At 66.9% G+C, this 55,275-nt stretch carries 55 protein-coding genes and 1 pseudogene (2 of these 56 cut by a window edge); 20 read left to right on the top strand and 36 right to left on the bottom strand.

Annotation, left to right across the window (positions count from 1 at the left end):
- Window positions 1–689: the 3' portion of a hypothetical protein gene (locus KRR55_RS15860; protein ID WP_217390104.1), read on the top strand. It extends 307 nt beyond the left edge of the window; the window shows 689 of its 996 coding nt (coding positions 308–996); the start codon falls outside the window, past its left edge; it ends in the stop codon at window positions 687–689.
- A 26-nt stretch (window positions 690–715) separates the two neighbouring features.
- Here the strand turns inward: KRR55_RS15860 and KRR55_RS15855 are convergent, their stop codons facing one another.
- From KRR55_RS15855 to KRR55_RS15810, 10 genes are all read right to left on the bottom strand, one after another.
- Window positions 716–1,987 (bottom strand): MFS transporter, encoded by a 1,272-nt coding sequence (locus KRR55_RS15855; protein WP_217390332.1) that lies wholly within the window; start codon window positions 1,985–1,987, stop codon window positions 716–718.
- Between the two features lie 5 nt (window positions 1,988–1,992).
- Window positions 1,993–2,481 carry a MarR family winged helix-turn-helix transcriptional regulator gene (locus tag KRR55_RS15850; protein ID WP_336245143.1) on the bottom strand — a complete coding sequence of 163 codons (489 nt, stop codon included), beginning with the start codon at window positions 2,479–2,481 and terminating at the stop codon, window positions 1,993–1,995.
- Window positions 2,482–2,712: 231 nt separating this feature from the next.
- Entirely contained in the window at window positions 2,713–4,668 is a 1,956-nt protein-coding gene (locus tag KRR55_RS15845) for an NHL domain-containing thioredoxin family protein (RefSeq protein ID WP_217390102.1), read from the bottom strand.
- A gap of 143 nt (window positions 4,669–4,811) precedes the next feature.
- Window positions 4,812–5,582: a hypothetical protein gene (locus KRR55_RS15840; RefSeq protein ID WP_217390100.1), complete on the bottom strand. Its 771-nt coding sequence runs from the start codon at window positions 5,580–5,582 to the stop codon at window positions 4,812–4,814.
- Window positions 5,572–7,701 carry a bifunctional copper resistance protein CopD/cytochrome c oxidase assembly protein gene (locus KRR55_RS15835; protein WP_336245142.1) on the bottom strand — a complete coding sequence of 710 codons (2,130 nt, stop codon included), beginning with the start codon at window positions 7,699–7,701 and terminating at the stop codon, window positions 5,572–5,574. Before KRR55_RS15835 ends, KRR55_RS15840 begins: the two co-directional genes overlap by 11 nt.
- 121 nt (window positions 7,702–7,822) lie before the next feature.
- Window positions 7,823–8,443 (bottom strand): copper resistance CopC family protein, encoded by a 621-nt coding sequence (locus KRR55_RS15830; protein WP_217390098.1) that lies wholly within the window; start codon window positions 8,441–8,443, stop codon window positions 7,823–7,825.
- Window positions 8,444–8,501: 58 nt separating this feature from the next.
- On the bottom strand, window positions 8,502–9,131 hold the full coding sequence (locus KRR55_RS15825) for a hypothetical protein (protein WP_217390096.1): 630 nt from the start codon (window positions 9,129–9,131) through the stop codon (window positions 8,502–8,504).
- A gap of 185 nt (window positions 9,132–9,316) precedes the next feature.
- Window positions 9,317–9,601 carry an HU family DNA-binding protein gene (locus tag KRR55_RS15820; protein ID WP_071212675.1) on the bottom strand — a complete coding sequence of 95 codons (285 nt, stop codon included), beginning with the start codon at window positions 9,599–9,601 and terminating at the stop codon, window positions 9,317–9,319.
- 81 nt (window positions 9,602–9,682) lie between these two features.
- Window positions 9,683–9,931: a hypothetical protein gene (locus KRR55_RS15815; RefSeq protein WP_217390094.1), complete on the bottom strand. Its 249-nt coding sequence runs from the start codon at window positions 9,929–9,931 to the stop codon at window positions 9,683–9,685.
- Window positions 9,924–10,907 (bottom strand): SDR family NAD(P)-dependent oxidoreductase, encoded by a 984-nt coding sequence (locus tag KRR55_RS15810; protein ID WP_217390092.1) that lies wholly within the window; start codon window positions 10,905–10,907, stop codon window positions 9,924–9,926. The genes KRR55_RS15815 and KRR55_RS15810 overlap by 8 nt, the downstream gene beginning before the upstream one ends.
- A gap of 321 nt (window positions 10,908–11,228) precedes the next feature.
- Here KRR55_RS15810 and KRR55_RS15805 point away from each other — a divergent pair, with 321 nt between their 5' ends.
- Window positions 11,229–11,867 (top strand): DnaJ family domain-containing protein, encoded by a 639-nt coding sequence (locus tag KRR55_RS15805; protein WP_217390090.1) that lies wholly within the window; start codon window positions 11,229–11,231, stop codon window positions 11,865–11,867.
- Window positions 11,868–11,973: 106 nt separating this feature from the next.
- Here the strand turns inward: KRR55_RS15805 and rpsN are convergent, their stop codons facing one another.
- The 8 genes from rpsN to KRR55_RS15765 all read right to left on the bottom strand — a co-directional run bounded on the left by rpsN (window position 11,974) and on the right by KRR55_RS15765 (window position 17,868).
- A complete protein-coding gene (gene rpsN / locus KRR55_RS15800; RefSeq protein ID WP_068733062.1) occupies window positions 11,974–12,279 on the bottom strand; it encodes a 30S ribosomal protein S14 in 306 nt (101 codons plus the stop codon).
- Between the two features lie 2 nt (window positions 12,280–12,281).
- On the bottom strand, window positions 12,282–12,449 hold the full coding sequence (gene rpmG / locus KRR55_RS15795) for a 50S ribosomal protein L33 (RefSeq protein WP_007270730.1): 168 nt from the start codon (window positions 12,447–12,449) through the stop codon (window positions 12,282–12,284).
- Entirely contained in the window at window positions 12,449–12,685 is a 237-nt protein-coding gene (rpmB, locus tag KRR55_RS15790) for a 50S ribosomal protein L28 (RefSeq protein ID WP_132359223.1), read from the bottom strand. The genes rpmG and rpmB overlap by 1 nt, the downstream gene beginning before the upstream one ends.
- A 417-nt stretch (window positions 12,686–13,102) precedes the next feature.
- On the bottom strand, window positions 13,103–13,576 hold the full coding sequence (locus KRR55_RS15785) for a MarR family winged helix-turn-helix transcriptional regulator (protein ID WP_217390088.1): 474 nt from the start codon (window positions 13,574–13,576) through the stop codon (window positions 13,103–13,105).
- 96 nt (window positions 13,577–13,672) lie between these two features.
- Entirely contained in the window at window positions 13,673–14,470 is a 798-nt protein-coding gene (locus KRR55_RS15780) for an ABC transporter permease (protein WP_217390086.1), read from the bottom strand.
- Between the two features lie 11 nt (window positions 14,471–14,481).
- Window positions 14,482–15,426, bottom strand: coding sequence for an ABC transporter permease (locus KRR55_RS15775; RefSeq protein ID WP_217390084.1), 945 nt, complete (start codon window positions 15,424–15,426; stop codon window positions 14,482–14,484).
- Complete coding sequence (locus KRR55_RS15770; protein ID WP_217390082.1) at window positions 15,423–16,577, bottom strand: ABC transporter ATP-binding protein; 1,155 nt, start codon at window positions 16,575–16,577, stop codon at window positions 15,423–15,425. Before KRR55_RS15770 ends, KRR55_RS15775 begins: the two co-directional genes overlap by 4 nt.
- Before the next feature lie 52 nt (window positions 16,578–16,629).
- Window positions 16,630–17,868, bottom strand: a complete 1,239-nt coding sequence (locus tag KRR55_RS15765) for a polyamine ABC transporter substrate-binding protein (RefSeq protein ID WP_217390080.1) — start codon at window positions 17,866–17,868, stop codon at window positions 16,630–16,632.
- 319 nt (window positions 17,869–18,187) lie between these two features.
- Between KRR55_RS15765 and KRR55_RS15760 the strand changes: the two genes are divergently transcribed.
- Window positions 18,188–18,625, top strand: a complete 438-nt coding sequence (locus KRR55_RS15760) for an Lrp/AsnC family transcriptional regulator (RefSeq protein ID WP_071213195.1) — start codon at window positions 18,188–18,190, stop codon at window positions 18,623–18,625.
- Window positions 18,622–20,037, top strand: a complete 1,416-nt coding sequence (locus KRR55_RS15755) for an aspartate aminotransferase family protein (protein ID WP_217390078.1) — start codon at window positions 18,622–18,624, stop codon at window positions 20,035–20,037. The genes KRR55_RS15760 and KRR55_RS15755 overlap by 4 nt, the downstream gene beginning before the upstream one ends.
- Window positions 20,038–20,127: 90 nt before the next feature.
- On the opposite strand, the gene KRR55_RS15750 is transcribed toward KRR55_RS15755, so the two are convergent.
- Entirely contained in the window at window positions 20,128–20,418 is a 291-nt protein-coding gene (locus KRR55_RS15750; protein WP_254456288.1) for a cupin domain-containing protein, read from the bottom strand.
- Window positions 20,419–20,621: 203 nt separating this feature from the next.
- Complete coding sequence (locus tag KRR55_RS15745; protein WP_217390076.1) at window positions 20,622–21,029, bottom strand: DoxX family membrane protein; 408 nt, start codon at window positions 21,027–21,029, stop codon at window positions 20,622–20,624.
- 96 nt (window positions 21,030–21,125) lie between these two features.
- Between KRR55_RS15745 and KRR55_RS15740 the strand changes: the two genes are divergently transcribed.
- Window positions 21,126–21,797, top strand: a complete 672-nt coding sequence (locus tag KRR55_RS15740) for a helix-turn-helix transcriptional regulator (RefSeq protein ID WP_217390074.1) — start codon at window positions 21,126–21,128, stop codon at window positions 21,795–21,797.
- A gap of 125 nt (window positions 21,798–21,922) precedes the next feature.
- The gene (locus KRR55_RS15735; RefSeq protein ID WP_217390072.1) at window positions 21,923–23,872 is read left to right on the top strand and encodes an acyl-CoA dehydrogenase family protein; all 1,950 of its coding nucleotides are present in this window, start codon (window positions 21,923–21,925) and stop codon (window positions 23,870–23,872) included.
- Here the strand turns inward: KRR55_RS15735 and KRR55_RS15730 are convergent.
- The 7 genes from KRR55_RS15730 to KRR55_RS15700 all read right to left on the bottom strand — a co-directional run bounded on the left by KRR55_RS15730 (window position 23,869) and on the right by KRR55_RS15700 (window position 30,176).
- Entirely contained in the window at window positions 23,869–24,840 is a 972-nt protein-coding gene (locus tag KRR55_RS15730; RefSeq protein WP_217390070.1) for a PDR/VanB family oxidoreductase, read from the bottom strand. The genes KRR55_RS15735 and KRR55_RS15730 overlap by 4 nt on opposite strands.
- A gap of 48 nt (window positions 24,841–24,888) precedes the next feature.
- On the bottom strand, window positions 24,889–25,692 hold the full coding sequence (locus KRR55_RS15725) for an amino acid ABC transporter ATP-binding protein (protein ID WP_269468896.1): 804 nt from the start codon (window positions 25,690–25,692) through the stop codon (window positions 24,889–24,891).
- Window positions 25,689–26,624, bottom strand: coding sequence for an amino acid ABC transporter permease (locus tag KRR55_RS15720; RefSeq protein WP_217390068.1), 936 nt, complete (start codon window positions 26,622–26,624; stop codon window positions 25,689–25,691). Before KRR55_RS15720 ends, KRR55_RS15725 begins: the two co-directional genes overlap by 4 nt.
- Window positions 26,625–26,640: 16 nt before the next feature.
- A complete protein-coding gene (locus KRR55_RS15715) occupies window positions 26,641–27,573 on the bottom strand; it encodes an ABC transporter substrate-binding protein (protein WP_217390066.1) in 933 nt (310 codons plus the stop codon).
- Window positions 27,574–27,640: 67 nt separating this feature from the next.
- A complete protein-coding gene (locus KRR55_RS15710) occupies window positions 27,641–28,684 on the bottom strand; it encodes a succinylglutamate desuccinylase/aspartoacylase family protein (protein ID WP_336245141.1) in 1,044 nt (347 codons plus the stop codon).
- Window positions 28,681–29,130 (bottom strand): hypothetical protein, encoded by a 450-nt coding sequence (locus KRR55_RS15705; RefSeq protein WP_217390065.1) that lies wholly within the window; start codon window positions 29,128–29,130, stop codon window positions 28,681–28,683. The genes KRR55_RS15710 and KRR55_RS15705 overlap by 4 nt, the downstream gene beginning before the upstream one ends.
- Window positions 29,131–29,135: 5 nt before the next feature.
- Window positions 29,136–30,176, bottom strand: coding sequence for a Rieske 2Fe-2S domain-containing protein (locus KRR55_RS15700; RefSeq protein ID WP_217390064.1), 1,041 nt, complete (start codon window positions 30,174–30,176; stop codon window positions 29,136–29,138).
- A 168-nt stretch (window positions 30,177–30,344) separates the two neighbouring features.
- On the opposite strand from KRR55_RS15700, the gene KRR55_RS15695 reads away from it, so the two are divergent.
- On the top strand, window positions 30,345–31,007 hold the full coding sequence (locus KRR55_RS15695) for a GntR family transcriptional regulator (protein WP_217390063.1): 663 nt from the start codon (window positions 30,345–30,347) through the stop codon (window positions 31,005–31,007).
- 18 nt (window positions 31,008–31,025) lie between these two features.
- Here the strand turns inward: KRR55_RS15695 and KRR55_RS15690 are convergent, their stop codons facing one another.
- On the bottom strand, window positions 31,026–32,678 hold the full coding sequence (locus tag KRR55_RS15690; RefSeq protein ID WP_217390062.1) for a PucR family transcriptional regulator: 1,653 nt from the start codon (window positions 32,676–32,678) through the stop codon (window positions 31,026–31,028).
- Between the two features lie 118 nt (window positions 32,679–32,796).
- Between KRR55_RS15690 and KRR55_RS15685 the strand changes: the two genes are divergently transcribed.
- Complete coding sequence (locus KRR55_RS15685; RefSeq protein ID WP_217390061.1) at window positions 32,797–34,290, top strand: CoA-acylating methylmalonate-semialdehyde dehydrogenase; 1,494 nt, start codon at window positions 32,797–32,799, stop codon at window positions 34,288–34,290.
- Between the two features lie 33 nt (window positions 34,291–34,323).
- The gene (locus KRR55_RS15680) at window positions 34,324–35,697 is read left to right on the top strand and encodes an aspartate aminotransferase family protein (RefSeq protein WP_217390060.1); all 1,374 of its coding nucleotides are present in this window, start codon (window positions 34,324–34,326) and stop codon (window positions 35,695–35,697) included.
- 95 nt (window positions 35,698–35,792) lie between these two features.
- Here KRR55_RS15680 and KRR55_RS15675 read toward each other — a convergent pair whose 3' ends face one another.
- Complete coding sequence (locus tag KRR55_RS15675; protein ID WP_217390059.1) at window positions 35,793–36,320, bottom strand: hypothetical protein; 528 nt, start codon at window positions 36,318–36,320, stop codon at window positions 35,793–35,795.
- Window positions 36,321–36,481: 161 nt separating this feature from the next.
- Here KRR55_RS15675 and KRR55_RS15670 point away from each other — a divergent pair, with 161 nt between their 5' ends.
- Window positions 36,482–36,952, top strand: a complete 471-nt coding sequence (locus tag KRR55_RS15670; RefSeq protein ID WP_217390058.1) for a hypothetical protein — start codon at window positions 36,482–36,484, stop codon at window positions 36,950–36,952.
- Window positions 36,953–37,080: 128 nt separating this feature from the next.
- A complete protein-coding gene (locus KRR55_RS15665) occupies window positions 37,081–37,674 on the top strand; it encodes a YgdI/YgdR family lipoprotein (protein WP_217390057.1) in 594 nt (197 codons plus the stop codon).
- Between the two features lie 114 nt (window positions 37,675–37,788).
- Here KRR55_RS15665 and KRR55_RS15660 read toward each other — a convergent pair whose 3' ends face one another.
- From KRR55_RS15660 to KRR55_RS15645, 4 genes are all read right to left on the bottom strand, one after another.
- Complete coding sequence (locus KRR55_RS15660) at window positions 37,789–39,225, bottom strand: aldehyde dehydrogenase family protein (RefSeq protein WP_217390056.1); 1,437 nt, start codon at window positions 39,223–39,225, stop codon at window positions 37,789–37,791.
- Window positions 39,226–39,305: 80 nt separating this feature from the next.
- Entirely contained in the window at window positions 39,306–40,784 is a 1,479-nt protein-coding gene (locus KRR55_RS15655; RefSeq protein ID WP_217390055.1) for an APC family permease, read from the bottom strand.
- A gap of 135 nt (window positions 40,785–40,919) precedes the next feature.
- Entirely contained in the window at window positions 40,920–41,849 is a 930-nt protein-coding gene (locus KRR55_RS15650) for an AraC-like ligand-binding domain-containing protein (RefSeq protein WP_217390054.1), read from the bottom strand.
- A gap of 152 nt (window positions 41,850–42,001) precedes the next feature.
- Entirely contained in the window at window positions 42,002–42,595 is a 594-nt protein-coding gene (locus KRR55_RS15645; RefSeq protein WP_217390053.1) for a TetR/AcrR family transcriptional regulator, read from the bottom strand.
- Window positions 42,596–42,773: 178 nt separating this feature from the next.
- Here KRR55_RS15645 and KRR55_RS15640 point away from each other — a divergent pair, with 178 nt between their 5' ends.
- On the top strand, window positions 42,774–44,690 hold the full coding sequence (locus KRR55_RS15640) for a primary-amine oxidase (RefSeq protein ID WP_217390052.1): 1,917 nt from the start codon (window positions 42,774–42,776) through the stop codon (window positions 44,688–44,690).
- A 10-nt stretch (window positions 44,691–44,700) separates the two neighbouring features.
- On the top strand, window positions 44,701–45,180 hold the full coding sequence (locus KRR55_RS15635) for a hypothetical protein (protein WP_217390051.1): 480 nt from the start codon (window positions 44,701–44,703) through the stop codon (window positions 45,178–45,180).
- On the opposite strand, the gene KRR55_RS15630 is transcribed toward KRR55_RS15635, so the two are convergent.
- Complete coding sequence (locus KRR55_RS15630; RefSeq protein WP_217390050.1) at window positions 45,177–45,953, bottom strand: TetR/AcrR family transcriptional regulator; 777 nt, start codon at window positions 45,951–45,953, stop codon at window positions 45,177–45,179. The genes KRR55_RS15635 and KRR55_RS15630 overlap by 4 nt on opposite strands.
- Before the next feature lie 129 nt (window positions 45,954–46,082).
- Here KRR55_RS15630 and KRR55_RS15625 point away from each other — a divergent pair, with 129 nt between their 5' ends.
- The 3 genes from KRR55_RS15625 (at window position 46,083) to KRR55_RS20385 (ending at window position 49,694) form a co-directional block, all read left to right on the top strand.
- Complete coding sequence (locus tag KRR55_RS15625) at window positions 46,083–47,750, top strand: amidohydrolase (RefSeq protein WP_217390049.1); 1,668 nt, start codon at window positions 46,083–46,085, stop codon at window positions 47,748–47,750.
- Between the two features lie 82 nt (window positions 47,751–47,832).
- Window positions 47,833–49,299, top strand: coding sequence for an NAD(P)/FAD-dependent oxidoreductase (locus KRR55_RS15620; RefSeq protein WP_217390048.1), 1,467 nt, complete (start codon window positions 47,833–47,835; stop codon window positions 49,297–49,299).
- Window positions 49,296–49,694, top strand: coding sequence for a cupin domain-containing protein (locus KRR55_RS20385; protein ID WP_217390047.1), 399 nt, complete (start codon window positions 49,296–49,298; stop codon window positions 49,692–49,694). Before KRR55_RS15620 ends, KRR55_RS20385 begins: the two co-directional genes overlap by 4 nt.
- Window positions 49,695–49,720: 26 nt before the next feature.
- On the opposite strand, the gene KRR55_RS20680 is transcribed toward KRR55_RS20385, so the two are convergent.
- Window positions 49,721–50,758 (bottom strand): alpha-D-ribose 1-methylphosphonate 5-triphosphate diphosphatase, encoded by a 1,038-nt coding sequence (locus tag KRR55_RS20680; protein ID WP_217390046.1) that lies wholly within the window; start codon window positions 50,756–50,758, stop codon window positions 49,721–49,723.
- The gene (locus tag KRR55_RS15605; RefSeq protein ID WP_217390045.1) at window positions 50,752–51,468 is read right to left on the bottom strand and encodes a GntR family transcriptional regulator; all 717 of its coding nucleotides are present in this window, start codon (window positions 51,466–51,468) and stop codon (window positions 50,752–50,754) included. Before KRR55_RS15605 ends, KRR55_RS20680 begins: the two co-directional genes overlap by 7 nt.
- 192 nt (window positions 51,469–51,660) lie before the next feature.
- Between KRR55_RS15605 and KRR55_RS15600 the strand changes: the two genes are divergently transcribed.
- From KRR55_RS15600 to KRR55_RS15585, 4 genes and pseudogenes are all read left to right on the top strand, one after another.
- Entirely contained in the window at window positions 51,661–52,620 is a 960-nt protein-coding gene (locus KRR55_RS15600) for a phosphate/phosphite/phosphonate ABC transporter substrate-binding protein (protein WP_217390044.1), read from the top strand.
- A pseudogene (gene phnC / locus KRR55_RS20540) lies at window positions 52,617–53,441 on the top strand (phosphonate ABC transporter ATP-binding protein). The gene KRR55_RS15600 and the pseudogene phnC overlap by 4 nt, the downstream one beginning before the upstream one ends.
- A complete protein-coding gene (phnE, locus tag KRR55_RS15590) occupies window positions 53,438–55,111 on the top strand; it encodes a phosphonate ABC transporter, permease protein PhnE (RefSeq protein ID WP_217390043.1) in 1,674 nt (557 codons plus the stop codon). The pseudogene phnC and the gene phnE overlap by 4 nt, the downstream one beginning before the upstream one ends.
- Window positions 55,087–55,275: the start of a zinc-binding dehydrogenase gene (locus KRR55_RS15585; protein ID WP_217390042.1), read on the top strand. The gene runs 888 nt beyond the window's last position; 189 of the gene's 1,077 nt are visible here — the first part of the coding sequence; the start codon lies at window positions 55,087–55,089; the stop codon falls past the right edge of the window. Before phnE ends, KRR55_RS15585 begins: the two co-directional genes overlap by 25 nt.

Genomic DNA, 55,275 nt, shown 5'->3' with positions numbered 1-55,275 from the left:
CCGTCAAGGTCGTGGCCAGCTACTCGATCCACGGCGTCGAGCAGCAAACCACTTACCAGTTGCGGCACACCGGGCGCAGCTGGCTGTTCTTCGACACCTGGGAGTTCGTTCCCACGACACTTCCCACGGTGGCCATCTCGGCCAACACCACCAACGAGGTCCTGGTGAACGCGCGGCGCGCCCCGCTGGTCAAGGGCCAGGCCACCGTTCCGGTCTTCGTTCCCGCGGTCATCGACACCGGTTTCGCGACCCCCAACTTCAGTGCCGACTCGCGGGGCCTGGCGGTGACCGATTTCGCCAGGAAGGGCACGGAGGTGAAGCTGCAGACCCGGCCGACCAAGAAATTGCTCGACGAGGTCAACAAGCAGATCACCGCGTACCTCGATGGCTGCGCCAGCCAGCAGGTGCTCATGCCCGCCGGCTGCCCGATGAGCTACTCCACCTCCGCTCGGGTGCAGTCGGACTCGATCCACTGGAGCATCGTGGACTACCCGGCCGCCGAGGTCGTTTCCTTCGACGGGGGCTGGTCCCTGCGTCCCTTGACCGTCAAGGCCCGCCTGGAACTCACCGAGCAGGACCTGCGCACCGGCAGGTACACCGAACAGACCATCGACGACACCTTCGGTTTCACCGCGGCACTCAAGGCCAACACCACCAAGGTCCGCGTCACCCCCGTCTCCAGCGAGTAACGCGCGCTTCGGCCACGCCGCGGGGCCTAGCGGCCCAGCGCGGGGACCAGCGGGCGGGATGCGGCCCGGTGCCTGGCCGGGGAGCCGGACTTCAGGCGCGGGGCGTTCCGCGACCTGCGCACCACCAGGACAACGGCAATGAGCCCGGCGACCAGGGAGAGCACCGCGCCGCTGCCGACCGACCAGCGGGCACCGAACTCGGTGCCGAGCCAGCCCACCAAGGGGGCGCCCAGGGGCGTTCCGCCCTGGACCACCATCACGTAGAGCCCCAGCACGCGCCCGCGGTAGGCAGGATCGACCGACAACTGGATCATGGTATTGGCGCTGTTGAGGAACGTCAGCGAGGCCAGCCCCACCGGCACCATCATCAGCGCGTACCAGAGGAAGCTCGGCATGAAACTGGCAATCAGTGCCGTGGCGCCAAAGCCGATGGCACCGCCCAGCAGGTAGCGCATCCGCGGCCTGCCGCGCCGGGCGGCCAGCAGGGCCCCGGCCAGGGTGCCGACGGCCATGATGGTTCCCAGCAATCCGAACTCCCCCGCACCGACGTTGAACACGTCGGTGGCCATCATGGCGTTGGTGAGCTGGAAGTTCAGGCCGAACGTGGCCACGACGAAGGCCAGCCCAAAGATCAGCAGCAGGTCGGGGCGCTGGCGCACATAGGCCACGCCCTCGCGGATCTGGCCCTTCCGGCGGGCCACCAGCACGGTGGGCTGGAACCGCTCCGTGCGCATCTTGGCCAGGGAGAAGATCACCGCGCCGAAGCTGGCGGCGTTGATGAGGAATGCCGGTCCGGTGCCGAAGAGGGCAATCAGCATCCCGGCGACGCCGGGGCCGGCCAGCCGGGCCAGGTTGAACGAGGCGCTGTTCAGCGCCACGGCATTGGGCAGGTCGCCGGCCGGCACCAGTTCGGAGACAAAGGCCTGGCGTGCCGGCGCGTCGAAGGCGCTGGCCACGCCCAGCCCCAGCGCAAGCAGGTAGACGTGCCAAAGCTCCGCGGCGCCGGTGACCACCAATACGCCCAACAGCACGGCAAAGAAGCCCATCGCCGACTGCGTGACCAGCAGCAGCTTGCGCTTGTCCATGCGGTCCGCGAGCACGCCGGCAAAGGGTCCCAGGAGCAGAATCGGGAGGAATTGCAGGCCGGTGGTGATGCCGACGGCCGTTCCGTCGTGGTTGGTCAGCATGGTGAGCACCAGCCAGTCCTGGGCCACGCGCTGCATCCAGGTGCCGATGTTGGAGACCAGTGCGCCGGCGGTCCAGAGCCGGTAGTTCGGGTTTTTCAGGGCGCTGAACATCCGGCTCACTTGGCGCTCATTTCCTGCAGCAGGGCCGCGGCGCGCGCGAGCGTTGCCCGATCCTTGGCGCCGAGTGTTTCCAGGCGCGTGGCCAGCCAGGCGGTGCGTTGGCTGCGTGCGCCCCGGTAGGCGTCTCTCCCGGCGGCGGTGGGTGCGATCAGCACCTGGCGTCCGTCGTGCTCGCTGGCGGTGCGGGTGACCAGCCCCGCCTCCAGCAGGGACTTCACGATGCGCGTCATGGACGGGGCCGCGACCTGTTCGCGGGCGGCCAGCTCGCCGATGGTGTGTTGCTCGTTTCTCAGGGCCGCGAGCACTGAATACTGTGCGGGGGTGAGCGACTCGGAGCTTGATTCCAGGCGCAGGCGGCGGGATGTCTTCATCACGGCCACGCGCAGTTCGGCGGCCAGGTCCCCGGTGTCGCTGGGGTCGGCGGGGGTTGTTGGTGCGGGTTTCGGGGCGTTGTTGGTTACGTTCACTTGATCCGGGCGAGCCACGGACCCTCCTTCAATGCGCCGGGCGACCCGGCGTCTTTGGTTTCGACCTCGTTGGTTTCTTTAGCATTGCTAACGATACGCGGGTCGAATTTTCCCCGCCATGACGCGGCTCACCGTTCGCGTCCCGGCAGTGGGTGAGAATGCTCACCATGCCGGGGTGCACCCGCGGACGGCGCGAGGCCCGCCCCCGGATGGGGACGGGCCTCGCGGAGGGGCAGGGGAAGGAACCCGCTAGTTGTCCAGCCCGCGCAGGTCCAGGACCAGCTCGCTTTCACCCTCGGCGTCCAGGACCACCGGGATGCCCCAGTCCTGCTGGTAGAGGTGGCAGGCGGCGTGCATCGGGATCTCGCCACCCGGCTCCCCGTCGCAGGCGGCGGCGCGGGCCGTGATGTGCAGGACGCCCTCGGGGATCTCCGGGTTCAGTTCCAGGGTGCGGGTCAGGCCCGTCGAGGTGCCGCCGCCGGAGAGCAGCAGCTCCTCCGGGGAGGAGGAGATCTTCAGCTGGGTGGGATCCCCCCAGCGGTCATCGAGCTTCTGGCCCTTGGGTGCGGAGAAACGCACGGTCAGCGCGTGCTCCCCCGCCGTGACCTTGGTCTTGGGGCGCTGGGTCTGGCTGGCGCCCTCGTCAACGACCAGTGCCTCGGCCGGCAGCGGCAGGCGCACCAGCTGGTGGTTGTTGGTTTCCACGACCAGCAGGACCGGCTCGCCGTCCACCGAGGCATCGAGCTGCACGTCGGCGGGCTCGTTCAGGCCGCGGGCCAGGGTGCTGACGGTGGCGGTGGCCGGGTCGTAGCGGCGCACCGCGCCGTTGTAGGTGTCGGCGATGGCAATGGAGCCGTCGGGCAGCGCCGCAACGCCCAGCGGGTGCTGCAGGCGTGCCGCATCGGCCGCGCCGTCGCGGAAGCCGAAGTCAAAGAGCCCGGCGCCGATCGCTGTTTCGACCGTTTCGACGGAGCCGTCCGCGGCCAGCACCAGGCGGCGCAGCGCTGAGGTCTCCGAATCGGCAACCCAGATGTTTTCCTGCTTGTCCAGGGCCAGGCCGGAGGACTGGGCAAACCAGCTCTCCCCGGGCGCCCCGTCGGCGAGGCCCTCCAGGCCCGTGCCGGCGAAGACGGAAAGGGCCAGGGTCTCGGGGTTAAAGGAGAAGATCTGGTGGGTTCCGGCCATCGCGATGATGACCGCGTTGGTCTTGGGGCTCCACAACACGTCCCACGGGGAGGACAGCGAGGTGTTCAGCGGGTCGTTGCCCAGGTCGCTGATCCAGGCCCCTTCGTTGCCGTCGCCGGCCGCGGAGCGGGCCTGGTCGGCGTCGAGCAGGCGCTGGATGCCGTTGCCTGCCAGCGTGGTGACCGCGCCGGTGTCGAGGTTCAGCCCGCGCAGGCGGTGGTTCACGGTGTCGGCGATGACCGCGTGGTAGCCCAGGGTGGCGGCAAGCTCGGCCGGGAGCAGGGCCAGGCCCTGGGGCTCGTTGAACTGTGCGGTGGCCGCGTCGCCGTCGGCAAAGCCCTTCACGCCGGAGCCGAAGGTGCGCACCACGGTGGACAGGTCGTTGCCCAGCTCCACGATGCGGTGGTGGCCCGAGTCCCCGATGAGGAAGTTCCCGTTTTCCAGCGCAACCGCCTTGCCCGGGAAGCGCAGGTCGCCCTCGCGTGCCGGGGGTGCCACGTAGGGGCCGGTGCCGCGGTGCAACGTGCCCTTGGCATCGTGCTCGGCGATGAGTTCCTCCACCAGCGACTCCAGTCCGCTGGCGTGGCCCTCGCCGGAGAGGTGGGCGACGATGTAGCCCTCGGGGTCCACGACCACCAGGGTCGGCCAGGCGCGGGCGCCGTAGGCCTGCCAGGTGACAAGCTCGGGGTCATCGAGCACCGGGTGCTGGATCTCGTAGCGTTCCACTGCCGCGGCCAGGGCCACCGGGTCCGCCTCGTACTCGAACTTCGGGGAGTGGACTCCGACCGTCACCAGGACATCGGAGTACTTGGCCTCCAGCGGCCGCAGTTCGTCCAGCACGTGCAGGCAGTTGATGCAGCAGAAGGTCCAGAAGTCCAGGATCGTGATCTTGCCACGGAAGTCCTGCAGCGTCAGTTGTTTTCCGCCGGTGTTCAGCCAGTTGCGGCCGACCAGTTCTGAGGCGCGGACCTTGTACGAGGTACGCACGGATTCGGTTCCGGTGTTTGTGGACGCTGTCATGGGGATACTCCTTGAGCTTGTCGGCTGACGCGGTGCTGGATTCAATTATCCCGGTTTGTTCCCCGGGGCGGGACATCATGACCTGATGCGACGAACCCGCCGGCGGGCCCCGGGCCCCTGCCCGGGGGAAGGCACGGGGCCGGCTAGCCGGCCTGGGCGAGTGCGGCGTTGAGGATCTGGGCTGCCATCTGGCTGAACTCGGGGGCCTCAAGGCCGTCAGCGGCGATGAAGGACACCATTGCCACGTGGTCCCCCTTGGCCTTGATCAACACCAGGGCCTGCTGTCGCATTCCCTGGCCGGGCCTGCCACGGGTCCACGCGATGGCCGAGTCCGCCTCGCCGGCCTTGAGATCCGGCTTGGCGGTGGCGAAGGGCACCGTCTCGGTTTCCTGGTGCATGGTCACCTTCTTGCAGTCGGTGAGCATGGCCAGCACGGTGGCGTAGTGCGCCTCCAGCGCGGCCTTGTCCGTGACCTTGGCGACCTCGACCGACCCGGTGGCGGGAATCTTCTCGGTCAGGAAATCGGTCCGCGCGCCCTCGCCGCCCATCTGCAGCGGGGACCAGTTCAGCGACTCGATGACCTCGGCGCATTGGGTGGGCAGCACGGTGACCCCGCCCTGGGTTCCCTCCGGCGCCTTCTTCAGCGCTGCGAGTTCGGTGCCGGTGATCACCCGTGCCTGGTCGAAGCCCAGCCGTGCGGCCATGGAGATGCCCGAGGCCACCGAGAGCTCCGAGACGTCCAGCTGGGCTGCCGCGCTGGAGGGCGCGGCAGCGGAAGACCCGGTGCTGAGCGGTGCGTGCCCCTCGGGCAGCTCGACCGCCTGCGGGGATCCGGCGCATCCGGCCAGCAGCAGGCCCATCGACAGGCTCAGGGCAAGGGTGCGCAGGGCACCCGTCTTGGTCCTAGCGGCCACGGCGCGCAATCTCCTCGTCTCGTTTTTTCAACTGGGCAAACATGTCGTTGTACGCATTCAACTCGGCGTCGTTGTCGCGTTCGGCCTGCCGGTCCTTGCGCTTGCTCTCCCTGGAGTCGTCCCGGTTCCAGGAGACCATCACGCCCAGGGCCAGCAGCAGCGTCGGGATCTCGCCGATCCCCCACATGGCCCCGGCGCCCAGCCGCTGGTCCTCCAGCGCGTCCTCGCCCCAGGTGCGTCCCATGTTGCCGAACCAGTCGGCCTGCATCAGCGAGGTGGAGCTCATGATGGAGACCCCGTAGAAGGCGTGGAAGCTCATGGTCGCCAGCAGGATCACCAGGCGCAGCGGGTACGGCGCGCGGCGCGGCACCGGGTCGGTGCCGATCATCGACAGGGCGAAGAGGTAGCCGGTGATGAGGAAGTGCACGTTCATCAATTCGTGGCCCACGTGGTTGCGCAGGGCGAAGCCGAAGGCCTCGGTGCCGTAGAAGATGATGATCGATCCGGCGAAGTTGGCGGCGGCGAAGATCGGGTTGGTGACCAACGCGGAGAACTTCGAGTGCACCAGCACCAGGATCCACTCGCGCGGCCCGCGGGTCCCGTCGCCGCGCGAGGGCAGGGCCTTCAGGGCCAGGGTGACGGGCGAGCCGATCACCAGGAACAGGGGCGCGACCATGGTCAGCGCCATGTGGTCGACCATGTGCACGGAGAAGAGGATCTTGCCGTAGACGGCCAGGGCGCCGGAGGTGAAGTAGAACAGGCAGGCCAACCCGACCATCCAGGAGATCGTGAGCAGGACCGACCACTTGTCTCCGCGGCGGCGCACCCTCACCACGGCCCACAGGTAGGCGAGGGCCAGGAAGAGCGCGATGGCGATCCACAGCCAGTCGAAGCGCCAGACCTCAAGCCAGCTGGCACTGGTCAGCGCCGGGGGGAGCTCGTACCCGGTGAGCAACCGTGCCGGGGTCGGCAGTTCCGGCGCGGTGTCCGGAGTGGGAGGCGCGGTGCGGGCCAGGACCGTGGCCAGTGCCATGACGGCGGCCATGACGATGGCCTCGGCGCCCACCACGAGCCAGGCGGCGCGCGTGGCCTGGAGCTTTCCGTCCCGAAGCGCCGGGATCACCCGTCGGCGGTGGGCCAGGCCCAGGGCACCCAGGGCCAGGGTGGCCACGGCCTTGGCGATCACGATCCAGCCGTAGGGGGTCATCCACTGGTCCCAGCCGGTGATGCGGATCGAGGCGTTGACGACGCCGGAACCGGCGACCAGGACGATGGAAATGGTGGCCAGCGCCGAGAAACGCTGCAGCACGGTGCCGGCCAGGATGGGCCGGGTGCCCGCGTAGCGGCCCGGAGCCTTGGCGGCCAGCAGCGGGGCCAGCGCGGCAAGCACGACAATGCCGCCGAACCAGAGGCACACGCCCACCAGGTGCAGCATGATCGAGTTGACCGCTCCCCAGTGGTCGTCGCCGCCGGCGGCATGTCCGATCAGGGACATCGGCAGGACTCCCGCGAGGGAAAAGACGGCGGTGGCACCCACCAGTGCCGGGGACCGCACGCCAAAGGCCAGCGAGGAGGTGATCGCGGCAATCACGATCATCCAGGCCCAGGCCCGGCCCACGGAAATGTTCAGGACGTAGTCGAGCATCGCGCTGGTATAGCTGGGATCGGTGCTCATGGGCTTGCCGACGAGGTCCCAGAAATTGAAGACCAGCACCCCCGCCGCGGTCACCGTCCAGAGCATGCCTGCGGCGGCGGCAAGGTTCATGGTGCGGGCAAAGGCGGGATGGACCTGGCCGCCGTCGGTGTCGTGTTCGCCCGGTGCCGGGCGCTTGGGCTTGGTGGAGCGCGGCAGGATGGTGGCGGCAAAAACCAGCGCGGCAACCGTGATGGCCATCGAGGAATGGTGAAGCGCCTTGGCCATGGGAAGTGCCCAGCGGATCATCGGTCCGGGGTCACCCAGCTCGCTGGCCTGCGCGGTGCCGGCAAAGTAGCTGGCCGCGATCAGCACCAGCACGCCGACAGCCAGTGCGGGAAGGGTCAGCAGCGGCCACAGCCGTCCCGTGGGGTCCGCCGCCTGCGCCCTGGAGGCCGTTGCCTGCATGTTCCGTGACTTGTTCACAATGTCCTTTCAGCTTCCTGCCGCTTCATTCTCCCACCGATCGGCCACTCCTCCGGGCCCAGGGTGGCCCACGCCACCCTGGGCCCGGAAGAGTTGCGACCGGTCGTTGCCGGGCAGCCGGCTACTTGTTTTGGCGGCGGACCTTGAGCAGCACCAGCACGACCATGCCGATTCCGGCAAGGGCGAGGATCGTCCAGACAAGGCCAGCAGGCATGCCGGCCAGGGGCTGGTCCTCCGCGGTGTCATCGGCGGTCGCTGCGGTTTCGGCCGCGGGTGCCGGGCCTGCCGCCGGTGCGCCGGCGTCAGGGGCCTGGGCGGTTGCGGGCGCGGAGTCCGCGACGGCCGCGGGGCCGTTGACCTGGAAGTCGATGTCCTTGGCGATCGGGTGGCCGTCGGAGGACACCACGCGGGCAACCAGCGTGTAGCTTCCGTTGGGCAGCGGGGCCTCGGGGGTGACGATGACGTCACGGCGGTCAATCTTGAAGGTGGTGCCGATCTTCTTCCCGTCGGCGGCCTTCAGCTCGAGGATGGTGCCGATCTCCTTGATGTCCCCGCTGAAGGTGAGCACGAGCGACTTCGGTGAGGTCTTGAGGACGTCGCCGCTGGCCGGGGTGGAGGAAATCAGCTCATCGTGCGCCTGCGCGCCGGAGACGCCGAAGACGGTCATCAGGCACAGCAGCACGGCGGCAAGGAGCACACCGATCCGGGTGGCGGTGCGCGGGGTTGGGATTACTTGGGTCATGGGTCTTGTGGTCCTGTCCTTCGCGGCACTGCTGCGCCGCGATCGTGGTCTGGGGCTTTTACGAGTATGCGAAAGCGGGACCACGCGGAGGACCGCGGCGATGCAGCGCGGGACGCAGCACGTCGCGCAGCACCAAGGACCTGAAGGGGACACCGAGCAGCGGCTGCTTGCCGCGTACGGATGGCAGGCTGCGGATGAACAGGATCAGTCGCGGCACGTAGAGGGAGACGACGTCGGCGAATGCACGAACAGCGACTTCGCCCCGGCGCAGGGCCACCACGGTCACCGCCGCCGCAAGCACGTGCGCGAGCGGCATCAGCCAGGATGCGGAGGGATCGGTGGCCGCTGCCACGGAGGTGTCCACGCTCAGTGTCAGGGTGTGGGCGGCGTGACCGGCAAGACTTGGGTCTTCATTGAGCAGTCCGGTGGCCCGATGCTGATGTCCGAACAGGGCAAAGGCGCCGTGGTACGCCCCCTGGCTCAGCATCACGGCCAGCGCGGTGCGCAGCAGCGAGATCCGGCTGCCTGCAAGCGCGGTGCAGATCGCGGCACCGATGCACAGCAGGAGGCCGAGAATCGGCAGCGGGGGCAAGTCGCCGTCGATCAGTGTGTGGGAGGCAGCGGCAAGGCTGGTGCAAACGAGCGCGCCGATCCAGCCACGCACGATGCGCTGGCCGTGATTCTTCATGCCGTGATTCCTCCACCAAGGGATTCCGAGGTCTTGCCTACAAGTTCCAGCAATCATTCTACGGGGTTCTACTGATCGTAGAACCCAGATTTCGCCGGGGGCCCCGTTAACGCCAAGCCGCCCCCTGCTTCCGGTCCATGGACCGATGCAGGGGGCGGCTTGAAAGCTGTTGCGCGGGGCGCAGACTACTTGCCGGTGACGGCAGCCTTCAGCTTCGAGCCAGCGGTCAGCTTGACCGAGTGGCCGGCCGGAATCTGGATGGCTTCGCCGGTCTGCGGGTTGCGGCCGGTGCGTGCTGCACGGTCGGTGCGCTCGACTGCGAGCCAGCCCGGGATCGAGACCTTTTCGCCCTTGGAAATCTGGGAAACGAATACGTCGAACACTGCATCCAAAACACCGTTGACGGCTACCTGGGAGTTGCCGGTCTTCTCGGCGACAGCTGCAACAAGTTCACTACGGTTCATAGCCAAAGTATGTCCTCCTGGACTTCATCTTCCCGCCCGGTATCGGCGCGGGTCGCCTCGCGTTCGCGGGGACTTCTGTGTGAGAACTTACCAAATGTTCCTGCGCGAAACGCCCGAATTGGGCCGAATTCCCGGGAATTTTTTGAACTTTGGCAGGTTTTTCGCGTTCAGCGGCAGTTTTTCAGCCCAAAGAGAGACGAACAGCACGCCCGGGCCGGCAATCGTCCCTTCCCCCGAAGTCGTGCGCGAGTTGCCGATTTCAGTTCCGATCGCGACAAAAATCGGGTTGGGTACGCTCCCTTGAAACGGCTCTGGGCAACATTCGGCCTCAGCCAAGCAAGGAAATTCCGGTGGCGGATTCAGCTGCGTTCCAGATGGTCTTCGCAGCGTGCGGATCGGTGGTGATCGAAGCGGGCCTGGTCGTTGTCGGACCGCCCTTGACCCAACCGTTCGGACCGTAAAACACCGGTCCCTCAGAGGTGAACGCTTCGGGGTCCAGCGCGGCACGGACAATGGGCCAGGCGCCCCTGTCCTTGCCCTGGGCGAACGGCGCCTGGAGTGTGTCCGTGGCCCGCTTGAACGCTCTCGGTTCATTGACGCCGACAACCGCGGGGGTGCGCCCGGAAATCGAGTAGCCGGGATGCGCGCCCAGGGCACGGATGCTGCTCGAAGACCGCTGAAGCCGACGGTCCAGCTCAAAGGCGAAGGACTGGAGCATGATCTTGGATTGCGCGTACGCAAGCCACGATGAATAGTTCCTCAGCAATTGCGGATCGTCGAGGCGCGGGCGGACCAACAGGGTCGACAGCGAGCCGAGGGCCACTACACGGGAAGCCGCCGCCCGTTCCAGCACGGGCAACAGCCCTGCAACCAGCGCAAAGTGACCGAAGTAGTTGGTCGCGGCCACCAGCTCCAGCCCGTCCATGCTGCGTTGCCTCGTTCGAGGGGTATGGACCATGCCTGCGTTGGCGATCAGGACGTCCAGGTGCGTGAGACCGTTGAGTTCCTTGGCGGTTTCGGAGACCGACTGAAGGCTGGCAACATCAAGTTCGACGACACGGAGATTTGCGGCCGGGACCCTGGCGCGGATGGCCTGGGCAGCCGCTTTGGCCTTGCGGGTGTTCCGGCACGCCATGATGACCTCTGCGCCGCGTCCGGCCAGCTGGAGGCTGCTCCAAAAACCGATGCCGGCATTCGCCCCGGTGACCAGTATCCGCAGTCCGGCGGCATCGCCGACGTGGCGGTGAGCCTCGGTTGCGGTCTGTGGCATGGCACGGTTCGGGACCGCGTGGGTGGTTTTGTTCTGGCTCATGATCTCCAAAGCTACCGCCTGCCAAGCCTGGCATTGGGCATTCCGGTTTGGTTGGTCCCCTGGAGCATCCCTTAACCCAGGGGTAGATACCCCGCCGGTGCGACGGAGCCGCGGCGGCTTTAGTAACCAGGGGCATCAGGGTGGCGATACCGAAAAGCGCCTTTATGGGCGGCAGCCCATCGAATCCTGGGCTGAGCGAGCCGTTGGAATGCAGGGAGTGAGCCACAACGGCATGGGGTGCCTGCAATTGCCAGTCGTTGCCCCGCTGCCGGGCCCTCGTTAGTGTTGGTGGGGAACCTCATTGAAAGGTGGGCGACACCCATGGCCCGACGCAATCTTGATGAAGACAGTGAGGCATCGCTGCGCTCGGCGCGCTACCGCCTGGACCGGGACATTGCCGAGGAACTCCCCCTCACGGATGAATATGCCCAGCGCACCGGGAAGACCCTTGGCGACACGGAGGATGCACCTGCCGCGATCCCCCGCTTCCTCGCAGAGGACAAGGTCTGGGAGGCCGCCAACAGTGCCTTGGATGCCGCGTTCGCGCGGGGAGAATTCGACAACCTTGCCTACGCCGGCAAACCCATACCCGGCCTTGGCTCCACCACGGATCCGGACTGGTGGGTCAAGGGGCTTATCGAGCGGGAGAAAATCACCGGCCTCGGTCCCCCTGCCTTGATGCTGCGCAAGGAAGACGATGAGCTTGAGGGGACCCTTGACCGGTTGTCCGGCGCCGCCGCCGTGCGGGCCCTGCTTGAGGATTTCAATGCCCGCGTCATCGATGCACGTCGCCAGCTGCTCGGGGGACCTCCGGTAATTACGCCCCTGCGGGACGTCGAGGTCGAGATCGCCGCATGGAAATCGCGACGATCAGCCGAGGTTCAGGAGCAGGAAGTCGCGGTTGCGCCGCGACGTGCCAGGTGGCTCGGACGCTGGCTGGGTAAACGCAATAGGCCGTAGCCTCCCCCGGCTCCGTGCCACCAGGCGTCCTCGGGCAACGCGTTGAACCTTTAAATGGCCAAAGGCCCCAACCGAATCGGTTGGGGCCTTTGACTGCTTCTGGAATTTACCAGGAAGACTTGGTGATGCCCGGAAGCTCGCCACGGTGTGCCATGTCGCGGAAGCGAACACGGGAGATACCGAACTTCTGGAGGGTGCCGCGGGGGCGGCCGTCGATGGCGTCGCGGTTGCGAACGCGGATCGGCGATGCGTTGCGGGGCAGCTTCTGCAGGCCCAGGCGGGCCTCTTCGCGTGCCTCGTCGGTTGCGTTCGGGTCAACGAGGGTCTTCTTCAAGGTTGCACGCTTTTCGGCGTAACGCTCAACGATGACCTTGCGCTGCTCGTTCTTAGCAATCATGGACTTCTTGGCCATCTTTAGCGCTCCTCTCGGAATTCGACGTGCTTGCGGACTACCGGGTCGTACTTCTTCAGAACCATGCGGTCTGGGTTGTTACGACGGTTCTTACGGGTTACGTAAGTGAAACCGGTGCCGGCGGTCGACTTGAGCTTGATGATGGGACGTACGTCCTTATCCTTAGCCACTAGATCTTCACACCCTTTGCAATGAGTCCGGTAACAACGGCGTCGATGCCGCGAACGTCAATGAGCTTGATGCCCTTTGCCGACAGGGTCAGCGTGACGTTACGGCGCAGGGACGGAACCCAGTAGCGCTTCTTCTGGATATTCGGGTCGAACCGACGCTTGTTGCGGCGGTGCGAGTGGGAGATGCTGTGTCCGAAGTTCGGAACTGCACCAGTCACCTGGCATACTGCTGCCATGATCACTCCTCAGTTGTAGTAAATATTGGCGGTACTCGTTTTACAGATACAGCGGAAAACTGCTGCCTCTGAATCTGCGTATAAGAGTCCCGCCACCAGTTGTGACACCGTTATTACTGCACACTTTGAAGGTAACCAGGCTGGGTGAGAACCAACCGAAGCGCCCTGATTAGCGTGAAAGACGGTGAACCTCGCGGTCGGCGAGTATTTTTCCCTACTCAGCTGTCCGCGATATTCGGTTTTACGGGTAACCGCACAAACCCGATTGGGCATGCACGACTTAACGCCTAATCATTCTAGGCGATTAACACATCGGCAGCCAAATCGACAACATGCCTTTTTGGCTTCCACGCATGCGATCTACCTCACTCCCGGGTACGGCTGCGCCGTCACCGGGGAGAGTGGCCCGGTTGCTTCCTACCGCAGGATCCAGTGTTCGGGATTCAGCTGGCCCACAAGCTTCCGGCCGATACGCGCCAATTCCGCTACATCGTGGTCGTCAAGTCCCTGAAAAATCATCTTTTGCACCGAGTCGACGTGTTCGGGGGCCAGGGTCACCACGGTGTCCCAGCCTTCGCGGGTCAGCTTGGCAATGGTGACACGGGCATCCTCGGCGGACCTGCTGCGTTCTACCCATCCGCGGCCCTCGAGCTTCTTAACCACGTGTGAGAGCCTCGAAAGCGAGGAGCTGGTGCGCGATGCCAGCTCGCTCATGGCCAGGATGTGGTCGGGGGCCTCCGACAACATGGCCAGCACCGTGTAGTCAAAGAGGGTGATCTTCGCCTGGACCTGCAGTTCGCTGTCGAGAGCGGCCGGCAGCAACGTCGTCACCGAGACGAGAGCCAGCCAGGCTTCTCTTTCCACGGGCGTCAACCACTTCGGTTCAGTCATGGCCACTATCTTTCCACAGGCCCTGCCCGCTTTCCCCCTTCTGTCCCCTTGTCACCGGTGGTTCGTGGCAGAAATCGCGTGTCCGGCGCGGCCAGGCTAGCGCGCGGCCAGTGCCTTTCGCCGGCGGTAGGCAATGACCTGGGAGGTCACCACCACCACGAGTGCAAGGATGAACATCGCCGATCCGATGACGTTGGCCTGGGCCGGAATGCCCCGGGTGGCCGAGACATAGATGAATTTCGGGAAGGTCGAGAAGTTTCCGGAGTTGAAGTTGGTGATGATGAAGTCGTCGAAGCTCATCGCGAACGACAGCAGCGCCGCGGCGACGATGCCCGGAAGCAACAGCGGGAACGTCACCTTCCAGAAGGTGGTGATCGGGCTGGCATAGAGGTCGGAGGCCGCCTCTTCGAGGCGCGGGTCCAGCGAAGAGACCCTGGCCCTGACGGTGACCACGACGAACGACATGCAGAAGATGATGTGGGAAATCACGATGGTGCTGAATCCAAGCTCCCAACCCAGGTTCAGGAACTGGGCCAACAGCGAGGCTCCCAGCACCACCTCGGGTGTGGCCAGCGGCAGGATGATCAGCAGGTCCGCGGTATTGCGGAACTTGAATTTGTAGCGCACCAGGCCCAGGGCCACACAGGTTCCGAGCACCGTGGCGAAGATGGTGGCAACCACGCCGATCTGCAGCGAGTTCACCAACGATTCGCACACATTGGGGGCGCCGCAGGGATTCTTCCAGTTATCAAGGGTGAATCCTCGCCATTCGAGGTTGGTGCGCCCGGCATCGTTGAACGAGAAAACGAAGATGTAGGCAATCGGTACCAGCAGATAGATGAAGGCGAGGCCCCCGGCGACAGGAATGAACCAGCGCCCAAATTTTTGTCTCATGCCTTGCCTTCCTAGAACAATTCCTTGGTGCCAAATCGCTTGATGTAGATCATGACCAGCGCAAGGATCAGGACCATGAGGATGAAGCTCAGCGCCGAGGCCCCGGGGTAGTCGACCACCTTGAAGAATCGCGAGTCAATGATCTGCCCGATCATTGCCGTGTCCCGGTTGTTGCCCAACAGTGCGGCGTTGACATAGTCTCCGGCCGCCGGAATGAAAGTCAGTAGGGTGCCGGCAAAAACACCCGGCATCGACAGCGGCAGCGTCACCTTGAAGAAGGTGGTCAGCGGGCTGGCGTAAAGGTCCCCCGAGGCCTCCAACAGGTTGGTGTCCAGCCGGTCGAGGTTCGCGTATATCGGCAGCATCATGAACGGCAGGAAGTTGTACGTCAGTCCGCACACCACGGCGAAGGCGGTTGCGGTGAGGTGGCCATCCGCCGGCAGGATCGCAATGGCCCGCAGCACCGTGACCACCGGGCCCTCGTCGGAGAGGATTTGCTTCCAGGCCTGGGTGCGCAGGATGAAGCTGGAAAAGAAGGGCGCGATCAGCAGCACCAACAGGATCCCCTGCATGAGCTGTCGCCCGCGCAGGCGGACTGCCACAAGGTAGGCCATCGGGTAGCCGATGAGCAGTGCAGCGACGGTGGCGATGAGCGCGAAGAGGAACGAGCGCAGGAACACCTCCCAATAGGCGCCGACGACCGTGGCGTAGTTGCCGAATTCGAGGGCCGGGACAAACTCGCCGATCTCCGCGCCCGGGGGCCTGGCATAGAGCGACATGCCCAGAAGGACCATTACCGGAGCAGCAAAGAACAGGGCCAGGACGGCCATGCCGGGAATGATCAGGTAGAGGCCGACCCTGCCCTTGCGCCTTTCGGCGACGAGTTCTTCCTCGCTGCGAAGGTCCTGGGGTCCCCTGTTCTTCCGTCTGCGGGAACGCTCCACGGTGGAAGTCATACCGCGTCCTGCCCCTCGGTGGTCTTTGCGGACCCGTCAAGGCCGAAGGAGAAGTCCGGTTCCCAGGTCATGCGCACGGTGTCCCCGCGCCGCGCCGGGGCCTGGCCCATGTTCTGCGAGAACGTGGCGAGGGTGCCGATGCCGGGGACCTCCACCAGGTATTCGGTGCTGACCCCGGTGAACGAGGCGTCAAGGACGGTGCCGGTGAGCATGTTGGCACTGGGCGAGTATTCGTCGGACAGGTTCAACACCCGCATCTTTTCCGGGCGCACTCCCACCACGGCTGCACCGCTGTGGGACACGGCCCGGTCCTTGGGCATGACCAGGCGGTGGCCTGCCACGTCCACGGCGACGGCGTTGCCGAGGTCCTCGGTGACGCTTCCGGGCATCAGGTTGGACTTGCCCAGGAAGTTTGCAACGAAGGCGGTCCTGGGCAGTTCGTACAAATCGCGCGGGGCACCCATTTGCTCGATCTTGCCCTTGTTCATCACCGCGACGGTGTCGGCCATGGTCATGGCCTCCTCCTGGTCGTGGGTCACGTGGATGAAGGTCAGGCCGACCTCAGTCTGGATTGACTTCAGCTCCACCTGCATCTGCCGGCGAAGCTTCATGTCCAGGGCGCCGAGCGGTTCGTCAAGCAGCAGCACGGCGGGACGGTTGACCAGCGCACGGGCCAGCGCCACACGCTGCTGCTGCCCTCCGGAGAGCTGCATCGGCTTGCGCGCGGCCAGGTGCTGGAGCTCGACCATCTCCAGCGCCGCCTTGGCCCGGGCGACCGAGTCCCCGACCCGCTTGCGCTTGAGCCCGAAGGCAACGTTGTCGAGCACCGTCATGTGCGGAAACAGCGCGTAGGACTGGAAGACGGTGTTGACCTGGCGTTGGAAGGAAGGCAGCTTGGTGACGTCCTTGCCTCCGATGCTGATCGTCCCGCTGGTGGGCTGTTCGAGGCCTGCAATCATCCGCAGCGTGGTGGTCTTGCCGCAGCCCGAGGGGCCGAGCAGGGCAAAGAACGTGCCGCTGGGCACCGTGAGGGTCAGGTCGTCGACCGCGGTGAAATCCGAAAATCGCTTGGTGACGTTGGCCAGATGAAGGTCGGCCCCGGAGGACGCCTTGGGCCGGGCCTCGTCCTTGATGGTGGAAGTTGTTGTCATTTTCGGACGCCAATCAATTGCTGGGACTTTCTGTGGATCTGCAGGCCGGGCACTACGCGCCGATCGAGGTCTGGAACTGGCTGTTGAAGTTGGTTTCTTCCTCGGCGCTGAGTGACCTGAAGACGTGGGCCTTGGCCAGGTCGGATTCGGACGGGAAGATCAGCGGGTTGTTCATCAGCTCCGGATCGATCTTTTCCATCGCTTCCTTTGCACCCTGGACCGGGGAAATAAAGTTCACGTAGGCGGCCACCTGGGCGGCGACCTCCGGTTCGTAGTAGTAGTCCATGAGCTTCTCGGCATTGGACTTGCGGGGAGATGCGACAGCGACCATGAGGTTGTCACTCCACAGCGTTCCGCCCGCGTCGGGGAGCACGAACTCCCACTGGTCGTCGTTCTCGAAGTTCATCTGGGTGATGTCACCGCTCCAGACGATTCCGGCGATGGCGTCCCCGGAAATGAAGTCTTCCTTGTAGGAGTTGCCCTTCACCTGGCGGATCTGGCCGTTCGCGATCTGCTTGGACAGCACGTCGGTGGCGGCGGCGAATTCGGTGTCGCCCCAGCCGCTTGAGATGTCCACGCCGTTGTCGAGCATCAGCAGGCCCATGGTGTCGCGCATTTCATCAAGTACGGTGATCCGGCCCTTGAGGTCCGGATTCCACAGGTCGGAAACCGTGCGCAGCCCCTTGGGGTACTTGGCCTTGTTGTAGGCAATGCCCGCGTAGCCGCTTTGCCAGGTCAACGAGTTCTTGCGTCCCGGGTCGAAGTCAACGTCCTGCAGACCGGTCAGGAGGTTCTTGATGTTCGGGATGTTGGCGTGATCCAGCTCCTGGGTGAATCCCTGGCGGATGACGCGACCGGCCATCCAATCGGTCAGGGTGATGATGTCCTGGCCGATGTCCTGGCCTGCGGCGAGCTGGGCCTGGACCTTGCCGTAATAGGAGTCGTTGCCGTCGATGTCCTCGGCGTAGTGCGTCTTGATTCCGGTGCGCTTGGCGAATTCGTCGAGGGTCGGGTAGTTCTTGGCCTCGTCATCGTAATCCAGGTAGAGGGTCCAGTTGGCCCAGAAGACGTTCTTGTCGCTTTCGGACATGTCGGCCACGGCGGCCGCGGTGCTGTTGCCGGCGTTGCCGCCCGTGCCCCCGGTCCCGCATGCGGCCAGGAAGGCGGCGAGACCAAGTCCCCCTGCACCGGCCAATAGCCTGCGGCGCGACAACTGCATGCGCTGTGCCTGCTGGATCAGTGCCCGTACCGCTGGATCCCTGGGCAATTCGCGCTGGTTCTGGTTGGACATTCTTCGTTTCCCCTTCAGCTGGCACAGCGTCTTCCCTTGACGCCCCCTAACCGACCGTGACGCCCGTCACGGTCGACTCTTGACATGGATCATGTCAGGAATTGCTCTTCCTGACAATAGTTTTCGTCGACATGCATTTCATCAACGATGGAAATCAACCGTTAGAAGGCTCTTCCGCAACTGATTCCTTCGGGCTATGCTCATTCCCAAGCGGTGTGGCTGGTGCCACAGCGCGGAGCATGGACACCCGTTTGATCGATCAGGAGGTCGATAGGAAGTGACCCAATCCGCACCCAATGGAGCGCCCCATGGCTTCATCATGGATGAAACGTCCAAGGCAATCATCGAGCAACTGCAACAAGATGGACGTCGTTCCTACGCAGCCATCGGCAAGGCCGTCGGGCTCAGCGAGGCAGCCGTGCGGCAGAGGGTCCAGAAACTCGTCGACAGCAAGGTCATGCAGGTGGTTGCCGTCACCGACCCCCTGCAACTTGGCTTCAAGCGCCAGGCCCTGCTGGGCATTCGATCCACCGGCGACATCATTGCCACCGCCGACCGGATCGCCGCCCTGCCCGAGGTCGACTACTGCGTTGTGGTGGCCGGCCCCTCGGACATCATTGCCGAGGTCATTTGCGCCAATGATGAGGACCTGCTGCGCATCATCACTGAAATTCGATCCGTGGAAGGGGTGCGTGAAACCGAAACGTTCATGTACCTCTCGCTACGCAAACAGGAATACAACTGGGGTACCCGATGACCATATCCAGCACCACCGCCAGCACTGCACCCAGCACCACGCCCCTGGGCACCGACCGACAGGCCGCCGCCCGGGACCACCTGTGGATGCACATGGCGCGCCACTCCCCCTTGCAGGAAGGCGCCCGCGTCCCGATCATCACCCGCGGCCAGGGCCACATGCTCTATGACGATGCGGGCAAGCCCTACATTGACGGGCTGGCCGGCCTCTTCGTCGTCAATGCCGGCCACGGACGGGCCGAGCTCGCCGAGGCCGCCGCAAGGCAGGCGGAAAAACTCGCCTTCATGCCGCTGTGGTCCTACGCCCACGAACCGGCCATCGACCTGGCCGAGCGACTGGCCAACTACGCGCCGGGCGACCTGAACCGGGTCTTCTTCACCACCGGCGGCGGCGAGGCCGTCGAATCGGCGTTCAAGCTGGCCAAGCAGTACTTCAAGCTGCAGGGCAAGCCCGGCAAGCACAAGGTGATTTCCCGGGCACTGGCCTACCACGGCACCCCGCAGGGCGCCCTGGCCATCACCTCGCTGCCGGGGATGAAGACGCCGTTCGAACCGCTGGTGCCCGGCACCTTCCGCGTCCCGAACACCAACTTCTACCGAGCCCCCGAGCAATTAGCGGACAACGAGAAGGACTTCGGCCTCTGGGCCGCCGAACGCATCCGCGAGGCCATCGAGTTCGAGGGCGCAGAATCGGTTGCCGCGGTCTTCCTAGAGCCGGTGCAGAACTCCGGAGGCTGCTTCCCGCCACCCCCGGGCTACTTCCAGCGGGTCCGCGAGATCTGCGACGAGTACGACGTGCTGCTGGTCTCCGACGAGGTCATCTGCGCCTTCGGACGCATCGGCTCGATGTTCGCCTGCGAGGACTTCGGCTACGTGCCGGACATCATCACCTGCGCCAAGGGCATCACCAGCGGCTACTCGCCGCTGGGCGCCATGATCGCCTCGGAAAAGCTCTTCGAGCCGTTCAAGCACGGGGACACCACCTTCTACCACGGCTACACCTTCGGCGGGCACCCGGTGTCCACCGCGGTGGCCATGGCGAACCTGGACATCTTCGAGCGCGAGGGGCTGAACCAGCGGGTGAAGGACAACGCCCCGATCTTCAAGTCCACGCTGGAGAAGCTCAAGGACCTGCCGATCGTCGGGGACGTGCGAGGCGCGGGCTACTTCTACGGCATCGAGTTGGTCAAGGACAAGAAGACCAAGGAGACGTTCAACGACGAGGAATCCGAGCGCCTGCTGCGCGGCTTCCTGTCCACCGCGCTCTTTGACGCGGGGCTGTACTGCCGCGCCGATGACCGCGGCGACCCCGTCATCCAGTTGGCTCCCCCGTTGACGGTGGGCCCTCCGGAGTTCGACCAAATGGAGTCGATCCTGCGATCGGTGCTGACCGAGGCGGAAAACCACGTCTAGGCACCTTCGGGAGTGCACCGGGGCGGGAGGCGATGATGGAATCGCCTCCCGCCCCGGTGCACTCCCCGCCGGATCGCGGCGGTAACCCTGCTATTTGAGCTCGATCTCCACGAACACGAACTCCGATGCCCCGTCGTTGAAGACGTTGTGCTCGCTGCCGGCAACGCGGGTGTAGGAAACACCTTCCTGCAGGGAGTTGACCGCCACCCCGTCCCTCGTTTCCAGGCCGAGCTCCCCGGTGGTCATCGGGACCACGACATAGTCAGTGGGATGGACGTGCCACCCGGTTTCGGTTCCGGGGGCGAAACGCCATTCGGTGACGCGCACGCGTTCGTTGTCGATCTGGAGGTTGGCCACTGCGGCAGGTCGCGTCACGGTCATGTTGTGTCCTTAGTACTTGGGCCGGAGATGTAGCGCGGGCGTTCTCGGCCCATCCTGCCATCCCGGACAGGGCCGGACAACCGGCACCCCGCGCGACGCCGGCGCACTGAACGCGCAGATGGCCGGCGCCGCGAATGGTGGGAATCCATGCACGGCACCGGCCACGTGGTCCTGCCGAAGCGACCGGGCCCAGCGAAATGACGCTAGGCTCCCCGTGCCGTGGCGAGCCGGTTCAGGGCCAGGGCCCCGACCAACAACCCGAAGTCGCGCAGGGCGACATCGAAGAATCCCGGCAGCACCAGCAGGTTCACGATGATGCCCAGGAGCCAGAGCGCGACGACCAGCGACCCGATCTTGGGGCGCAGCGCGACCAGGACGCCGGCGGCGATCTCCACGACGCCGACCACGTACATGAACACCTCCGGGCTGACCGGGATGATGTCCGTGGCCAGGGGCGCCAGATACTGCGTCCAGTCGGTGAGCAGGTTGGTGAACTTGTCGAGCCCGAAAACAATCGGCGCAACGGTGAAAATGGTTCGCAAGAGCACGAACGCTTGGTGATTGAGCTTGGCGCTGCGTTCGGTTGCAGCACCCACGGTGTGCGTGGCCATGGTCTCGGCCCCTCTTTCTAAAGTGATGATGCCTAATTTTAGAAACGTCGCGGGCTCTAAGTCAACAGTTGCTAACTTTAGATTTACACTGGAGTCATGAAGTTTCCACCAGGGGATCAAGGGCTGGCCGCCGTGGCAGCATTGGCCGATCCGGTGCGCAAGGCAGTGTATGAATTCGTGCGCACCAGCGAGGCGGCAGTGGGACGTGACGAGTGCGCTTCCGTGCTCGGGTTGCCCCGCAATACCGTGGCCTTCCAGCTGGACAAGTTGGCCGACCAGGGCCTGCTCGCCGTGCAATTTCGCCGGCTCAAGGGAAAAGGCGGCCCGGGTTCCGGGCGGCCGGCGAAGCTCTACGCGGCCGCGCACCTGGACGTGGCGGCAAGCGTGCCGCACCGCGAATACGCCCTGGCCGCGGACCTGATGGCCAGGGCCATCGAAAGGGCCGGGGCCGAAGGCCGGCCGGTCGCGCCGGTCCTGGCCGAGGTGGCACGCGAGGCAGGCAAGGCCATCGGCACCCGCATCGGTTCGCTGACGCAGGTGCTGGAGGATCACGGATACCGGCCTGAGGTCCGCATGGACGGCTCGGTCGAGCTACTCGACTGCCCGTTCCACCAGCTCTCCGCCAACCACAGGGACACCGTGTGTTTCATGAACCTCGAGCTGCTCACGGCGGTGGTCGACGGGGCCGAAGCGCCGTACCGCGTCTGCCTTGACCCGCCCACGAACCAACACCATTGCTGCGTGAGGCTCGATCCCCGCCAGGACTAGCCACGCCACGCACCCCGGCGCACGCCCCCTATCGGCAACCGATGCCCGCGGCTAGGCTGGCACCAATACGTCAGGGCCTGGGAGTCCGCATGGCAGGCCCATCGGTTTTTGAATGGGGAGTCGCCATGAGCATTGATGAAAAGCAATCCGGTGAACGCGTCGACGAGAAGGCCGCACGCGAGGTGGCCGAGGCCGCACGCGAGCAACAATGGGAGCGGCCCAGCTTCGCCAAGGGCCTGTACATGGGTGACTTCGACTGGAGCCTGATCCACCCGCACCCGCAACCCGACCCCGAGGCGGCAGCTCGCGGCACTGCCTTCATGGCCGCCCTGCGAACGGCCATCAAGGACTTCGACCCGGGCGTCATTGAACGCGAGTCCCGGATCCCGGACGACTACATCAAGGCCCTGCGCGAGGTGGGCGCCTTTGGCATGAAGATCCCGGTGCAATACGGAGGACTCGGGCTTGACCTGGCCGACTACGGCCGGGCGCTGATGCTCTTGGGCACCCTGAGTCCAAGCCTTGGCGCCCTGCTCTCGGCCCACCAATCCATCGGGGTACCCGAGCCGGTGAAGATGTTCGGCACCGAGGAACAAAAACGGGCCTTCCTTCCCCGGTGCGCGGCAGGGGCAATTTCCGCCTTCCTGCTGACCGAAAACGACGTGGGCTCGGACCCCGCGCGACTGGGCACCACCGCCACCCTCGCCGACGACGGACAAAGCTACCTCATCAACGGTGCCAAGCTTTGGACCACCAACGGGGTCGTGGCCGAACTGCTGGTGGTCATGGCGGCCGTCCCCGCCGGCCAACTGCCAGACGGAAGCAGGTCCCGCGGCGGCATCAGCGCCTTCATCGTGGAAGCAGATTCCCCCGGCATCGTCGTGGAAAACCGCAACGCCTTCATGGGGCTGCGCGGCATCGAAAACGGTGTCACCCGGTTCCATGACGTCAGGGTCCCGGCCGCGAACCGTCTGGGCAAGGAGGGCGCCGGGCTGAAGATCGCCCTGAGCACCCTGAACACCGGACGCCTTTCCATTCCGGCGATGTGCGCCGGGGCCGGCAAGTGGTCGCTGAAAATCGCGCGCGAATGGTCAAACGCCCGCATCCAGTGGGGCAGGCCAGTCGGGGAGCACGAGGCGGTCGGCAAGAAGATCGCCTACATCGCCGCAAGCACCTTCGCCCTGGAATCGGTGTTCGAACTCTCGGCCGCGCTGGCCGACGCCGGGATGAAGGACGTGCGCATCGAGGCAGCGCTGGCCAAGCTCTTCTCCTCGGAGGTCTCCTACAAGATCGCCGACGAGCTGCTGCAGATCCGCGGCGGACGCGGCTACGAGACCGCCGCCTCGCAGCGGGCCCGCGGGGAACGCGCGGTCCCCGTGGAGCAGGCACTGCGGGACCTGCGCATCAACCGCATCTTCGAGGGCTCCACCGAGATCATGCACCTGCTCATCGCCCGCGAGGCGGTGGACGCGCACCTCAAGGCGGCCGGCGCCCTGGCCGACAGGGACTCGGACCTGCAATCCAAGGCCAAGGCGGCCATGGGTGCTTCCGGTTTCTATGCCAAGTGGCTGCCGAGCCTGGCCGTGGGCTCGGGGCTGCTTCCCAACTCCTACGCGCAGCACGGGCGGCTGGCCAGGCACCTGCGCTACATCGAGCGGGCCTCGCGCCGCCTGGCCCGGCACACCTTCGCCGGCATGGCCAAGTGGCAGGCCGGCATGGAACAGCACCAGGCGTTCCTGGGCAGGGTCGTCGACCTGGGGGCCGAGCTCTTTGCCATGGCGGCCTGCATCTCGCGGGTCGAGCTGATGCGCACGCGGGACCCGGCGAACGCGGCCTCGGCCGAGCTGCTGGCCCTGGCGTTCTGCGAACAGTCCCGGCACCGCTGCGAAACCCTGTTCCGGGACCTGTGGGCCAATAGCGACAAGACCGACAGGAAGCTGGCAAGGAAGGTGCTGGCCGGGGACTTCAAATGGTTGGAGGCAGGCGTACTGGATCCTTCGGAGGGTACAGGCGAGTGGATTGCCCCGTGGTCCACCCAGACGTTGCCGGACCGGCGGCGCCCGTACGGCGCCTAGCCCAGATCGAGCACCAGTCGCTTGCCCTTGCACCGCGAGACGCAAATCATCATGGTGTCCCCGGCATCGCGTTCCTCGTCCGAGAGCAGGGAATCGCGGTGGTCGACCTCCCCTGAAACGACAGGCGTCTCGCAGGTGCCGCAGATCCCCTCGCGGCAGGAGTTCAGCGGGCTCATGCCTGCTTCCTCCAGGGCCTGCAGGATGCTGACCCCCACCGGCACGCTGACCTCCGTTCCGTCGGTGCCCTGCACCGTGAATTCGTGGTCGCCCTGGTGCGCCGCCGCGGCCGCGCCCGCCGCCTCGGGGTCCGCGGCAAATCGCTCGAAGTGCAGGCGGGACGGGTCCTGCCAGGACCGGGCCAGGGATTCGATCACCTTCAGCAGCGGACCTGGCCCGCAGGTGTACAGATGGAAGTCCGCGGACCTGTCGGCCAGCAATTCGGCCAGCGGGTAGAAGCCGCTCTCGTCGTCGGCATGGATGTGCACCTTGTCCCCGTGGACCGCCAGCTCCTCGAGGAAGGCCATGTTCCGTCGGCTGCGGCCCAGGTACACCAGCTTCCAGGGCACGCCCGCCGCGGCTGCGGCCCGCACCATGGGCATGATCGGGGTGATGCCGATGCCGCCGGCCAGGAACACGTATTGCGGTGCCGGTGCCAGCGCGAAGTTGTTTTTGGGCCCGCGCACCTGGATTTTGGTCCCGGGGCGCAATTCGTCGTGCACGTAGGCCGATCCGCCGCGCCCGGCCGGTTCGCGCAGCACCGCCAGGCGCCACGAATCCCGCTTGCCGGGATCCGAGCAGAGGGAATACTGCCGGATCAACCCGTTGGGCAGCAGCACGTCCAGGTGCGCCCCGGCACTCCACTCGGGCAGTTCCCGCCCCAGCGGGTGCCGCAGCTCGAGGGACAGGACGCCGTCGGACTCGCTGCTGATGCGGTGGACTTCGGTTTCAAAGAATTCCAGGGTCGACATCGGTGTGTGCCCTTTCGAAGATGCGTGGTGAATGGATGGGTTGATGGGTCAGAGGACCGAGGCCAGGAAGGCGCGGGTGCGTTCGTGCTGCGGATTGCCGATGACGTCCTGGGCCGGGCCCTGCTCCACGACGTGGCCGTCGTCCATGAACACCACCCGGTCCGCGACGTCCCGGGCGAAGTTCATCTCGTGGGTCACCACGACCATGGTCATGCCGGTGGCCGCCAGGTCCTTCATGACCTTGAGCACCTCGCCGACCAGCTCGGGGTCCAGGGCGGAGGTCGGTTCGTCGAAGAGCATGACCTTCGGCCGCATGCACAGCGCCCGGGCAATCGCCACGCGCTGCTGTTGGCCGCCGGAAAGCTGCCGCGGGTAGGCCTTGGCCTTGTCTGCCAGTCCCACCGATTCGAGCAGGGCAAGGGCCCGCGCCGTAGCGGTCGAGCGCTTCTCCTTCAGCACCAGGCGCGGGGCCTCGATCAGGTTCTCCAGCACGCTCATGTGCGGGAACAGGTTGAAGTGCTGGAACACCATCCCGATCTCCACCCGGCTGCGGCAGATCTTCGCGTGCGGCTGTTCGTGCAGCTTGGTGCCCCTCAGGTCGTAGCCCATGACCGACCCGTCTACCCACATCCGCCCGCCCTCGATCGTTTCCAGGTGGTTGATGCAGCGCAGCAGCGTTGACTTCCCCGACCCGGAGGGCCCGATCAGGCACACCACCTCCCCGCGCTCCACCCGCAGGTCGATGCCCTTGAGCACCTCCAGCCGGCCGTAGTTCTTGCGGATCGCATCGGCCTTGATCATTGGCCCGGGTGCCGTGGCGGTGGCGCCGGTTTCCAGGATGGTCGCACTCATTTCTTGGCTCCCTTGCCGGTCAGCGGGTCGTGGACCCGCACGAAGCGTTTGAGTTGTTGCCACGGGGTCGCCGGCAGGCTGCGCTGCCCGCCCTTGGCATAGTGGCGTTCCAGGTAGTACTGCCCGATGCTCAGGATCGAGGTGACCACGATGTACCAGATGCTGGCGACCATCAGCAGCGGGATGGTCTCGAAATTGCGCGCGTAGATGATCTGCGCGGAGTACAGCAGCTCGGGCACCGAGATGACCGAGACCAGGGCCGTGGTCTTGAGCATCCCGATGGTCTCGTTGCCGGTGGGCGGGATGATCACGCGCATGGCCTGCGGCAGGATGATCCGCCGCATGGTCTGCAGCCGGTTGATGCCCAGCGCCCCGGCCGCCTCGGACTGGCCGTGCTCCACCGACAGGATGCCGGCACGCACGATCTCGGACATGTACGCCGCCTGGTTCAGCCCCAGCCCCAGGATCGCCGCGGTCAGCGGCGTGATGATCCGGTTGGCGTCCAGGTCCACCCCGGGGATGCCAAAGGTGATCGAGGGATAGAGCGCGGCCAGGTTGTACCAAAAGAGCAACTGGACCAGCACCGGGGTGCCGCGGAAGAAGTTCACGTAGGCGAAGGCCGCGGTGCGCACCACCGGGTTCGCCGAGATCCGCATGACGGCCAGCACCACGCCCAGCACGATGCCGATAAGCATGCAGATGGCGGTCAGTTCAAGGGTGATGCCGATGCCGCGCACGATGGAGACGTCGCGGATGTACATCCCCACGGTCTCCCACCCGAAATTCGGGTTGGTGACCACGGAGCGGGCAAGCAGCAATCCCAGGAACACGATCACGGCGGCGGAAATCCAGCGCCCCGGGTGCCGCGCCTTGACGATGCTGTACTCGTCGGTGGCCGGGGAGGTCTTCTTGGGTTCGGTCATGAGTGTCATCGCGTGGTCCCCATCGCTACTTCAGCACGACGTCTGCGGAGGTGATCTCGGTGCTGGCCGGCAGCCCCCACTTGGTGTTGATCTCCTGGTAGGTCGGGGATTCAAGCACCGCGGTCGTGGCGGCCTGGATGGCAGGAAGCAGCCCGCTCTTTTTGCCCAGCGCCGTGCCGGTCAGTTCCGGCTCGTAGTCCGGGCCCTGCGCGACCTCAAACTTCCCGCCGGCCAGCTTGCCCTGGTAGGCCAGCGACACCGAGTCGGCCATGACCCCCTGGACCCGGCCGGAGGTCAGCGCGAGGTTCGCGTCGTTCTGCGTGGGGAAGAACTGCATGTCAATGGCCGGGCTGCCGGCCTCGGTGCATTTCTTGGAGAACGCCGGCAGGATGTCCAGGGACTGGATCGATCCCTTCTGCGCGGCGACCGCCTTGCCGCACAGGGTTGCCGCGTCCACGCTCAGCTTCTCGGGGTTGCCCGGCGCCACGGCCAGCCCGGTGCCGCCCTGCAGGTATGGCACGAAATCCACGGCCTTGCGGCGCTCGGCGGTGACGCTGAAGGTGGACATGCCCAGGTCGTACTTGCCCGAGGCCAGGCCGGGCAGGATGGTGTCGAAGGTTGCCGGGACGTGCTCGACCTTCAGGCCCAGCACCGCACCGATGGCATCGCCCATGTCGGCGTCCCACCCGATCAGGGTCTTGTTGTCGGTGTCGTAGAACTCGAACGGCGGGTAGGTGGGGTCCGAGGCAATGCGCAGCACCCCCGACTCCCGGATGTCCGCCGGGAGCAGGGCGCGGGCGTCCTCGTTGACGACCAATGCGGTGGTGGCCGCGGATCCGGATGCCGGGGCTCCGGGGCCCTGCGTCGTCTCGGCCTGGGAGACGGTGGTGCAACCGGTGGCGGCAAGGGCAAGGAGCATGCCGCCGACCAGGAAACGGGAGGTGCGGTGCGAGATCATAATCTGTCCTTCTTCGGTGGTGTCCGGGCCGCGAGTGGCACCGGGCTAGGTGGGAGAACGGGAGTGGTTACGATGCGGGGGAATCAAGCAGCGGTGCAATGTGGAGCAGGTGGGTGCCCGGGGCCACCAGCGTGGGTCGGCGCATGATCGCGACCACCCCGTCGACGCGGGCATGGAAGGGGCGCGGCGCGCGGTCCAGTTCGTCGATGAAGTGCACCCGCGCCACCGGCTGCCCGGCGCGCACCGTCTGGCCCAGGTCGACCAGCGGTTCGAAGAGCCCGGCGGCGGTGGAGGTCACCGGGGACTCGGGCACCAGCTCCAGCCACTGCGGTTCGGCGTGGGCCGGGCCGGCAGTGTCCTCCTGCAGGATCCCCAGGTCGGCCAGGAGCCGCGGCATGCCGCGGCGCATGGCCTCCAGTGCATGCCGGTCAACGGTCCCGGCCCCGGAAAGCTCGGTGGAGATGGTCGGGATCCCGGCCAGGTCCCCGGCGCTGGACAGCGAGCCCGGCTCGAGCATCGGGGCCACCACCATGACGTAGGGCAGTCCCAGCAGCCGGGCGGTGCGCAGCTTCGCACCCCACAATTCCTCGTCCGGTCCGCGGTAGATGAATGCGCAGGGCAGGTAGGTCGAGTTCGATCCGCCCGAGTGCATGTCGATGACGAAGTCGGCGCGCGGCAACAGGGCACCGGCAATCAGCGCGGCAACCTGCTCGGTGGGCCCGCCGTCGGCGCGGCCCGGGTAGCTGCGGTTCAGGTTCCCGGCGTCGATGGGCGAGACGCGGGCGGCGCCGCGCACGGCCGGGGAATTGGCCGCCGGGACAATGATCACGGTGCCCGACAGCCGGGCGGGATCCAGTTCGCGGATCAGCTCATGGGCCAGGACCTGCCCCTCGTATTCGTCCCCGTGGGTGCCGGCAACCAGCAGTGCCACCGGCCCGGGTCCCGAGGAAATCACGGCAACGGGCACCGGGATGACCGACCCGTCGTGCACGTTGTCCGAATGCACCACGTGCCCGTAGCCCAGTTGTTTGCCGGCTGCGGAGAAATCGATCCCGGTGAAGGACGCGGCGACCGGCACGAGCCGGCGCGCCGGCGCCGTCCCGGCGCTCACGGGACCCACCGGAGGGCCGCGGCGCGGCGCGGGGCGAGCATCGTGACCGAGACCCGTGCGTCGGGGGCCGTGAGCGAGAGACGCAGCGATTCGTTCTCCTCCCCCTCCACGATGAACACGTCGCCGGGGTTCAGCCAGCGTTCCCAGGGCCCGTCGACCGCGGAGATGAGCACCTGTCCGTGCAGCGAGGTCACCACCATCTGGTGCCCGGCGGGGCGTTCGACGACCCCGGTGTGCCCATCGGCGTACACGGAGGTCTGCACCCCGATGTAGTCGGGGTCCGCGTCAATGAGCACCTCGGGTCCGGACGCATCCTCGGCCAGCCGCGCGGTCCAGCGCCAGGGGTCCCCACGTTCGTCGGTATCCGGGCAGGCAGCCAGGGTGCGTTGCCCCTGTCCGGCCTCCCAGTAGTCGTCCAGCGAATCCTTGCGCACCAGCATCCACATGGCGGCTAGGCCCTTGCGCCGGCGACGGGCCGGTCCGCGGCGGCGGCCTGCTCGCGCTTGATCAGCGTGGACTGGATGCGCCGGGCCTTGGCCACGCCGCCGTCCTGGGCGATGAGCACGTCGAATTCGCCAGGCGGGCGGGACTGCATGCCGATCTCCTGGGCTTCCAGTGCATCGGCGTCCTCCTGCAGCACGGTGTTCAGGCCCACCCGCAGGTCCTCGGTCGCCTGCGCGTCGTCGAGCGCGAAGTTGCGACTGAAGGCGTAGTAGTACCAGGAGTTGTGCTCGTCGATGGGGGTGATGCCGTTGAGCACCTTGATCAGGTAGCCCTCGGCGCGCGGCTTGCCCTCCCCGGTGATCCCGGAGTGCAGCACGTGCAGGTTGGGGACGAAGAACTCGGTGCAGTGGAAACGGTCGAAGAGCCCGCGCGCGTCCATGGTGTCGGCGTACAGCGGCGGGGCCGCAACCGAGGGCATCAGCCGGTCGACGCTGACCACCGACCCCTCGACCTCCACGGTGATGCCGTGCTCGTAGATGTAGTCGTCGCCCACGGTGGTCTGGTGCAGGAACGATTCGTGGGTCAAGTCCAGCAGGTTGTCGTGGATCAGCCCGGCGCGGCACTTGAAGTGGAAAGAATGGGTGACGGTGGCCCACCCGGGGTCGGTCATCCAGTGCGTGTCCGGCACGTCCGCGGGGTCGGCCAGGTCAGCATCCCCCATCCAGGCCCAGATCCAGCCGTCCTTTTCCACCAGCGGGTACTTGCGGACCTTGGCGCGATCGGGAATGGTGCTCTGCGCCGGGACCTTGGTGCACATCCCGTCCGCGCCGTAGGTGAAGCCGTGGTATCCGCATTCGATGGAGTCCCCGACGGTGCGGCCTTCCGAGAGCGGGAAAGCGCGGTGGGCGCAACGGTCGGCCAGGGCCACGGGGGTGCCGTTCTGGGTGCGGAAGAGCACGAGCGGCTGCTCGCAGATCACGCGCTTGACCGGCTTGCGGTCGACCTCGCTGCTCCAGGCCGCCACGTACCAGGTGTTCAGGACATACATGTTTTTTCCTTTGTCGGGAGGTGGAACGCTGTGAATTGTATTCACCGTATACAGTGGATACAGATGGGTCAAGGGTTTTTTGTGACCCGCGCCACCATCCCGCGCCGAACAGCGAAAACCGCACGCTAGACTGCTGGGAACCGCGAAGGAAGATACTCAGGGAGACGCATGGCTACGGGAGTCCACGACGCACGGCCTCTGGCGGTGCGGGTCCACGAACAAATCGCCTCCGAGATCGTCAATGGCACGCTGAAGCCCGGAACCGCGCTCGTCCAGGAACAGGTCGCCGCGCAATATGGCGTCTCCCGCACCCCCGTGCGCGATGCGCTGGCCCAGGTCGCCATGGAGGGCCTTGCCACGCTGGTGCCCGGAAGCGGCTACGTGGTCAACGACCTCACCACCCAGGACGTGCGCAACGTCTTCGAGGTGCGCTACCACCTGGAACAGCTGGCACTGACCCAGGCCCTGGGCAAACACACCCCGGCCCAGCTGGTAAGGCTCAGGGCCCTGATCGACGAATTCGAGACCTTGGACCCCACCGACGCCGAAGAGCAATTCCGGCTGGGGAAGGAATTCCACCTCAAGCTCATCGAGCCCTGTCCCAACGAGTACCTACGCGAGACCCTGGGCAGCATCTGGGCACACCCGATCCAGCGGCGGATCACCCGCGCCTACCAGTTGGGGCCGGAACACCAGGCCGCCATCGCGAGCGAGCACCGCGCAATCCTCAAGGCCCTGCCCGCCGGCGAACTCGACACGATCATCCGGGCGCTGGGCCGCTGCCACGACCCCGGCGACATCGACCCGCGCAGCCTGCCGGCTCGCGATTAGTTTTGGGTTTCCACCCGCCTAGTGGCGGCGGCCCAGATCTCTCCACAGCAAGGCAACGTGCAGGGAGGTTCGCGACTCGGCGTCATCCAGGCTGACCCCAAGCTTGTCCTCGAGTTTTTCGAGCCGCGCGTAGAGCGCCGGCCGGCTCAGGAACCCGGTGCGGGCCAGGGCCGACTTGTTGCCGCCGTGCTTGAGGTAGAGGCCGAGCAGCTCAAGTGCGGGTTCGTCGAGCGGGTCCAGGATTCCGGCCAGCTCGGCCTCGGCAAAGGACCTCAGCCGCGCGTCCTCGTGCATCAACGCGAGCAGTCCGCGCAGCCGCACGTCGGCAAAGCGGTAGAAGGGCCGCGCGCGGGTGTCGAAGGTTGCCACGGTCTCGGCCACCTGGACCGCTTCCTCCAATCCATGGGCGGCATCCTTCACGTTTTTTCGCCCCCTTCCCACACCCACCGACCAGTCAACCGACCCCTGGCCCTGGGCAAGCTGCCTGCAGATCCGCTCCAGCAGGGGCTCCTCCAGCTGCCTGGCACCCACGCCCAGCACCATCCCGATCTGGCCGCTTTGCAGGCTGGCGGCCAGTGCTGTGGCCCTGGCCGATTCCACCACGGCATTGAGCGCATCCAGCAACGCGCGCTCGCGCAGCTGCACCCCCGTCGGTGTTTGCCCGGCGCGGACATCCAGCCGGAACACCACCGGGACGTAGTGCGGGGCTTCGCCCAGCCCCAGGGCGCCGGCGCGGATCAACACCTCGCCCTCCCCCAGGGCGTGCTGCTGGCGCAGTTCGTGCAGCAGCCCCGCCCGGGCCTGGTGCAGCAATTCCTTTTGGTCCCGTCCGGCCAGACGGGCAATGGACAGCGTCTGCCCCGCGCGCTCAAGGACCATGGTGGCGTCCTCGTCGTCGGCCAGTTCGCCGGGGACCACCAGCCGGCCCCAGCGCTGGCCCTGGATCCCGACGGGCGTCTGCAGCCAGCTCTCCTCCCCCGCCCCGCGCCCCGTGCTTTCCAGGTACCCGACCCTGCGCGAGCGCTCCGGCCAGTGCGCAAGCAGCTCCGCGTCGGGTTCCGGGCCCGCATCGAAGCCCAGGACCAGGTGGGCCACGTCCTCCAGCACCACCGGCGCCCCGATGAGTTCGGCGGCCCGTGCCACGATCCCTTCCTCGGTCGCATTCTGCAGGCTCAGCGCGGTGAAGACCTCGTGGATCGTTCGGGAGCGTTCCAGCGCGGCAAGCTGGTCCGAGACCAGCATCCGGTGCACCACCTCGGTGATCTCGACAAAGCGCACGCGCTTGTGCAGCAGGATCACCGGGAAACCTGCCTGCCCCGCCAGCCGGCGCAGGGCGGCGATCGAGGCGCCGCGCTCCCGGTCCGCCCCGGCAACCAATTCGACGATGAGCCCGGAGGCCCCCGCGGCCCGCACCTGTGCCAGGAACCCGGCGACCCCCGCCCCGGCCTCCCCGAAGGCCATTCCCGTGGTCAACACCAATTCCCCGCCGGAGAGCAATTCGGCCAGGTCGGGCGTTTCGGCCACGTGCACCCAGCGCACCGGGTTGCCCAGCAGGTCCGCGCCTCCCAGCACCTCGGGTTCCCCCGCGGCAACGGCAGGCAATTCAAGGACCCGGGCAATGCCCAGGGTCCCGGAAACGGCGGGCTTCTGATGGCTGGCGGCGGCACTCATGGACAAAGTGTATTGCTTTTACACAAAGAGTTGACAGGTTGCCCATATCCCCCGTGTGTCCCGGACGACACAATGGACTCAATACCGGATTTACACCATCCTGAAAGGACCCCGCACCATGCAGACTCTCTCCCACTGGATTGACGGAACCACTCTGGAAGTCCCCGCCGATTCCCGCTTTGCCGACATCACCAATCCCGCCACCGGCAAGGTCTCCTCGCGCGTGGCCCTTGCCTCCGCTGAAACCACCGGCGAGGCGATCGCCGTGGCCCACGCGGCGTTCCCCGCCTGGCGCGACACCTCGTTGACCCGACGCTCGCAGATCCTGTTCAACTACCGCGAACTGCTGAACAAGCGCAAGGCCGAGCTGGCCGCCATCATCACCGCCGAGCACGGCAAGGTGCTTGACGACGCCATGGGCGAGATCTCCCGCGGCCAGGAGGTCGTCGAGTACGCCTGCGGCATCCCGCACCTGGTCAAGGGCGGCTACACGGAGAACGCCTCCACCAAGATCGACGTCCACTCGATCCGCCAGCCACTGGGCGTCTCGGCCATCATCTCCCCCTTCAATTTCCCGGCCATGGTGCCCATGTGGTTCTTCCCCATCGCCATCGCCGCCGGCAACACCGTGGTGCTCAAGCCCAGCGAGAAGGACCCGACCGCCGCCCAGTGGATGGCCGAGCTCTGGAAGGAAGCAGGGCTTCCCGACGGCGTGTTCAACGTGGTCCACGGCGACAAGGAATCAGTTGACGCCCTGCTGACCGACCCGCGCGTTGCCTCGGTTTCCTTCGTGGGCTCGACCCCGATCGCCCAGTATGTCTACGCCACCGGCACCGCACACGGCAAGCGCGTCCAGGCCCTGGGCGGGGCCAAGAACCACATGCTGGTGCTCCCGGATGCCGACCTTGACCTGGCGGCCGACGCCGCGGTCAATGCGGGCTTCGGCGCGGCCGGCGAGCGCTGCATGGCCATTTCGGCGATCGTCGCCGTCGACTCGATCGCCGACGAACTGGTCGCCAAGATCGCCGACCGCACCGCCACGCTGCGCGTGGGCGACGGAACCCGCGGCTGCGACATGGGCCCGCTGGTCACCGCCGCACACCGCGACAAGGTTGCCGGGTACATCGACGCGGGCGAGGCCGCGGGGGCGACCATGGTGCTCGACGGGCGCAAGGTGAACCCGGATGCCGAGGGCGAGGGCTTCTTCCTGAACCCGACCCTCTTTGACAACGTCACCCGCGACATGTCGATCTACACCGACGAGATCTTCGGCCCGGTGCTCTCCGTTCTCCGCGTGAATTCCTTCGAGGAAGGCATCGAGACCATCAATGCCAACCCCTTCGGCAACGGCACCGCGATCTTCACCAACGACGGGGGCGCCGCCCGCCGCTTCGAGAACGAGATCCAGGTCGGTATGGTGGGAATCAACGTGCCCATTCCGGTCCCGATGGCCTACTACTCCTTCGGCGGCTGGAAGAACTCGCTCTTCGGGGACACCCACGCCTACGGCGCGGAGGGCATCCAGTTCTTCACCCGCGGCAAGGTCGTCACCTCTCGCTGGCTGGACCCCAGCCACGGCGGCCTGAACCTCGGCTTCCCGCAGAACGCCTAGGCTCGACGTACCGCCAGAAAGGGCAAACACACCATGAGCATCGATGTGAGCACCGAAACCATCGCCGCAGGGCAGATCGCAGCGGGCGCCCGCGCCCACGAACTGGACCGCGCGCACGTCTTCCATTCCTGGCAGGCACAGGGCCAGTTCGACCCGATGACCATCCTGAAGACCGCGGGTTCCTGGGTCTGGGACGGGGCGGGCAATAAGTTGCTGGACTTCTCCTCGCAGCTGGTCAACACCAACATCGGCCACCAGCACCCGAAGGTCGTCGCGGCGATCCAGGACCAGGCGGCGCAGATCTGCACCATCGCCCCGCAGTACGTCAACGACGCACGCTCCGAGGCCGCACGCCTGATCGCCGAGCTGACCCCCGGGGACCTGAACCGCATCTTCTTCACCAACGGCGGCGCCGACGCCAACGAGCACGCCATCCGCATGGCCCGCCTGCATACCGGCAAGCACAAGGTCCTGGCCGCGTACCGCAGCTACCACGGCGGCACGCACCTGGCAGTGAACGTCACCGGCGACCCACGCCGCGTGGCATCGGACAACGCCACCGACGGGGTCGTGCACTTCTTCCCCGCCTACCCGTACCGCTCCTACTTCAACTCCACCACGGAGGCCGAGGAGACGCAGCGCGCCCTGCGCCACCTGGAGGACACCATCATCCTCGAGGGCCCTGGCACCATCGGCGCCCTGGTCCTGGAGTCGATCCCGGGCAGCTGCGGCATCTACGTGCCGCCGGCGGGCTACATGGAGGGGGTGCGGACATTGACCCGCAAGTACGGCATCGTCTTCATTGCCGACGAGGTCATGGCCGGCTTCGGCCGCGCCGGCAAGTGGTTCGCCGTGAACCACTGGAACGTGGAGCCCGACCTGCTCACCTTCGCCAAGGGCGTGAACTCCGGCTACGTGCCGCTGGGCGGCGTGGCGATCTCCGATGCCATCTTCGAAACCTTCCGCGACCGCGCCTACCCGGGCGGCTTGACCTACTCCGGACACCCGCTGGCCTCCGCCGCCGCCGTGGCAACCATCAACGCCATGAAGGAAGAGGGGATGGTGGAGAACGCCGCCCGCCTCGGCGAGGACATCATCGGCCCGGCCCTGGACGAGCTGAAGGCCAGGCACCCCTCCGTGGGCGATGTCCGCGGAACCGGCTGTTTCTGGGCCGTGGAGCTTGTCACCAACCGCGAGACCCGGGAGCCGATGGCGCCCTATGGCGGTTCCTCGCCGGCCATGGCCGCGGTGACCGGTGCGCTGAAGAAGGCCGGCATGCTGCCGTTCGTGAACTTCAACCGCATCCACGTGGTTCCGCCGCTGAACATCGGCGACGAGGACCTGCGCGCGGGCCTGGCCATGCTGGATACGGCACTGTCGGTCGCCGACGGGTACGTGGACGCCTAGCCGGCTCAAAGACAGGAGCAGGCGGTGGCCGGGTTCGGGGTGATTTCCCCGGGACCCGGCCACCGTTGGTTTGGGTCCTGCCCCTTGGCTGGCAGCTAGCCGGCGGCCTGGGTGACAAGCACCTGCCAGGTCGCTTCGGGCCCGGCCTCGACTGACACGTGCAGTTCCTCGCGCGCTTCGCTCGCGTAGCTGTTTCGGCTGACTTGATCCGGCTCCAAGTCCTCGCAAGCCGAGGCGAACCCGGTGCCATCGGTCAACGTGATGCTGATTGGCCCGGTGCCCCGGCATGTCCAGTAGACAATCGTTTCGCCTTGGTCCAAGGCATTGCCGGCGGCTTCCGCACCCCTGGTTCCGCCTCGGGCGGATCCCGTGCCAATCATCCGGAAAACCTCTTCCTCGCCGTCCCCGGGTTTCAGCAGTGGTTCCCCTGTCGCGACATCGACGTATTGGATCGATTCCCATTCGCTGGCCACTTCGGGTTGAACCGGCAGAGGTGCCGTCTGTTGCAGCGACTCGGAAGGATCCGCCAGGTCATCGGTGAGGGTCGTGCATCCCGGCAACAGGCTGCCAAGGCACAACAAGGCGAAGAGTTTCAGCGCCGGCTTATGCCTGTTGTTCCCCATGGGTCTCCCCCTTCATGGTTTTCCGGCGCCCGCTGCGGGATTCCCGGTTTCCGCTCCTGTTTGACAGAGCCTATGGCATCGTCGCGCGGAATGGAGCCGCCCACGCCAGATACGCCTTTCGGGCGATGCGGAGGTTCCGTTCCCTTGGCTAGGCTTCGACCATGAACCAGCCGGTCGATTTCGCAACGCCACAGCTCTACCTTGCCGCCGCAGTGATCCTGGCGGTGTTTGCCGTGCCCCTGGCGATCCACGCATACTTCCGCCGGCGTAAATTCCGTCGCGACACCGAGAACCTCCGGACCTTCGCGCGCCGCCGGGACATCGGGGTCGAATCCGGGGTTGCCGCCGCGGGGATCATTGCCGCCTTGGTGTGCGCTGGTGTCTTCGGGCTCGGGTGGAAGCAATCGGCCAATAATCTCGTGGCAAACGTCGAAAACCGATACGCCGTCACCGATGTGGTGATGACAAGTTGGAACGGGTCGTGGGCCACGGTCGACCTGAAGGACGGCAAAGGCCTGGCAGCCACGGGGATCGAGGTGTCCTTCGACGCCGTGGGTACTCCGGTTTTGCGGGATCCGGCGTTCGCTTTGGATCCCCGGCACGCAGTGGATCACTCCCTCGAACTTCGCTAGGGAGCACGTGACCGGTACCTTCGGCCCGTGGTCTGCGCCCCGGCCTCCACCTGCGGTCCCAGATGGATGCCCGGAAGCTGCACCCGTGTTCCGATGTGCGGCCGCTATTCGGTAAATAGTCTGGAGGCATGACACTGACAGCACATCCCCGGCCATCGACGTCCATACGCCCCAAGGCCCTGCTGCTGGCCTCGGCCACCATCCTGGCGGGCCTGGCACTGTCCGGTTGCAGCGCCCTGGGCATCGAGTCCACGTACGACAAGAGCACCGGCCACGAATTCGCCACCGGCGCCGAAGGCAAGGAACAGCAGGTGCTGCCGGCCTGGGTCCCCGACGAGGCCACGAACATCAAGGAAATCGTGCGGACCACGGGGAACGAACGCATCCTGCGCATGGACCACGCCGGGGCGCTGCCCCCGGGCTGCGTGGCCATCGCGGAAACGGGCAAGCCCACCATGGCGGAGCTGGCCGAGGGGCTGGAGCTGGAGGACCCCGCCCCCATGCAGGAGATCGCCGGGCGAGTGGAATCCCAGTACCAAACGCCACTGCTGTCCGCAGACTGGTGGCCCACCGGCCAGGAAAACCTGACCACCCACCTGTGCGGGAAATGGTGGGTGTCCCGGGACGACAGCAGCCTCACCGCCTATGCCCCGGAGCTCAAGGGCATTGCCGAGAACATCCTCGCCGAGCAGGCCAAGGCGCAGCGCGCCAAGGTCGACTAGCCACCGGCAGATACTGCCTCGATAGTGGCGGTGTGGACGCAAAAAAGGGCCGGGGCAGGGAGTGCTCCCGCCGGGCTGAAGCACCCCCTGTCCCGACCCCGTCGGTGGACGAACCTAGCCGTTGATCACCTGTGGCTGGCCCAGGGCCTTGAGCCCGTCAACGCCGAATTCGACGCCGTAACCCGAGGACTTGGCACCGCCAAACGGGATCCGCGGATCCACGCCGCCGTGGCTGTTGATCCACACGGTGCCGGCCTGCAGGCGTGCCGCCACCTCGCGCGCCGCGGCGCGGTCGGCGGACCACACCGAGGCGCCCAGCCCGACGTCCAGGGCGTTGGCCAGCTGGACCGCCTGCTCGATCGAGTCGACCTTGACGATCGGCAGGACCGGGCCGAACTGCTCCTCGACGACCAGGGGGTTGTCGGTGGCGATGTCGGCGACCAGCGTGCTCGGGTAGAAGTAGCCCGGCTGCTCCGCCTGCGGGTTCGCCCCGATCAGCACGCGCGCGCCGGAGTCGGTGGCCTGGCGGACCAGGTTGGCGACGATGTCGTACTGGGCCTTGTTCTGCAACGGGCCCAGCACGTTGGCCTCGTCCAGCCCAACGCCCATCGGCATGTTCCTCGCGACCTCGGTCAACGCCTGGCAGACCTCCTCGTAGATGTCCTTGTGCACGTAGAGGCGCTTGAGCGCGGCGCAGGTCTGGCCGGTGTTGATGAAGGCGCCCCAGAACAGGTTCTCGGCAATGGCCTTGGGGTCCACGTCGGGCAGCACGATGCCGGCGTCGTTGCCGCCCAGTTCAAGGGTCAGGCGCTTCACGGTGTCGGCCGAGGACCGGATGATGGCCTTCCCGGTGGCGGTGGATCCGGTGAACATAACCTTGTCGATGTCCTTATGGGTGCTCAGCAGCTGGCCGACGTCGCGGCCGCCGGCGACCACGTGCAGCACGCCGGACGGGAGCACCTGATTGATGACGTGGCCCAGGGCCAGCACACTCAGCGGGGTGTATTCACTGGGCTTCATCACCACGGTGTTGCCCATGCGCAGGGCCGGGGCCAGCTGCCAGACCGAGATCATCATCGGCCAGTTCCACGGGCCGATGGCACCGACCACGCCGAAGGGGCGGTAGTGCATCTCCGCGTAGGTGGTTCCGTCGTCGACGAGCACCTCGGCCTCGAGGTCGAACGCGGCTGCGGCGCGCAGCCAGGCCGCCGCGCCCCCGACCTCGAAGCGGGCGTTCGGGCCGTTGAGCGGCTTGCCCTGCTCGCGCGAGAGCAGCTGGGCCAGCGCCTCGGCGCTTGCCTCGATGGCGTCGGCGGCCCGGTTCAGCAGGGCGCGGCGTGCCGCGTGGCCCAGCGCGTCCCATTCCGGTTGTGCCGCGTGGGCCGCGGCGATGGCGGCCTCGAGGTCCGCGACCTCGTGCTCGGGTGCGCGGCCCACCGGCCCGCCGGTGGCCGGGTCGAGGATTTCGCGTCCCCCGGTGGCCGGCTGGATCGCGGCAAGCAGCTCGTCCGCGGTGGCGTAGCTGGCAATTGTTGTGGTGTCGGTACCCATGGGTCCTGCTCCTGTCGTTGGTTCCAAAAGTGAGTTTGTGATGAAGTCTTGCCGGGGCTCCCGGGCCCCGCGATGTCGGTCTATGCGCCTTGGTCCGTGTCCCCGCCGCGTCCGATGCGTGCGTAGATCCCGGGCCGCGTCCGGCGAAGCCGCATGCCCCACAGGCAGCCCAAGACGCCCGGGACGACGACCAGGGCCGGCAGCAGCCAGCCGAGCACGCCTGCCTCCTCCGAACCGATCAGCACGTCGAAGTTGGCCACGATCGCGGCAAAGAGGGCGGCCAGGGCAAGGCCGGCCAGCAGCGGCGCCACGAGGGCGGTCCACCTGCCGAGCCCGTGCGGCTCGGCGCGGAAGTATCCGATGACGGCGAAGGAGGTCAGCGTCATGAGCATGACCAGCCCGAAGGCGCCGGTGTTGGTCAGCCAGGTGAACAACGTGAGCACCGGGAACATGGCATCCTGTCCGGCCCCCGCCACGGTGAAGACCAGCAACACCAGCAGGGCAAGGACGGACTGGGTCAGCGAGCCGGCGACCGGGGCATGGGTCCGGGCGTTGGTCCTGCCCAGCGCCGCGGGCATGACACCTTCGCGTCCCAGGGAGAACAGGTAGCGGGCCACCACGTTGTGGAACGCGATCAGCGCGGCGAGCAGGCTGGTGATAAACAGCAGGTTGCCCAGGTCGACGAACCATCCCGGGGTGTGCCCGGCGAGGAACGCGAACACGAGGTCCGGCCCCATTTCGCGTGAGGCGTCAATGACCTTGGTATGGCCTTCGCCCACGGCCATCGACCAGGAGGAGAAGGCGTAGAAAACGGCGATGATGGCCACGGCGATGAGCGTGGCCCGGCGCGGGGTCCGTGCCGGGTCCTTGACTTCTTCGCCGTAGATGGCCCCGGATTCGAAACCCATGAATCCGGCAATGCTGAAGGAGAGAGCCGCGCCGACCCCGGCGGTGAAGAGGTTGCCCGGCTCAAGGGAGGCCCCCGAGATGCCCTCGGGCGCCACCTTCAGCGCCAGCACGTCGTAGACCACGACGACGAGGAACTCGCAGGCGACGATGACGCCCAGCACCTTGGCCGAGAGATCGACCCGGCTCACCCCGAAGATGCCCACCAGCACCCAGCCGGCCAGGGCGCAGAGCCACCACGAGGCGGACAGCCCGAACGATCCGGCCAGGAAGGAGGACAACGCGAAGCCGAAAAGTCCGTAGATGCCGATCTGCATGGCGTTGTAGCTGATCAGTGCGACCCACGAGGCGCCGATTCCGGCGGGCTTGCCCAGGCCCCGGGCCACGTAGGCGTAGAAGGCGCCTGCGTTCTGCACGTGCCGACTCATGGCCGTGTACCCCACGGCAAAGACCAGCAACACCACACCGAGCACCAGGAATGACAGCGGGACCCCGAGCACCCCGCTCACGGCATAGTCGCTGGTGACCCCGCCTGCCACCACGGTCAGTGGCGCTGATGCGGCAATGATCATGAAGATCAGTGCGGGCACCCCGAGCGTGCGTTTGCCCAGGCCCGGGGCCTCGGTAATTTGTGATTCGATGGATGCTGCCATGGGAAGTTCCTCCTTGAAGCGTCTTTCCTACCAGCTTGCTTTCCAGGCAGGTGCCGGCGCTTGGCTTTGCGTGAGCGCTCCTTGGCAAACAGTGCAATCTTGCCCTCGGGCCCGGCCCGGCTATCGTGTCGAAACTTAGGCTTGGTCCCTAAACGCCGAGGGCGAGAGCCCGTACGCCACGCGAAAGACCCTGCTGAAATGCGCTGCATCGGGAAAACCCCAGCGGGAGCCAACCACTCCCACGGGGACGTGGCGTTGAAGGGAATCTCCCAGGTCTCGTCGGCATTGCTCGAGCCTTCGGGTGCGAATCCATTCGGCGACGGTGTGTCCCGACTCGGCGAAAATCTTGTGCAGGCTGCGCAAGGAGACGAAATGGGACTCGGCAATGGATCCCGGGCACAATTCGGGATCGGCGAGATGCTCGTTGATGTAGGCCTGTATTGCCAGGAGCTGTCGGTGATGACCGTCGGCTGCCGAGTCGTCGTGGTCGTGGAGTTCGGCCGCGAGCAAGGTGCCCAACAGGTCAATGGCATTGGCGGCCAGCCGATGCCCCACGGGATCCCGAAGCTGCGGAAGCAGGCCCGCCAGTTGCCCCAGGAATGGCGTGACCGCCCGACCCAGGGGATGTTCTGTTCCGATGGCAGTGGCCGTCATCTCCCGGATTTGGGCCACGGGCAGTCCCAGCTGGTGCTGGGGAAACATGAGGACGAGGGTCTTGAAGTCCTCCTCGAACATCAGCGTGTAGGGGCGCTGCGTGTCGTAGATGGCCAGTTCGCCGGGCCGCAGCAGGGTTTCCCGACCGTCCTGCAGCAGGATTCCATGCCCACTGAACTGCAGGTTGAGCTTGAAGTGCGGCGCGTCGCCTGCGGCCAGCAGGTTTTCTGTGCGGCGCACCGCGTGGGCAGTGGCCTCGACCTGCATGACGCCCACAGAGCCGAATTGGCTGCCGGCGATGCTGCCGGCAAAGGATCCCGCACGCACCGGTTCCGAATGCAGCGGAACGAAGGCACTGGACACGAGCGACTTCCAGGCTTCGAAGGAATCAACGTGTTGCATCTGGTACATGTGCGAGAGACCTTTCCCCAATTGCGGTGACGTCCCTCGGCATAAACGGCTCCAAGGGAAGTGAACGACATCACATTCCAGTCAATGTACGCGCAACAGCCCCCAAAGTCACGTTTTTTCTCTGACTGTAGGTTTTAAATCCAGGTGCAGGGTCAGCCCGCCTTCAGCAGTGAAAGATGTTGGTCCAACTGGGCGCGCAGTTGCGCCGGGTCATTGAACCCCGCATCCAGCACTGCAGCGACCTGGGCGCCCAACAGGAACGTGAGCAGCGATTCCGCCGCGACCTCGCCAACAACTCCCGCGCGCAGCGAGCCCTTGCTCCGCGCTTGCGCAAGCCACCCGTTGATCCATTGACGCCACTGGAGCATGGCCTCGTCGTTAAGTGCAGCGAATCCGGAATCGTGGATGGCGGCCTGCCAAAACGGGATCACGACCCTGGCCTCGTCGAGACGATCCTCATCCAGGGGCAAGACCTCCAGCGCAAATGCACGAAGGGCATCCAGCCCGGCCAGACCCTGGACGGAGGATTCGACCCGGGCATTGGTGCGGCCGAAGACGTGGGTAAAGGTTGCGCGGACCAAGCTGGCCCGCGTGGGAAAGTACGGCTTCAACGCCCCGTTGGCAAAGCCGGCCTCGGCCGCCACGTCGCGCAGGGTCACCCCGTCAAAGCCGCGGTGTGCAATGACCCTCCAGGTGACCTCGACAAGCTCAAGGCGGCGGGCGTCATGATCAACAATCTTTGGCATGCCACCCATCCTACGGATCCATCCACCCGCTGGCGCACGGCGCACCGCCCGGGGACGACCCCTTGCCATGCCCGACAAACACGGTTATTCTCTACAAGCAGAGAATAAAAACGTGGTGCAGGTCACCGCCATCGGTAATGCACGTCTCGTTCGTCCCCACCCCCGAAAGGGCAACGCCATGAACCCCAGCAACGCCATCGACAACGACACCCGCCTCGGCGCCTATGCCCTTGCCACCGAAGCGGAAATCGCACAGGTGCGCACCATCCTGGCCGAAAACGGCCACTTCCCGGAATCGGCCCGCGTGGCCTACCTGGGACTCGAGGATCCACGACGGGACGCGACGGAGACCGATCGCCGCTTCCGCATCTTCCTCCTCGATGTCGACGGCAACCGCCCCAAGGACGTCGTGGTTTCCGTGACCCGCGGCGAGGTGGAAAGCGTCATCGAGCTGGACACCGCCACCAGCGGCGAGCTGCCGGTGCTGGAGGAGGAGTTCGAGGTCGTCGAGCAGTTGCTGGCACAGGACCCGCGCTGGCTGGAGGCCCTGGCCAAGCGAAACCTCGACGTGGAGAAGGTGCGCGTCGCCCCGCTCTCTGCAGGTGTGTTCGAGTACCCGGAGGAATCGGGCCGCCGGATCCTGCGCGGGCTGGCCTTCGTGCAGGACCACCCGGAGGACTCGGCCTGGGCCCACCCGGTCGACGGACTCGTCGGCTACGTGGACGTGGGAAACCGCAGCGTGGATACGGTCATCGACCTGGGCGTCGTCCCGATTCCGGCCGAGCACGGCAACTACACCGACCCCGAATTGACCGGCCCGCTGCGCACCACGCAGAAGCCGATCTCCATCACCCAGCCGGAGGGCGTGAGTTTCGACGTCACCGGCGGCAACCACGTCGAATGGGAGAAATGGAGCCTGGACGTGGGCTTCGACGTGCGCGAGGGCCTGGTGCTGCACAACGTTTCCTTCGAGGACAAGGGTGCGCCCCGGCGCATCCTCAACCGCGCCTCCATTGCCGAGATGGTGGTCCCCTACGGCGACCCGTCCCCCGTGCGCAGCTGGCAGAACTACTTCGACACCGGCGAATACCTGGTGGGACAGTTCGCCAACTCGCTCGAACTGGGCTGCGACTGCCTGGGCGAGATCCACTACATCTCCCCCGTCGTCTCCAACGCGCGCGGCGAGGCCCGCACCATCCGCAACGGCATCTGCATGCACGAGGAAGACTATTCGATCCTGGCCAAGCACTCGGATCTGTGGAGCGGCATCAACTACACCCGCCGCAACCGCCGCCTGGTGATTTCCTTCTTCACCACGATCGGCAACTACGACTACGGCTTCTACTGGTACCTCTACCTCGACGGCACCATCGAGTTCGAGGCCAAGGCCACGGGCATCGTGTTCACCAGCGCACTTCCGGACGGGGAAACACCGTACGCCTCCGAACTGGCCCCGGGCCTCGGCGCCCCCTACCACCAGCACCTCTTCGGTGCCCGGCTGGACTTCGCCCTGGACGGCGGCCCCGGTCGCGTCGAGGAGGAGGACGTGGTGCGGGTCTCGACCGGACCGGAGAACCTGCGCGGCAACGCGTTCTCCCGCAAGCGCACCGTGCTGGCCCGCGAGTCCGAGGCGATCCGCGACGCGGACAACTCCGCCGGACGCACCTGGGTCATCTCCAACCCGGAATCGAAAAACCGTTTGGGCCATCCGGTGGGCTACAAGCTGCACCCGCAGGGAAACCCCACCCTGCTGGCCGACGAGGGATCCTCGATCCACCGCCGCGCCACCTTTGCCTCCAAGGCCCTGTGGGTCACCCCGGCAACCGAGGACCAGCGCTACCCGACCGGCGACTTCGTGAACCAGCATGCCGGGGGCGCCGGGCTGCCCGAATGGGTCAAGGCCGACCGCAACATCGACGGCGAGGACCTGGTCCTCTGGCACACCTTCGGGCTCACGCACTTCCCGCGCCCGGAGGACTGGCCCATCATGCCGGTGGACACCGTGGGCTTCAAACTGCGTCCCGAGGGCTTCTTCGACCGCTCGCCCGTCCTGGATGTCCCGGCGCCGGCCACCGGCAAGTCCTGCCACTCCTAGGGCAAATGCCATGACCACCACCCAGGCCGCTATCGCATGGCCCGCACGGCCGATCGCCGCGGGCGCCCCGGTGCGCGCCCGCCGCGGTCCGGGAGCCGGCTTTGCGCGGGCCGTCGCCGTCCTTGCGGCGGGCCTGGGCCTGGTGCACGTTTGGGTCATGGTCGCGTTCCCCCACGGACCGTGGGCGGGCGCCGTCCTCGGTGCCATGGTGCTGCTGTGCTTCAAGTGCGCGCACCGGGCCTGGGGAAACCCGGCGGCCCTTCTCGAGCTGCTGGCCATGTCCGCCCTCATGGCCCTGGCGCACACCTTCATGGCGCTGGGAGTCCACGGGCACCGGCACGGCGGCGATTCCGCAGTGGCATCAGCGAACGCCGGAGCCGGGGCGATGCTCGCCGTCGCCGCGGCCGAGCTGGTGCTGGTGATGCTGTGCGGGATCGGCCTGCGGCTCGCCGCCCCACACCCCGCTGCAGGGAAGGGACCGCGCAGCTAGCCTTCGGCAGCCGCGTTGCCGCGGGGGCGGGCTTCCGGGTTCTCTCCGGGGACCCCGCCGTCGCGGCTTATTACTCGGTGCTCGAGCCGTGCGGCAATCCCCGCCAACAGCAGGTCGAGGGCGAAGCGGTGGTTGTCCTCGTCCTGCACCGCCGCCAGCATCGCCACCGAGGACACCGCCAACGGGTAATCCCGCTCCGGGACCCGGGCATAGCTGCGCACCCACGCCGCATCGTCCTGCGCCGATTTCTCGCCCAGCAGCGCCAGGCCGGCGCTGAACCCGGTCCAGGCCAGCATGAAATCGCCGCAGGCCCGGTAGACCAGCACGGCCTCGGACCGTTCGAACCCGGCTTCCTCCAGCGCGCGAAGCATCGCCTCGATGAACTTCAGCTCGCCCTCCTGCCGCGTCACGCGCAGGGCCGCCAGCGCGGCGACCTGCGGATAGCGCAGGAAGCCCGCCCGGGTCCGCAACATCAGGTCCCGCAGCGACTCGTCCCAGCGCGGGCTCGGTCGGTAGCCCTCCATGCCCTTGCCGATCACGCGGTCGGCGAGCGCCAGCAGCAGTTCGTCCTTGTCGGCGAAGTGGCGGTACAGCGCGGTGGGGTCGGCGCCGAGTTCCCTGCCGATCTTGCGGAAGGACAGCGCGTCGGCCTCGGGGCCCCCGGCCAGTCTCAGGCAGGCTTCCAGGATGACGTCCCGGCCCAGTCCCCGGGCGCGTCGGCGCACGGCCGGCGCGGCATTCACCGGCCCGCGTGCCGGATCCCTGGTGTCCATGGGTGGTTGCAGCTCCCTTGCCAGTCGCCAATGTCAACACCGTTGACTTTAGCCCCCTGCTGCGATTTTATGAACTGGAACACACTTCATCCGGCGGCAAACCGCGCACCGCGCACCGAAAGGGCATCCGTGAGCGAGACCTGGCTATTTCACTCGGGCACCATCTTCGACGGCCACGCACTCCTGGACCCGGGCAGCGCCGTCGCGGTGCGCGACGGGCGGATCCTGGCGGCAGGCCCGGAAGTGCAGGTCCGCGCGGCACTACCGGACCCGGACCACGACGTGTCCCTGGCCGGCCGGGCGCTGTCCCCCGGTTTCACCGACGCCCACGTCCATGCCCTGATGGGCGGCGTGGAGTCCCTGGCCTGCGACCTCACCGGCGCCGAGGGTCCGAACGAAACCCTGGCAGCCATCGCCGCCTACGCATCCTCGAGCACCGGCGGCTGGCTCACCGGCGGCGGCTGGACCATGAGCGATTTCCCCGGCGGCACCCCCACCGCCGCAATGCTGGACCCAATCACCGGCGCGAGCCCCACCTACCTGATCAACCGCGACCACCACGGCGCCTGGGTCAACACCGCGGCGCTCCGGCTGGCAGGAATCGCCGCAGCCACCCCCGACCCGCCCGACGGGCGCATCGAACGGGACGCGCAGGGAAACCCCACCGGAACCCTGCACGAGGGCGCCATGGACCTGGTGAACTCCCTGATCCCCGTCCCCGAGGCGGCCACCCTGCGCGCGGGGCTGCTGGCCGGCCAGCGGCACCTGCACTCCTTCGGGATCACCGGATGGCAGGAGGCGATCCTGGGCAACTACGCCGGATACACCGATGCCTCCGGGATCTACCGCGAGCTGCAGGCCCGGGGCCTGCTCACCGGGCAGGCCGCGGGCGCGCTCTGGGTCCCCCGCGAGACCACCCTCGAGTCAGTTCCCGCCCTGGTCCAGGACTTCCTGGCCCGCCGGAAGGAAAACGCCGCCGCCGGGTTCCGCACCACGACCGCGAAGATCATGGTCGACGGGGTAGCCGAGAACCGGACCGCCGCCATGCTCGAGCCCTACCTGCGTGCCTGCGACTGCGCCCCCGGCTCACCGGGCGACACCGGGCTGCGCTACCTCTCCGCCGAGGTGCTCTCCGCGGTTGCCGTGGCGCTGGACGCCGCGGGATTCGACCTCCACCTGCACGTCATCGGCGACGGGGCCGTCCGCATGGGACTGGATGCACTCGAGGCAGCCCGCGCGGCCAACGGCGCCACCGGCGGGCGCCACCACCTCGCCCACCTGCAGGTCATCCACCCCGACGACGTGGCACGGTTCGGGGCCCTGGGCCTGAGCATCAACGCCCAGGCGCTCTGGGCCTGCAACGACGACCAAATGGTGGAGCTGACCAACCCGATCCTGGGCCAGGAACGCGCCGGCTGGCAGTACCCCTTCCGCTCCCTCATCGACGCCGGGGCGCACCTGGTGATGGGATCGGACTGGCCTGTCTCCACACCCAACCCGTTCGAGGCCATCCACGTTGCGGTCAACCGCACCGCCCCGGACCGCCCCGATGCCGCACCGCTGGTCCCGGAACAGGCCATCACCGTCCTGGAGGCCATGCGCGGCTACACGGCCGGCAGCGCCTGGGTCAACCGCGACGCCGAGGGCGGCAGCCTCCGTCCCGGGTCACGGGCCGACCTGGTGCTGTTGGACGCAGATCCGTTCTCCATCCCTTCCTCCGACTTGCACCGCGTGGAGGTGGAACTCACCCTCGCCGCCGGGCACGCGGTCTTTGCCCGTGCCGCCGCCGGCGTCTAGGGCCCCAGGTCCCTTCCAGCTTCCCCCACGCATTTTGCAAGAGCACTCCAAGATCACTTCTTCTTCCATGCAAGGAACCTCCATGAGCAGCATTCCTGCCACGTCCAACCGCACCCCCGTCTCCTTTGACCGCATCGAGGCCTCGGTCGCCGGGTCCACCATCGACGCCTCGCTCAGCGGCACCACCTATGCCCCCTACTGGCTGTGCCATCCCGACCGCCCCGCCGCCCTTCCCGCGCTGGAAGGCAATCTCTCCACCGACCTGTTGGTGGTCGGTGGCGGCTACACCGGACTGTGGACGGCATTGTTGGCCAAGGAGGCCGATCCAGACCGCGAGGTCGCGCTCATCGAGGCCGAGACCGTCGGCTGGGCCGCCTCCGGCCGCAACGGCGGGTTCTGCGAGGCTTCCCTGGTCCACGGCGAATCCAACGGCGAGCGGCACCTGCCCCGGGAAAACGCCAGGCTCACCGAACTCGGCGCCGAAAACCTTGCCGGCATCATCGCGACCATCCACAGGTACGGCATCGACTGCGACCTGATGACCGGCGGCGTGCTGAATGTCGCCACCGAGAAGCACCAGGTGCCGTGGCTGGAGGAGGAAGCGGCCGGCAACCCGGAAGTCGTTGTCCTGGACGCCGGGCAGGTGCGCGCCCACATCGACTCCCCGCTCTTCGAGGGAGGAATCCTGGAGGAGGACTCCACCGTCCTGGTGCACCCGGCCAAGCTTGCCTGGGGGCTGCGCCGGGTGTGCCTCGAACTCGGCGTGAAGATCTTCGAACACACCCGGGGCGTCGAGCTCACCTCCACGGACGCCGCGATCCGGGTGCGCACCGGTGCCGGGGACATCAGCGCCCGGCGCGTCGCGCTGGCCACCAACGCGTTCCCGTCGCTGCTCAAGCGCCACCGGCTGCACACCATCCCGGTCTACGACTACGCCCTGATGACCGAGCCGCTCACCGGTTCCCAGCGTGCGGCGATCGGATGGGAGGAAAACGTAGGCCTGGCCGACATGAACAACCGCTTCCACTACGCCCGCCCCACCGTCGACGAGAACGGCGGCCGGCGGATCCTCTATGGCGGCTACGACGCGGTCTACCACTACGGCCGGAGGATCAAGCCCGGGCACGACAGGCACGATGCCACCTTCCGGAAGCTGGCCGCACATTTCCTGGGTACCTTCCCGCAGCTGGAGGGGATCGGATTCTCCCACGCCTGGGGCGGGGCCATCGACACCTGCAGCCGGTTCTTCGCCTTCTTCGACACCTCCCACGGCGGCAGGGTCGCCTACTGCGCCGGATTCACCGGCCTGGGCGTGGGGGCCAGCAGATTCGGGGCCCGCGTCATGCTTGAGCTCCTCTCGGGGCAAAAGACCGAGCTCACCGAGCTGGAATTGGTCAGGAAGAAGCCGTTGCCCTTCCCTCCGGAGCCGGCGGCCTGGATGGGCGTGAGGCTGATGACCCACGCGCTGGCCAAGGCCGACCGCAACGAAGGCAGGCGCGGCCCGTTCCTGAAGGCCATGGACGCCGTGGGCATGGGGTTCGACTCGTGAGCGCCGGGGAATTCCCGCAGCTGCGCGGCGGCCAGGCACTGCGCGCCAACCGGGTGCCCGTGGTCCACGAACCCGTTTCGGAGGACCTGGCCGCCACCGCATCCACCACGACCGCCACGGTGCCGCTGGGCACGCTGGCAGGGACCGCGTTCGGCATCTGGGAAATGGGCGTCGGTTCGATGTACGACGTGGAGGCGGAGGAGGTCTTCGTGGTCACCGCCGGGCACGGCACCGTGGTCATCGAGCCGTTCGACGGCCATCCAGCGCGGACCGCGGACCTGGTTCCCGGCACCGTCATGCGCCTGGCGGCCGGAATGAAGACCAGCTGGACCGTCACCGAGCCCCTGCGCAAGGTCTATTTCACGCCTGTCGATGCCGCGGCGGGCACCGCGTAGGGTGCCCGCGGCCCGGTGCGGTCGGCCTAGTGCGCGGCAGCCAGGGTCCGCATCACCCGCGGCCGATCCCTGAGAATCGAGCACAGCACCAGGTCCGCGCGGTACCCGGCGCGGAGGATGCCCCTGTCGTCAAGGCCAGCGGCCGCCGCGGGGTTCGCCGTGACCATGGCCAGGGCAACCGGGAGCGTTGCGTGTCCCAGGCGGGCCAGCTCAAAGGCGGCCGGCAACAGGCTCGAGGGAAGGTAGTCCGAGGCCAGGATGTCCAGCACCCCGGCCTTGGCGAGATCCAGGGCAGAGACGTTCCCCGAGTGCGATCCCCCGAGCAGTACGTTGGGTGCCCCGGCCACCGTGGCCACGCCCCGCCGCACAGCATGCCGTGCGGCCTCCAGGGTGGTGGGGAATTCGGCAATCCCGGCACGGCGCTGCACCAGCTCATCGATTTCCGCAGGCGTCACCGGGTCGTGGCCCATGAGCCTGATGGAGCCGGAAGCGGCCAGTTCGCCCAGCCAGGCCAGGGTCTGCGTCCGGACCGGGAGCGCCCCGTCCCGTTCGGCAATCAGCCGGTCCACATGCTCGACCGCCTGGGCCGCATCCATGTGCTGTGCCTCGCGCAACCAGCGTTCCATGACCCTGCGGTCGCGATACTGGCCCTGGCCGGGGGTGTGGTCCTCATAGGAGACCAGCGGCACCTGCCCGGGCCGGAGCCGCTCGCGGAACATTTCCACGCCGCCACGGCAGCGCACATCCAGCCGGTGCAGGATCCGGTGGTCAAGGCGCGGATCCTGGTACGCGTTGACGGCATCGTGCACCTCCGCCGCCCCCGGAGATCCGATGGGCATCCGCGCCCCCGGTCGGGGACGGTATTCACGGGCCAGGGTATCGCTGTGCAGGTCGACCAGCCCCGGGACGCAGAGCTTTCCCCCGCCGTCGATGTCGGCGGCCAGGCCCGGGCGGTGGTCCCGGATTTCCTCAATGACCCCGTCGACCACGCTGATCAGCTGGTCCTCCAGGATCCGGTCCCCGGCGAGCACCCGGACATGCCCGAGGGTGTAGCTGGCTACCACTTGCCCACCTCGGTCACGACATCGAAGACGTCGGGGCGCAGATAGCTTTCCACGTATTCGAGCTTGTCCCCCGACTCGGCACAGGACACCAGCCCGCGCAGCAGGATCTGCGGCGGGCGGCCGCGCAGGCCCAGTGCCTTGGCGACCTCCGCCGGCGGCGAGGCGAGCCTGCTTTGGCTCCATTGCCGCACCGGCGTGTAGCCGTACTGCCGGCGCAACACCGTGTCCAGCGATTCCTCCGAGCCCATGGCCGCGGCCAGGCGCGGCACCCGGGCCGCGGGAAGCACCGAGACGGCGGTGCTCACCGGGGCGCCGTCGATGAAACGCACACGCTCCAACACCGCCACCTGCGCGTTGGCCGACAGTCCCAGGATCTCGCGCTCCGTCGTGCTGGCCGGGCGGGTGACGGGCTTGCTGTTTTCGGTGCGCGGTTCCGCACCCGAGGCACGGACGGTGCGGGTGAAGGACGGGGCGATGTGCGGGCCGATCCGGTACTCGTAGCGCTTGGTGCGGAAGGTTCCGCTGCCCTTGACCCGTCGGATCAACCAGCGGCGTTCCAGTTCCTCCAGCGCGGCCCTGATGGTCTGCCGGTTGACGCCGAAGAGGGCACCCAGCTCGTGCTCTGAGGGCAGTGGTCGCTGCAGGGGAAGGTCCGCGTACTGTTCCAGGATCTGTTGGGACAACTTCAGGTAGGTGGCTTCTGCTTGCATACCATAATCCTAGCCCAAAAGCGCCCAAAACCCTTATGAAACAAGGGAAAAAACGTTGAGTGAACAATCGGCAAACGACCCCAATCTGTCTAGACAAATATCTCAGGCAACGGCCATGCTGAATACGAAGGCCACCGAAGCCCACCTTCGAAGCCACTCCCCTCGACCACCACCGCAGAACAGGTCTCCCCCATGAAACGCAAGACACTCGCATTCACCGCAGCCCTCGCCGCCGCCGCCGCCGCCCTGCTCACCGCCTGCGCCCCGGCAGAACCCGAGGTCACCGCGGCCGGATTCCCCGCCGAAATCGTCATCGGCGCCATCCCCAACGAAAATTCCTCCGATCTCACCGGAACCTACGAACCGCTGATCAAGATGCTGGAGGCCGAGACCGGGTCCACGGTGAAGCTTCAGCAGGCCAGCGACTACGCGGGCATCGTCGAGGGCATGATCGCCGACCGCGTGGACGTCGCCTTCCTCGGCCCGTTCTCCTACGTCATCGCGACCACCAACGAGGCCGACATCAAACCGCTCGGCGCACTGGCCGGGGAAAAGGGCGAACCCTCCGGTTACCACGCCCTGGGCATCACCCAGGGTGACAACGCCGGGGTCAACGACATCAAGGACTTCGCGGGCAAGGACACCTGCTTCGTCGACCCGGGCTCCACCTCCGGGTTCCTCTACCCCTCGGCCGGCCTGATCGAGGCGGGCGTCGCCGCCAGCGGCAAGGAATCGGACATCAGCGCCGCCCTGCAGCCCATCTACGCCGGCGGCCACGACGCCTCGGCCCTGTCGGTGAAGAACGGCGACTGCGAGGTCGGCTTCGCGATGCAGTCCATGGTCGAGGAAACCCTGCCGGGCAAGGGCGAACTTGCCGAAGGGGACCTGAAGTCGGTGTGGACCTCGGAAAAGATCCCGGGCTCGGTCTTCGCCGTGCGCAATTCCCTGGGCGACGACGCCACCGCCAAGCTCACCGCCCTGTTCACCGAAAAGGCCAATGCCGACTACTTCGAATCCCAGGGCTACTGCCAGGACGAGGACTGCCTGATCACCGGCGAACACGCCTGGGGCGTCGTGCCCGCGACAGACACCGACTACGACGGCATCCGCACCGTCTGCGCCTCCACCAAGTCCGAAAAGTGCGAATCATGAGCCTGATCCAGGGGACCTTCACCGGACAGGGGCACGACGTGGCACCGGAACCGGAAATCGCCATTCACGCGCGCGGACTGCGCAAGAGCTTCGGGGCAACCCACGCCCTGCGGGGCGTCGACCTGCAGGTGTCCAAGGGCGAAATGACGGTGTTGCTGGGACTCTCCGGATCCGGAAAGTCCACCCTGCTGCGCTGCCTCAATGGGCTACACCCGCTTTCCGGCGGCGAGGCAACCGTGCTTGGCGAACCGGTGCACAAGACCAAGTCACGCCGGCTCCGTGCCCTGCGCTCGCGCGTGGGCTTCATCTTCCAGCATTTCAACCTGGTCGGGCGGCTGAGCTGCCTGGAGAACGTGCTGGTCGGTGCGGCGGGCCAGATCCGCGGACCGCGCTACGGCCTGCTCAGCTACACCAAGGCCCAGCGCCGCGAGGCCCTGGGACACCTCGAACGCGTGGGCCTGGGCGAGCTGGCCTTCTAGCGCGCCGATTCACTCTCCGGGGGCCAGCAGCAACGCGTTGCCATCGCCCGGGCGCTGATGCAGAAGCCCGAGCTGATCCTGGCCGACGAGCCGGTGGCCTCGCTGGACCCGCAGAACGCGGCAAACGTCATGGACCTGCTCTTCCAGGTCTGCCTCGAGAACCGGATCACCGTGGTGTGCACGCTGCACCAGGTGGACCTGGCCCTGGACTGGGCCCACCGCATCGTGGGCCTGCGCAACGGCGAAAAGGTCCTCGACGAGGCCACCGCCACCCTCACCAAGGAGCGCGTGCTGGAGGTCTACCGGCAGCTGGATCCGGACGCGGGTGCCTCAACGCCATGATGCCCACCAAGACCCGCCCGGCCGATGCCCCACGGGCATCGGGCGCGCCGATGCCCGGCCGGCCCGGGCCGCTGCATCCCCCGGTGACCCGCGAAAGGGTGACCCTCTGGATCACCCTCGCCGCCCTGGTGCCGCTGACCCTGGCCAGCGCCAACCACATCGAATTCGACCTGCGCTCCCTGGGCGGCGGCTTCACCGACGTGGCAAACCTGCTCGCCCGCATGCTCCCGCCGGAAGTGAGCGAGCCCCCGCGGATCCTTGAGCTGCTGCTCGAAACGCTCATGATGGCGCTGCTGGGCACCGTGCTTGCCACCGTCATCTCCATTCCGCTGGCCTTCCTGGCCGCGGCGAACACCACCCCGCACCCCGTGGTCCACCGTGCCGCGCGCATGGTGATCACCATGTGCCGCGCCATCCCCGACCTCGTCTTCGCGGTGCTCTTCGTCCGCGCGCTGGGCATCGGCGTGCTGCCGGGCATCCTGGCCCTGGGGCTGCACTCGGTCGGCATGATGGCCAAGCTCTTTGCCGACGCGATCGAGGCCTCCGAGGCCGGACCCCGCGAGGCCGTGCGCGCCACCGGGGCAGGGCGCCTGGGCGAACTGGTCATGGGCGTGCTGCCCCAGGTGATCCCGGCCTGGCTGGGCACCTTCATCTACCGCATCGACATCAACCTGCGCACCTCCGTGGTGCTTGGCTTTGTCGGCGCCGGGGGCATCGGCTTTGCCCTGCAGGATTCCCTGCGCGGGCTGATGTACGAAAGTGCCATGGGGATCGTGCTGATCATCCTGCTGGTCATCGCCGCCATGGAGATCCTTTCCATCGCGCTGCGCCGCACCCTGCTGAACCCGACAGACTCCGGCCCCGCTCCCCGGGCCATCGACGCCGACTCGGCGATCAGGCCGCCGTGGACCCGGGACCGGCGGGTCCGCGCCATCGCCGGCGCCGCCTTGTTCGCCTCGGTGGCCTACTCGCTGGGGCACCTGCGCATCAACCCGCTCGCGCCGCTGGCCAGCTTCGGCGAGCTCGCCGGGGTCTTTGGCAAGCTGCTGCCGCCCTCGATCGAGGGCGTGGAGGATTTGCTGCTCATCGCGGTGGTGGAGACGCTCGCCATCGGGTTGGTCGCCACCGTCATCGGTGCGGTGCTGGCAGTCCCCGTCGGAATCCTGGCCGCCTCCAACATCTCCCCCTCGCGCCCGCTCTATGCGGCGGCCCGGGCCGTGGTGCTGGTGGTGCGGGCCATCCCGGAACTGATCCTGGCCGTCGTGTTTGTCGCGGCCATCGGGCTGGGTCCGATGGCAGGTGCCATGGCCCTGGCCGTGGGCACCGTCGGGTTCCTGGGCAAGCTGGTGGCCGACTCCATCGAGGAAATCCCCCTCGGCCCGCTCGAGGCGGTGCGTGCGGTGGGGGGCGGATGGTGGGACACGCTGCTGAACGCGGCGATCCCGCAGGCACTTCCGCAACTGGTGGGCCATCTGATGTACATGCTGGATGTCAACATCCGCACCTCGACGGTGCTGGGCATCGTGGGTGCCGGCGGCATCGGCTTCCTGCTCATGGAATCGGTGCGCACCCTGAACTTCGACGTGGCCGGGACCATCATCCTGATCATCTTCGCCATCGTCTTCATCATCGAAAGGCTCTCCGCATGGATACGCAAACACGTCGCCTGACCCTCGAGGCCCAGCTTTGGACCGGCGGCCGGGACTTCGAATCCCGTGCCCTGGACGTGCCGGATCTCGCCCCCGGAGAAGCCCTGGCCAAGATCGACCTGGCCACGGTGTGCGGTTCCGACATCCACACCGTCTCCGGGCGCCGGCCCGGCCCCTCCCCCTCG

This window comes from Paeniglutamicibacter quisquiliarum (assembly GCF_019084045.1).
Taxonomy (GTDB): Bacteria; Actinomycetota; Actinomycetes; order Actinomycetales; family Micrococcaceae; genus Paeniglutamicibacter; species Paeniglutamicibacter quisquiliarum.
This window is presented reverse-complemented; position numbering and strand designations above follow the sequence as displayed.

Excerpts from the sequence above, each read along its gene's own strand:
- rpsN (WP_068733062.1), bottom strand. The coding sequence starts at position 12,279 with ATGGCCAAGAAGTCCATGATTGCTAAGAACGAGCAGCGCAAGGTCATC.
- KRR55_RS15775 (WP_217390084.1), bottom strand. The coding sequence starts at position 15,426 with ATGACTTCCACCGTGGAGCGTTCCCGCAGACGGAAGAACAGGGGACCC.
- KRR55_RS15655 (WP_217390055.1), bottom strand. The coding sequence starts at position 40,784 with ATGGCAGCATCCATCGAATCACAAATTACCGAGGCCCCGGGCCTGGGC.
- KRR55_RS15660 (WP_217390056.1), bottom strand. The coding sequence starts at position 39,225 with ATGGGTACCGACACCACAACAATTGCCAGCTACGCCACCGCGGACGAG.
- KRR55_RS15640 (WP_217390052.1), top strand. The coding sequence starts at position 42,774 with ATGAACCCCAGCAACGCCATCGACAACGACACCCGCCTCGGCGCCTAT.
- KRR55_RS15695 (WP_217390063.1), top strand. The coding sequence starts at position 30,345 with ATGGCTACGGGAGTCCACGACGCACGGCCTCTGGCGGTGCGGGTCCAC.
- KRR55_RS15645 (WP_217390053.1), bottom strand. The coding sequence starts at position 42,595 with ATGCCAAAGATTGTTGATCATGACGCCCGCCGCCTTGAGCTTGTCGAG.
- KRR55_RS15745 (WP_217390076.1), bottom strand. The coding sequence starts at position 21,029 with ATGGCCACGCACACCGTGGGTGCTGCAACCGAACGCAGCGCCAAGCTC.
- KRR55_RS15665 (WP_217390057.1), top strand. The coding sequence starts at position 37,081 with ATGACACTGACAGCACATCCCCGGCCATCGACGTCCATACGCCCCAAG.
- phnE (WP_217390043.1), top strand. The coding sequence starts at position 53,438 with ATGATGCCCACCAAGACCCGCCCGGCCGATGCCCCACGGGCATCGGGC.
- KRR55_RS15855 (WP_217390332.1), bottom strand. The coding sequence starts at position 1,987 with ATGTTCAGCGCCCTGAAAAACCCGAACTACCGGCTCTGGACCGCCGGC.
- KRR55_RS15635 (WP_217390051.1), top strand. The coding sequence starts at position 44,701 with ATGACCACCACCCAGGCCGCTATCGCATGGCCCGCACGGCCGATCGCC.
- KRR55_RS15685 (WP_217390061.1), top strand. The coding sequence starts at position 32,797 with ATGCAGACTCTCTCCCACTGGATTGACGGAACCACTCTGGAAGTCCCC.
- KRR55_RS15845 (WP_217390102.1), bottom strand. The coding sequence starts at position 4,668 with ATGACAGCGTCCACAAACACCGGAACCGAATCCGTGCGTACCTCGTAC.
- KRR55_RS15620 (WP_217390048.1), top strand. The coding sequence starts at position 47,833 with ATGAGCAGCATTCCTGCCACGTCCAACCGCACCCCCGTCTCCTTTGAC.
- KRR55_RS15630 (WP_217390050.1), bottom strand. The coding sequence starts at position 45,953 with ATGGACACCAGGGATCCGGCACGCGGGCCGGTGAATGCCGCGCCGGCC.
- KRR55_RS15780 (WP_217390086.1), bottom strand. The coding sequence starts at position 14,470 with ATGAGACAAAAATTTGGGCGCTGGTTCATTCCTGTCGCCGGGGGCCTC.
- KRR55_RS15600 (WP_217390044.1), top strand. The coding sequence starts at position 51,661 with ATGAAACGCAAGACACTCGCATTCACCGCAGCCCTCGCCGCCGCCGCC.
- KRR55_RS15605 (WP_217390045.1), bottom strand. The coding sequence starts at position 51,468 with ATGCAAGCAGAAGCCACCTACCTGAAGTTGTCCCAACAGATCCTGGAA.
- rpmB (WP_132359223.1), bottom strand. The coding sequence starts at position 12,685 with ATGGCAGCAGTATGCCAGGTGACTGGTGCAGTTCCGAACTTCGGACAC.
- KRR55_RS15750 (WP_254456288.1), bottom strand. The coding sequence starts at position 20,418 with ATGACCGTGACGCGACCTGCCGCAGTGGCCAACCTCCAGATCGACAAC.
- KRR55_RS15785 (WP_217390088.1), bottom strand. The coding sequence starts at position 13,576 with ATGACTGAACCGAAGTGGTTGACGCCCGTGGAAAGAGAAGCCTGGCTG.
- KRR55_RS15715 (WP_217390066.1), bottom strand. The coding sequence starts at position 27,573 with ATGATCTCGCACCGCACCTCCCGTTTCCTGGTCGGCGGCATGCTCCTT.
- KRR55_RS15810 (WP_217390092.1), bottom strand. The coding sequence starts at position 10,907 with ATGAGCCAGAACAAAACCACCCACGCGGTCCCGAACCGTGCCATGCCA.
- KRR55_RS15725 (WP_269468896.1), bottom strand. The coding sequence starts at position 25,692 with ATGAGTGCGACCATCCTGGAAACCGGCGCCACCGCCACGGCACCCGGG.
- KRR55_RS15830 (WP_217390098.1), bottom strand. The coding sequence starts at position 8,443 with ATGACCCAAGTAATCCCAACCCCGCGCACCGCCACCCGGATCGGTGTG.
- KRR55_RS15760 (WP_071213195.1), top strand. The coding sequence starts at position 18,188 with ATGGATGAAACGTCCAAGGCAATCATCGAGCAACTGCAACAAGATGGA.
- KRR55_RS15735 (WP_217390072.1), top strand. The coding sequence starts at position 21,923 with ATGAGCATTGATGAAAAGCAATCCGGTGAACGCGTCGACGAGAAGGCC.
- KRR55_RS15755 (WP_217390078.1), top strand. The coding sequence starts at position 18,622 with ATGACCATATCCAGCACCACCGCCAGCACTGCACCCAGCACCACGCCC.
- KRR55_RS15740 (WP_217390074.1), top strand. The coding sequence starts at position 21,126 with ATGAAGTTTCCACCAGGGGATCAAGGGCTGGCCGCCGTGGCAGCATTG.
- KRR55_RS15825 (WP_217390096.1), bottom strand. The coding sequence starts at position 9,131 with ATGAAGAATCACGGCCAGCGCATCGTGCGTGGCTGGATCGGCGCGCTC.
- KRR55_RS15705 (WP_217390065.1), bottom strand. The coding sequence starts at position 29,130 with ATGTGGATGCTGGTGCGCAAGGATTCGCTGGACGACTACTGGGAGGCC.
- KRR55_RS15680 (WP_217390060.1), top strand. The coding sequence starts at position 34,324 with ATGAGCATCGATGTGAGCACCGAAACCATCGCCGCAGGGCAGATCGCA.
- KRR55_RS15720 (WP_217390068.1), bottom strand. The coding sequence starts at position 26,624 with ATGACACTCATGACCGAACCCAAGAAGACCTCCCCGGCCACCGACGAG.
- KRR55_RS15730 (WP_217390070.1), bottom strand. The coding sequence starts at position 24,840 with ATGTCGACCCTGGAATTCTTTGAAACCGAAGTCCACCGCATCAGCAGC.
- KRR55_RS15675 (WP_217390059.1), bottom strand. The coding sequence starts at position 36,320 with ATGGGGAACAACAGGCATAAGCCGGCGCTGAAACTCTTCGCCTTGTTG.
- KRR55_RS15650 (WP_217390054.1), bottom strand. The coding sequence starts at position 41,849 with ATGTACCAGATGCAACACGTTGATTCCTTCGAAGCCTGGAAGTCGCTC.
- KRR55_RS15805 (WP_217390090.1), top strand. The coding sequence starts at position 11,229 with ATGGCCCGACGCAATCTTGATGAAGACAGTGAGGCATCGCTGCGCTCG.
- KRR55_RS15765 (WP_217390080.1), bottom strand. The coding sequence starts at position 17,868 with ATGTCCAACCAGAACCAGCGCGAATTGCCCAGGGATCCAGCGGTACGG.
- KRR55_RS15670 (WP_217390058.1), top strand. The coding sequence starts at position 36,482 with ATGAACCAGCCGGTCGATTTCGCAACGCCACAGCTCTACCTTGCCGCC.
- KRR55_RS15690 (WP_217390062.1), bottom strand. The coding sequence starts at position 32,678 with ATGAGTGCCGCCGCCAGCCATCAGAAGCCCGCCGTTTCCGGGACCCTG.
- KRR55_RS15700 (WP_217390064.1), bottom strand. The coding sequence starts at position 30,176 with ATGTATGTCCTGAACACCTGGTACGTGGCGGCCTGGAGCAGCGAGGTC.
- KRR55_RS15770 (WP_217390082.1), bottom strand. The coding sequence starts at position 16,577 with ATGACAACAACTTCCACCATCAAGGACGAGGCCCGGCCCAAGGCGTCC.